A 57,671-nucleotide genomic window follows, 5' to 3' on the forward strand; every position below is an offset into this window, starting at 1 on the left:
GGCGTGGGGGTGGGCGTGGGAGTGGGGGTAGGTGTGGCGGTCGGGGTAGGGGAGGTGCACGCGGCTCCGCCGTTCCAGGTGGCGATGGCCAGGCCCGAGTACGGCTCGCCGGGGTAGCGGGGCAGCGGGTTGTCGCTGTCGCTCCCGTCGTAGCTGCCTTCGCCGTTGTAGAGCGCCAAATCGCCGAAGCAGGGCGGCAGATGGCCGCTGATGTCGAGGGTGTCCCGGGAGTGCGCGCGGTTCAGGGTGGTGGTGGCGCGGCCGAGCTGGGTGTGGAGGCCCGAGGTGGCCCAGGTGGCACCCTGGGTCGCGTAGGAGGCGAGTGAGACGTGGTAGTCGCAGCCGGCGGTGGGTTCGCCGGCCAGTCGGACCTGGACGGTGGCGGCCGGGGCGGGCATGGCGGCGCTGTTCGTCCAGTGGGTGCCCCCGTCGACGGAGTACTGGACCGGGGCGTGCCCGCAGTCGGGCGCGGCCTGTGCGGCGGGCGCGGCGAGGACGGCGGCTCCGGCGGTGAGGCCGAGGGCGGTGAGCGCGGGCACGCTGCGGCGGAGGCGGGGGTGCAAGGTTTCGCTCCTGGTGGAGTGGCTGGCCGAGTGGACGGGCGCGGGGCGGGCGGCACCGCCCCTTCGTGCGTGCCGACGTGGACGGCGAACCGCGCGCCCTTGCCGAACTCATTGCACTCCCCGTGCAACGCGTACACTTGCACTCGTAGTGCAAAGATGTCAAAGAGCGGGCGGAGGGGCCCCACGTGAAGCAGGGCGAAGCCACCGGGTCCGGCCCGGACGGGCGCACCGAACGCGGGCGCCGGACCAGGGAGAAGATCGCCGACGCGATGCTGTCGCTGATCGACGAGAACCAGGCGCACTTCCCCGCCGACAAGGTGGCCGAGCGCGCTGGGGTCTCCCGGCGGCTGGTGTTCCACCACTTCGCGGACATGGCGGAACTCGCCGAAGTGGCCGTCAACCGCCGCCTGGAGCAACTGGCCACCCAGATCCGGCCCCTGCCCACCGAGGGGCCGCGCGATCTGCGGGTGGCGGCCCTCGCCGAGCAGCGCGCCCGGATTCTGGAGAGCGTCACCCCGGCCCGGCTGGCCATCATGCGGCTGGAGAACCCCTCCCCCCGGATCCAGGAGGCCGTCCAGCAGATGCTGGACTTCGCCCGCCTGCGGCTCACTCAGATCTTCGCCACCGAACTCGACCCGCTGCCCGAGCCCGCGCGCACGGACCTGCTCAACGGCCTGGACGCGGTGACGACTTGGAGTGCCTGGTACCACTGGCGCGGCTCCGGCCTGAGCGAGGATCAGGCCCGCCGGGCCATGGCCGCCACGGTGCACACCCTCCTCGCCGGGAGCGCCGGGGGCGCCGGGAGTTCGGAGAGTTCGGAGAGCCCCGACTGATCGGGGCGCGGCCGGAAAGGCGACGGCCCGTGCCGCCCCCGCACTGCGGGGCCGGGCACGGGCCGTGGGGGTGGAGCGTCAGCGGGCCCCGGTGGCGGGAGCCGGGCCGACCAGTTCCTTGAGGACGTCCTCCATGGTGACCAGGCCGAGGGGGGTCCCGTCGGTCGTGATCGCGGCCGCGAGGTGGGTGCCGGAGCGGCGCATCGCGGTCAGGACGTCGTCGAGGGGCATCGCCTCCGGGACGCGGGCGATCGGGCGGAGCGTGCCGGGCGGGAACGGGCGGTCGCGGGTGCTGTCGTGTTCGAGCGCGTCCTTGATGTGCAGATAGCCGTCCACCCGCTCGTCCGGGCCGAGCACGGGGAAGCGCGAGAAGCCGGTGCGGGCGGCGAGCTGCTCCAGCTGTGCCGGGGTGGTGCCGGGGCCGGCGAAGACGATCCGCTCGCGCGGCGTGACGACCTCGGAGACGGGCCGGGAGCCCAGCTCCAGGGCGTCGTGCAGCAGCTCGGTGTCCCGGGCGCTGAGCAGTTCCGCGTCCGAGGAGTCCTTGACCATCCGGGCGAGCTCGTCCTCGGTGAACACCGAGGCCACCTCGTCCTTGGGCTCGACCCTGAGCAGGCGCAGGATCCGGTTGGCGAAGCCGTTGATCGAGAAGACCACCGGCCGCACCGCCCGGCAGGTGGCCACCAGCGGCGGCACCAGCAGCAGGGCGGCCCGCTCGGGCGCGGCGAGCGCGAGGTTCTTCGGGATCATCTCGCCGAGCAGCATGTGCAGATAGGTCGCCGTCCCCAGCGCGATGACGAAGGCGACCGGGTGGATCAGGCCCTCCGGCACGCCCAGGCTGTGGAACGGCGGCTCCAGCAGGTGGGCGATGGCCGGTTCGGCGACCATGCCGAGCACCAGCGAGGAGACGGTGATGCCGAGTTGGGCGGTGGCCAGCATGGCGGAGACGTGCTCCAGGCCCCAGATGACGGTTCGGGCCCGGCGGTCGCCGGCCTCGGCGAGGGGTTCGACCTGGCTGCGCCGCACCGAGATGAGGGCGAACTCGCCGCCGACGAAGAAGGCGTTGGCCACGATGGTGAGCAGGCCGATGATCAGTTGGACGGCGGTCATCGGTTCCCCTCCTGGCGCTCGGGGCGGTCGTCGTCGGGGGAGGCGGCGGGTTCGGGGGCGGTGATCCGCACCCGCTCGGCGACGTGGTGGGCGACGGCGCCGACCTCCAGCGTCCAGCCGTCCACCTCGACGGCGTCGCCGACCCTCGGGATCCGGCCGAGCCGCTCGGCGATCAGGCCGGCCAGCGTCTCGTACGGCCCCTCGGGCACCGGCATGCCGATGGCTTCGAGCTCGTCGGTGCGGGTGATGCCGTCGGAGTCCCACCCGTGCCGGCCGTCGTCGGCGGTGCCGAGGTCGACCAGGTCGGGGGTCCCGGTGGGGTCGTGCTCGTCGCGGACCTCGCCGACGACCTCCTCGACGATGTCCTCCAGGGTGACGATGCCGGCGGTGCCGCCGTACTCGTCGATGACCACGGCGAGGGTCTCCTCGCCGCGCATCCGGTCGAGGAGGCGGTCGACGGTGAGGGTCTCGGGGACCAGCATCGGCTCGGTCATCAGCGCCGACACCCGCCGGCTCGCCCGCCGCTCGACGGGCACGCCGAGGGCGTCCTTGATGTGGACGGTGCCGACGACGTGGTCGAGGCTGTCCCGGTAGACCGGGAAGCGGGAGAGGCCGGTGGCCCGGGTGAGGTCGGCGACGTCGGCCGCGGTGGCGTGCTCCGCCAGGGCCTGGACGTCCACCCGGGGCTTCATGACGTTCTCCGCCGTCAGCTCGCGCAGGTTGAGCGAGCGGATGAACAGCTCGGCGGTGTCCGGCTCCATGACGCCCTCGCGGGCGGAGTGCCGGGCGAGCGCGACCAGTTCCTGCGGGGTGCGGGCGGAGGCGAGGTGCTCGGCCGGCTCCAGGCCGAACCGCCGGACGACGCGGTTGGCGGTGTTGTTCAAGTGGCCGATGAACGGCGCGAACGCGGCCGAGAACCAGTACTGCGGGGCGGCCACCACCTTGGCGACGGCCAGGGGGCGGGAGATCGCCCAGTTCTTGGGCACGAGTTCGCCGGCGACCATCAGCACGACGGTCGACAGCAGCACGCCGAGGACGAGTGAGCCGGTCTCGGCGGCGGCCTCGGGCAGGCCGACGGCCTCCAGTGGTCCGCGGAGCAGCGCGGCCACCGAGGGCTGCGCGATCATGCCGATCACCAGGCTGGTGATGGTGATGCCCAGTTGGGCACCGGAGAGCTGGAAGGTGAGCCGCCGGACGGCCTTGAGTGCGGTCGCGGCGCCCCGCTCACCGGCCTCGGCCGCTCGTTCGACGGCGGCGCGCTCCACGGTGGTGAGGGAGAACTCGGCGGCGACGAACAGGGCGCAGGCCGCGGTCAGGAGCAGGGCCAGGACCAGCAGGAGCACCTCGCTCACCGGGTCACCCCCGCCCCGGTCCGGGCCGCAGGACGGGCAGGGGGCGGGCAGGGAACAGCTGGAGGGTGACTGGGAGGCTCGTCCATCGCGAGGTCCGCGAATCCTTTACGGCAGGGGATGATCGGTTCTACAGAAGTGTAAAGGAATGGCAAATCGGTGCCGCACAAGGGCTCGGCGGCCCCGGCCTGACGGCCCGTGCGGCCACCACCGCATTCTCCGCCGAACCTGCCGTTCACCGTACGTCGACGCACGGTTGGTGATATCGATTGACGGAGGACGGACAAATCAAGTACCGACGATTGACGGACGACGAGAAGGGAGCGACCTCGTGACGATGACTCGCCGCAGCATCCGCCCGCGCGGTGCCCGCCTGCGGATGCTGCCCGCCCTGGTGGTGGCGCTGTGCGGGATCCTCGGGACCACCGCCCTCGCGTCCCCCGCGCAGGCCGCCGGAACCCAGGCCGCCGGAGCCCAGGCCGCCGACGCGCGCCGCCCGGTCTACGCCGTCGCGCACCGGGTGGACACCCTGGACGGGGTGGACGCCGCGATCGGCCACGGCGCCAACGCCATCGAGATCGACGTCTGCGCCTGGTGGAACCCGAACGAGTGGCGCGCCTGGCACGACTGTTCCTCGGCCGGCGAGAACCGCCTCGGGCCCAGCTTCGACAGCATGCTGGACCGCATCCTCTCCCACGCCGACGCGGGCCGCCGGCTGTCACTGGTCTGGCTGGACATCAAGGACCCCAACTACTGCGGCGAGGCGCCCAACCGCACCTGCAGCGTCGCCGGTCTGCGCGACAAGGCCCAGCGGCTGACGGCCGCCGGGATCCAGGTGCTCTACGGCTTCTACGAGTACCACGGCGGCAGCACCCCGGACGTCGGCGGCCGGGGCTGGCAGAGCCTGGCGGGCCGGCTCGGCCCGTTGGAGGGCATCACCACGACCGGCACCCGCGACCAGGTGCTCGGCGCCTTCGACCGCTCCGGCTCCGGCTTCCCGGCCGGTCGCCGGGCGATGGACTACGGGGACAGCGACATCACCAAGGGCTTCGGCAACTGCACCGAGGCCACCTGGAACACCTGCGCCGAACTGAAGAAGGGCGCCGCCGACCGGGCTGCCGGCCGGCTCGCGGCCACCTTCTCCTGGACGACCACCTACAACGACCCGTGGTACGTCGACAAGCTCCTCGGCGACGGCCAGGTGGACGGCATCATCGCCGGCTACGGCGCCTTCACCGGCGTGCGCGAGTACGACAGCGGCTGGCAGTGCGCCAATGCCGTCAACCTCGTCCGTGACTGGGTCAACCGCCACGGCGGCACCCATCGGATGGCGAACAGCGGCGACCGCCTGTTCCGGTAGGGGGTGCCCTCGTCCAGCGCATGGCGCCACTGTGGCACCACTCGGACTGGACATGGCGCCATTGGTTACGCCATGCTGATGCCAAGGGGGAACGCGCGCTCCCGGCCCCGCGGCCGGGAGCGCGCGTTCCGGGGAGCGGGAACCGGAGGGGGCGGATCATGGCGGCAGAGCGGCGCCGGGAGCGGGCGGAGGTCGGGGGCCTCGTCGCCTTCGCCCGCTTCGTGGTCTGTGGCGGCGGTGTGGGAGTGGCCGCGAGCTTCGCCGTGGCGGCCCTGGCTGCGTGGCTCCCGCAGGTCCCCTGGGTCCTGGTCAACGCGCTGGTCACCGTGGTCTCCACGCTGCTCGCGACCGAGCTGCACGCCCGCTTCACCTTCGGCGCGGGCGGCCGTGCGACCTGGCGCCAGCACGTCCAGTCGGCCGGATCGGCGGCGGCCGCGTACGCGGTGACCTGCTCGGCCGTGCTCGTCCTGCACCAGGTGGTGGCACGGCCCGGCGCGGTGGCCGAACAGGCCGTCTACCTCTCGGCCTCCGCGCTGGCGGGCGTCGCCCGGTTCGCGGTGCTGCGCCTGGTCGTCTTCGCGCGCACCCGGTCGGCGGCCGCCACCGCGGCCCGCCCCCTGAACGTGGCCGTCGCCCGCGCCTCGACCGCGGCCGCCGACCCCACGGGACTCTGCCGCGCCGCCTGAGCACCGGTCCGGGCCGGGCGCCACGCGAGCGCCGGCCCGAGCGGTGCCGAACGCACCGGGCGGGCGCTGCGGTCAGCGCAGGGCGACCGCCGCGCCCGAACGCTCGGTGGCGATCCGGACGGCGAAGCCGGCCAGGGCGGTGCCCACCACGTAGCGGTGCACGCGCTGCCAGAGCGGGTGCCGGGAGAAGAACCCGGCGACGGAGCCGGCCGTGACGATGAAGAAGGCGTTGCCCGCGACCCCGACCACGATCAGGGTCAGCCCCAGCACCACGCCCTGCAGGCCGACGTGGCCGCGCGAGGGGTCGACGAACTGCGGCAGCAGCGAGATGTAGAGGATCGCCACCTTGGGGTTGAGCAGGCAGGTGAGCAGGCCCATCAGGAAGAGCTTGCGGGGCCCGTCGTGCGGCAGCTCCTGGGCGGCGAACGCGGAGCGCCCGCCCGGCCGGACGGCCTTCCAGGCGAGCCACAGCAGGTAGCCGGCCCCGGCCAGCTTGACCGCCAGGTAGATCTCCGGCACCAGCGCGAAGACGGTGGCGATCCCGGCGGACACCGCGAACAGGTAGACCAGGAAGCCGAGGGCGACCCCGGCCAGCGAGGTCAGCCCGGCCCGGCGGCCCTGGGCGATCGAGCGGGAGACCAGGTAGATCATGTTCGGCCCCGGTGTCATCACCATGCCGAGTTCCACCAGTGCGATTCCCGCGATTGCTCCCAGTCCGACCACAGTGCTGCCCCCCGTACGTACGTTCGTCGGGAGGGAACCTAGCAGGTCACGGCGGGGCGCGGCACGGCGAGGCGGGCCGGTGTACGACCACCGGCCCGCCGTCGGACCACCACCGGCCCGCCTCGCCGCACCGCCGCCGGGCTCCGTCAGCGGATGCTCGTGCCCATCCAGGCGCGGTTGCCGAGCAGGGTCTTGACGTCGGAGGCGAAGCCGTTGTCCGGGTTCACCTGGAAGCCCAGCTCGTAGAGGGTGTCCTTGTCCCAGCCGGTGGTGAGCAGGCGGACGGGGACGTCGCCGGGGTGGGCCTGGAGGGCGAGCTTGAGCTCGGCGACGACCCCGGGGGTGACCCGGGCGGCCGGGACGGTGATCTGGACCGGGGGCTTGGTGCCGAGTTCGGCGGAGGAGACGTCGAGGGTGGTGAGTTCCTGCCCGAAGATGCTCAGCGAGCCGTCGCGCTCGTTGAGGCGGCCCCGGACCGAGACGACGTTGTCCTCGATCATCTGCTCGGCCATCAGGTTGTAGGTGGCCGGGAAGAAGAGCACCTCGACCGAGCCGTCGCGGTCGGCGACGGTGATGATCGCCCAGGCGTTGCCGGCCTTGTTGATCCGGCGGTCCACCGCGGTGATGAGGCCGGAGAGGCGGACCTCGCCCTCGGTGCGGCCCGAGCCGAGCAGGTCGGCGATCGAGGTGTCACGGTTCTGGGAGAGGATGTGCTCGGCGCCGTCCAGCGGGTGGCTGGAGACGTAGAGACCGAGCATCTCCCGCTCCAGGGAGAGCAGTTGGCGGCGCGGCCATTCGCGGTCGGTGAGCTGGAAGTCCAGCCCGATGCCGCCGCCCTCCTCGGCGTCGAGGGCGCCGAAGAGGTCGTCCTGGCCGATCGCCTGCTGCTTCTTCAGGCCGGTGACGGCGTCGATCGCGGACTCGTGCACGGTGCTCAGCGAGAGCCGGGTGTGCCCGAGTGAGTCGAACGCGCCCGCCTTGACCAGGGAGTCGACGGTGCGCTTGTTGCACACCACCAGCTCGACCTTGTCCAGGAAGTCCGGGAACGAGGTGTACTTGCCCTTCTCCGCCCGGGTGGCCACCAGCGATTCGATGACCGGGACGCCGACGTTGCGCACCGCCTTCAGGCCGAAGCGGACGTCGCTGCCGACGGCGGTGAAGTCGACCACCGACTCGTTGACGTCGGGGGAGAGGATCCGGATGCCCATCTGCCGGCACTCGGCCAGGTAGATCGCCATCTTGTCCTTGTCGTCGGCGACCGAGGTGAGCAGGGCGGCCATGTACTCGGCCGGGTAGTTCGCCTTGAGGTAGGCGGTCTGGTAGGAGACCAGTCCGTACGCGGCGGAGTGCGATTTGTTGAAGGCGTAGCCGGCGAACGGGACCAGGACGTCCCAGACGGCCTGGATGGCCTCGTCGGAGTAGCCGCGCTCCTTGCAGCCGGCGTGGAAGGGGACGAACTCCTTCTCCAGCACCTCCTTCTTCTTCTTGCCCATCGCCCGGCGGAGCAGGTCGGCCTGTCCGAGCGAGTAGCCGGCGAGCACCTGGGCCGCTCGCTGGACCTGCTCCTGGTAGACGATGAGGCCGTAGGTGGGGCCGAGGACGTCGGCGAGCGGCGCCTCCAGCTCCGGGTGGATCGGGATGATCTCCTGCTGGGCGTTCTTGCGCAGCGCGTAGTTGGTGTGCGAGTTCATGCCCATCGGGCCGGGCCGGTAGAGCGCGGAGACGGCGGAGATGTCGGCGAACTCGGTGGGCTTCATCAGCTTGAGCAGGGCGCGCATGGGGCCGCCGTCGAGCTGGAACACGCCGAGGGTGTCGCCGCGGGCCAGCAGCTGGTAGGTGGTGGGGTCGTCGATCGGGATCTTCTCGATGTCGACGTCCACGCCGCGGTTGGCTTTGACGATCTTGATGCAGTGATCGATGATGCCCAGGTTCCGCAGCCCCAGGAAGTCCATCTTGATCAGGCCCATGGCTTCGCACGACGGGTAGTCGAAGCCGGTGATGATCACGCCGTCCTTGTCCCGCATGTGCAGCGGGATGAGATCCAGCAGTGGCGTCGAGGAGAGGATGACGGCCGCGGCGTGCACACCGGTGCCGCGGATCAGGCCCTCGATGCCCAGCCCGGTGTCGATGATCTTCTTGACATCGGGCTCGTTCTCGTACAGCGAGCGGATCTCGGTGCCCTCGTTGTACCGAGGGTGCTTGTCGTTGAAGAGGTCCGCCAGCGGGACGCCCTTGCCCATGACGTCCGGCGGCATCGCCTTGGTGATCCGGTCGCCCATCGCGAACGGGTAGCCGAGGATGCGGTTGGCGTCCTTGACGGCGGCCTTGGCCTTGATCGTGCCGAAGGTGTTGACCTGGGCGGTGTAGGCGGAGCCGTACTTGTCGGTGACGTAGCGCACCATCTGGTCGCGCTGGCGGTCGTCGAAGTCGATGTCGACGTCCGGGGGGTTGATGCGCTCGGGGTTCAGGAACCGCTCGAACAGCAGGTCGTGCTCCAGCGGGTCCAGCTCGGTGATCCGGGTCAGGTAGGAGACCATCGAGCCGGCCGCCGAGCCTCGGCCGGGGCCGACCGGGATGCCGTTGTCCCGGGCGTACTGGCAGATGTCGGCGACCACGAGGAAGTAGGCGTCGAAGCCCATCGGGGAGATGACGCCCATCTCCAGCTCGACCCGGTCCAGCACCTCCTGGCTCGGGTTGTCGCCGTAGCGGTGCTGGAGCCCGGCGGCGATCTTCTGGCGCAGGAACGAGGCCTGGGTCTCGCCCTCGGGCACGTCGAACTGCGGCATCCGGTCGACGTAGGTGAACACCTCGTCGTACGACTCGACCCGCTCCGCGATGGCCAGCGTGTTGTCGCAGGCCTCCGGCAGCTCGCGGAAGAGCTCGCGCATCTCCTCGGCGGTCTTGACGTAGTAGCCGGTGCCCTGGAACTTGAACCGGTTCGGGTCGTCCTTGTTCTTGCCCACGCCGACGCAGAGCAGGCTGTCGTGGGCGTCCGCCTGGTCGGCGGTGACGTAGTGCGAGTCGTTGGTGGCCAGCAGCGGGATGTTCAGCTGCTTGGCGAGGCGCAGCAGGTCCTCGCGCACGTCCTGCTCGATGGACAGGCCGTGGTCCATCAGCTCCAGGAAGTAGTTCTCCTTGCCGAAGATGTCCTGGTAGGCGCCGGCCGCCTTGACGGCCTCCTCGTACTGCCCGAGCCGCAGCCGGGTCTGCACCTCGCCGGAGGGGCAGCCGGTGGTGGCGATGATGCCGGTGGCGTTGGCGGCGATCAGCTCCCGGTCCATCCGGGGCTTCATGTAGTAGCCCTCCATCGACGCGAGCGAGGAGAGCTTGAAGAGGTTCCGCAGGCCGGTGGCGTTCTGTGCCCACATGGTCATGTGGGTGTAGCGGCCGCCGCCGGAGACGTCCTTGCCGCCCTCGCCGTCGGAGCTGGCCGGCCGCTGGCCGCCGGGCGACCAGAACACCTGCTTCTTGTGGAAGCGGGAGGACGGGGCGACGTACGCCTCGATGCCGATGATCGGCTTGACGCCGGTCTTGGCGGCGGCGTGGAAGAACTCGTAGGCGCCGAACATGTTGCCGTGGTCACTCATCGCGATGGCGGGCATGCCCTGTCTCTCCGCCTCGGCGAAGAGCTTGCCGTTCTTCGCGGCCCCGTCCAGCATCGAGTACTCCGTGTGGACGTGCAGGTGCGCGAAGCTGTCGGACACGGCGCTGGGCTCCTCAAGCGGGACGGCGGTACGGGCAAGCGGTCCAGGTTAGTCGGTCGGCGCGCGCGACACGCCAGGGGCGTCGTGCGCGCCGGTCGATCGGGCCGGGGAGCCGGCGAGAGGAGCCGGGTCGAGGAGCAGTGGGGACGGGGTCAGGCCGGGTGGTGGTCGGGCACGGCGTTGAGCTCGATGCCGTGCTCCAGCAGGGCCTTCATCGCGCACAGCGTGGTGGTGAAGCCACCGACGGTGTCGTTCACCCAGCGCAGGGTCTCGTCCCCCGACCCCCGGAAACCGGTCTCGGTGACCTCGACGAAGGCGGCCTCCGCCGAGCGCGGGGTGAACCTCAGCTCGACGGTCGTCGGCCGGTCGTAGTTGCCCCACTCGAACCGGATCAGACGCCCCTCCGCCACCTCCAGGACCTTGACCTCGGCCGAGGCCCCGTACGTCTCCCACTCCCAGCGCAGCGCGGCGCCCGGCACCATCGGCCCACTGCTCCCGCTGTACCAGAACCGGGTCGTGACGGCCGGGTCGGCGAACGCCCGGAACGCCTCGTCGGCGGGCCGGCGGACGAGCATGCAGGCGTACGCCCGCGGGTCCTGGGTGAGCTGAAGTGTCTCCATGCCGAGGATCATCCGCCGCCGCCGGGCCGGGACCAAGCACCCGGCCGGGACCGCCCGCACGTGGTGCCGGGACCGCCCGCACGTGGTGCCGGGGCCGGTGCCGGGGGCTTCCGCCCCGGCACCGGCCCCGGCCGCCGTCCGTCAGCGGAGCTGGAGGGACCACTCCTGCTTCCAGCCGCCCTCGCAGGTCCACACGCCGAGCTGCTTGTGGTCGGAGTCGTGGGTCAGGCAGTCGTCGTCGGAGATCTGGATCCGGTACTTGCCGTTGCCGACGCCGACGAACTTCCACTTCTGGTTGGAGGTGTCGCCCCAGGCCTGCTGCTCGGCCACGTAGGTGTCGGGGTTCTCGGTGAGGTTGTAGCCGAGGTCGTTGACGATCCGGTAGCGGTCACCCCCGAGCGGCTTGATCGTCCAGGTGGACCCCTTGTAGCCCAGGATGCCGCCCAGGACCGGCGCGCCCCAGCTCGCGGTCTCGTTGGGGGCCGTGGCGCCCAGGCCGTTGTCGAGCTTGAGGAACAGCGGCCGCTCGGTCGGGACGCTCGCTCCGCCGCCGCCCGTCGGGGGCTTCGGGTCCTTCGGGTCGGTCGGCGTGCCCCCGCCGCCCGGGGTGATCACGCCGCCGGAGGCCGATTCCAGCACCCACTCCTGCTGCCAGCCGCGCTTGCAGGTCCACACGCCGAGCTGCTTGAAGTCGGAGTCGTGGGCGAGGCAGTCGTCGTCGGAGATCCGGATCTGGTACCTGCCGTTGCCGACGCCGAAGAGCTCCCACTTCTGCTTGGAGGAGTTGCTCCACGGCTGGAGCTCGGCCATGTAGCCGCCGCTCTCGGTGAGGTCGAGGCCGTAGGAGCTGGTGATCCGGTAGCGGCCGCCGCCCACCGGGGTGAGCTTCCACTTGGACTCGTTGCCGCCCCGGATCCCGGGGACCACGGCGGCACCGGCGGAGCCGCTGACGGGGAGGGCGCCCAGGCCGTTGTCGAGCTTCAGGGTCACATCGGCGCCGTTACCCGGCGTGGTGGGGTTGGTCGGGTTGGTGGTCGGCGGGGTGCCGCCCCAGGCCCAGTTCTGGTTGGGCGCGTCGCGGTTGCTCTCGGAACCGCAGGCCCAGGCCACCACGGAGCTGCCGTTGGCGGTGCGGCCGCTGTAGTCGTCGATGCAGACGTCCTTGGACCGGTCGTCCTGGTCCGTCATGTGGCGCAGGCCGCCGCTGGGCGACATGTGCCAGCGCTGGCCGGGGATCTCCAGGCAGTCCCAGACCTGGAGCTTGTTCCCGTTGGCGGCCCTGTTGTCCGCCAGGTCCAGGCACTTGCCGTTGGCCGCCCGGAGCTTGTAGCCGTTGTACGTCCACTTCTGGGCGTCGCCGCCGTTGCACTCCCACATCTGCACGGGGGTGCCGTTCGCGGTGCCGTTGCCGCTGACGTCCAGGCAGGCGTGGTAGCCGGGGGCGCTGACGTCGGGGGTCAGGCTGCCCGTCCTGCTGCCGTAGCCGGAGCGGGCCGGGAAGTGCAGGGTGCGCACGTCGCCGTCGCACTTGTAGGGCCGGGCGGTGCCCGACCGGCAGGTCCACGACTCCTTCTTGACGCTGTCGCCGTCGTTGCCGACGAACGCCCAGTTCATGTAGCCGCCGTCGCCCCGGTTGCGGAAGGTCGACTCGCCCTGGAACACCCAGATCCGGAACTTGTCGTAACCCGAGGGATCCTTCTGCTCCTCCTTGTTCATGAAATGGTTGAGCTTGTAGGTGGTGTCGATCAGCACCCCCTTCATATCGGCCTTGTGCTCGTTCGTGAACCATTCGGTGTCGTACATGTCGGTGCCCACGGTCTTGAACACCAGGACATTGAACCCGGGAAACTTCTGGCTCAGCTGCGCCGCGGTTTTCTGCGTGAACTCCGCGTTGTCCAGCTTGTTGGCGTTGGCGGCGCCGCGCATCGCCCGGATCATGTCGAAGCCGGAGCTGATCAGCGAGGTCATGCAGTTGCCGCCGCCCGGCACGGCCGGGGTCCCGCAGGTCTTGTCCACCGGATAACCGGGCGACGGCGCGGCCTGGGCGGACTGCGCGGTGAGGCCGCCGACCAGGGCGACGGCGGTGACCCCGCAGGCGAAAGCGCGTTTCAGGCGGGACAGGGTTTTCATGGCGGAATCGTCTTTCTGCTCGCATCGGAGACCTTTTTCGTCTCGACCGAGAAGGACGATAGGCGCGGAAATCCGCCGCGCGGCCGGTCCTGACGGCTTCCATATGGCGGGGCCGGGAGCTCTGCCCTTTCGTGCAGGGACAGGCCCTACCCGCCCCCGCCGGCGTCCGCCCGGACGGGGGTGCCGTGCAGCCAGGCGACCCGCTGGTGGAGCGCGTCCTCGTCGAGCGGGCGCAGCAGCGCGTCGCGGGCCCGGGCGTCCGCGCCGGCCGGGTGGTAGAGCCGGGCGCCCATCTCGCGGGAGAGCAGCTGGACCCGGGCGGTGCGCTCGCGGCGGGCGGCGTTGTAGCGCTCCAGCCGCTGGGGGACGTCGGCGGTCGGGGCGTCGGCGAGCAGGTCGCCGAGGACGACGGCGTCCTCCAGGGCCTGGCAGGCGCCCTGGGCGGCGTACTGGAGCATCGGGTGGGCGGCGTCGCCCGTCAGCGTCACGCGGCCGCGGGTCCAGACGTCGACCGGGTCGCGGTCGCACAGCACCCACCGGCGCCAGTCCTCGCCGAGCCGCAGCAGCGCGCCCGGGACGGGGCCGGGGTCGGCGAACCGCCGCAGGACGGCGGCCCGCTCGGCCGGGCGGCCCGAGACGGCCTCGGCGGCGCCGTCGTCGAGCACCGCGGCGAGGTTGAGGCAGGAACCGCCGGCGACGGGGTAGTGGACCACGTGCCAGCCGGGGCCGGCCCACAGCGTCACGGCGTTGCGGCGCAGCCACCGCGGCACCCGCTCCATGGGGACGAGGGTGCGGTAGATGGTGTGCCCGCAGGGGCGGGGCGGGCCGTCGCCCAGCAGCTGGGCCCGGACGGTGGAGCGGATGCCGTCGGCGCCCACCAGGAAGTCGCCGGAGAAGGTCCGGCCGTCCGCGGTGGTGGCGGTCACCCGGTGCGCGTCCTGGTGGTGGCGCCGCACCCCGGCGCCCGCCACCAGGTCGACGGTCCCGACCGCCCGGCATGCCGTGAGCAGTGGGGTGTGCAGGTCCCGCCGGTGGACCACCGCGTACGGGTCGCCGAAGCGCTGCCGGTAGCGTCCGCCGACGGGCAGGGCGACCAGCTCGCGCCCGGTGGTCGCGTCCATGAGGCGCAGTTCGTCGACGAGCACGGCGCGGTCGCGGACGGCCCGGCCCACGCCCAGCCGGTTCAGGGCGTGGAAGCCGTTGGGCGCGATCTGGATGCCGGCGCCGATGTCGGTGAAGGCGTCCTGGCGCTCCAGGACGGTGACGCGGTGGCCGGTGCGGGCCAGCGCCAGGGCCGTGGCCAGGCCGCCGATGCCGCCTCCGGCGACGAGTGCGTGGATCATGTCGTTCCCCCGTGTGTCCGTGCACCACGAGCTGGGTGCACCGCGTGGTCCGTGCTGCCCGTGCTCCGTGTCTGGTGCTCCGTGCGCGTGCCCCGTGGTCCGTGCTTCCCGCGCGGCCGGTTCCCGCCCGGTGGGGTCTCCACCGGACGGGAACCGGCTACCGCCGGACGGACCCGTTCCCGCCGGATCCGTTCCCGCCGGACCGCCTCCGGACGGCGGCGACGGCCGGACCGAGTGCCGCCCGCAGCAGCCGGGCGACCGGCGCCGGGACGTCGCCGATCGTCTCGACGCGCACCGGCGGCAGTTCGGGCCGCAGCCTGCGGCGGACCGACTCGGCCGCCAGCAGGCCCGAGCGGACCGCCGCCTCCATGCCGGCCACACCCGCCGGTGCGGCGCAGAAGTCGCCGGCCAGGTGGAGGTCGGCGAACGCGGTGAAGGCCTGCGGCCGGTGGCGGGCCGAGCCGGGTCCGGGCGCGTGGAAGGGGGACGAGGAGTGCGGCTGGTAGCAGATGTGCTCGATGTCCTCCCAGTCGAGGCCGGGGAGATAGGTCATCAGCTCCTCCACCAGGATCTTGACGGCCTCGTCGTCGGCGAGGTGCCGGAGCGCGGCCACCCGGCCGACGACGCAGTTGAGCAGGCTGTCGCGGTGCCCGGGCCAGGTCTGCCCGACGTCGATCAGCGTGATCGCGTGCGGTGAGCCGACCAGGCGGATGTGCTCGTCGGGCAGTCCCGGCAGACGGCGGCGCAGGTACAGGTGGAGGGCGCCCAGCGGACGGGAGGTCAGTTCCAGGATCCCGTGCGCCGGGCGCAGCGCCCCGGTGATCCCGGGTCCCAGGGCGGCCAGGCGGCCGTGCGGGACCGCGAGGACCAGCTGGCCGGTGACCGCTTCCTCGATGTCGGTGTCGGCGCCGGCCGGGCCGCGCAGGGTGAGGGTGCGCACCCGGTGGTCGTCGGTCGTCACCGCCGTGAGCTCGCGCCCGGTCAGCACCTCGACGCCCGCGGCCTCCAGCCGTTGCCGGAAGGGCCCGATGAACCAGTGCTGGAGGTCGCCGCGCGGCATCCGGACCCGGCCGGGGTGGCGGACGAAGGCGGCGATGCTGCCGCGGAACCCGGCCGCCGAGACCGCGGTGCTCTCGGCGGCGCTGGAGGCGACGAAGAGGTGCTCGATGTCGGCGATCGCGGCGGGGGAGAGGTAGCGGCGTCCGCGCAGGAAGTCGTGCAGGGACTCGTCGCCCGCGCGGTAGTCCTGGGCGAGCAGGTCGAGCACGCCGTAGAGGAACAGCAGCCGGTCGGCGGCCGGGGTGTCGGCGGTGCGGAACTCCGTTCCAGGGAGCAGCTGGTGGAACTTGCGGGCGGTGCGCAGGTTGTCGGCGAGGCCGAGTTCCCCGACCAGGCGCAGCGTGTTGCGGTACCAGGCGGGGAAGATGTGGACGCCGTGGTCCTCGGTCCGGCCGTCGATCACCCGGGAGCCGGCCATGCCGCCGAGTTCGGGCGAGGCTTCGAGCAGCCGGACGGGGAGGCCGAGCCGCCGCAGCGTCCAGGCCGCCGTCATGCCGGCGAGGCCGCCGCCCACGACGGTGACGTCCTCGCGCTCCCGCGTGCCCGGGTCGGTGTCCGCCGTCACGCCGCACCTCCGTCGACGGCGGCCCGGTGCGCCGCCATGGCGAGCACGGGGTAGATCAGCCGCAGCAGGCTGTCGCGCCAGTACAGGCCGTCGTGGTGCACCACCCAGGTGTGCCAGGGCTCGGCCCAGTCGCCGTCGGCCTGCTGGGTGCGGACCAGGAAGTCCAGGCCGGCCCGCACCGGCGCGCTGTCGGCCCGTCCGGCGGCGACGAGCGCCAACAGGGCCCAGGCCGTCTGGGAGGGGGTGCTGTCGCCCCGTCCGATCCACTCGGGGTCGTGCAGCGCGCGGACGGACTCGCCCCAGCCGCCGTCGGGCCGTTGGTGGGCGAGGAGCCACTCGCAGGCCCGTCGCAGCGCCGGGTCGCCGGGCGGCACCCCGCAGGCGGCCATGCCGGTGACGGCGGCGCTGGTGCCGTGCAGGTGGTAGCAGGCCCACCAGCCGGGCCAGGAGCCGTCCGGGCGCTGCTGGCGGCGCAGCCACTCGACGCCGCGGCGGGCCGCGGGGGTCTCCGCGTGGCCGTCGGCGGCGAGCGCTTCCAGGACGTGGCCGGTGACGTCGGCGGACGGTGCCTCCAGGAAGCCGATCTCGGCGAGCCGGGAGCGGCCGGGCAGCCGCCAGCGCAACGGTTCGAAGGCGGCCCAGCCGCCGTCCTCGCACTGCTGGGACAGCAGCCAGCGGTGGGCGCGCCGACAGGCCTCGTCGACGGCCGGGTCGCTGCCGCGCGGCCGGACCCGGCGCAGCGCCACGACGGCGAAGGCGGTGTCGTCGGCGTCGGGATTGGCGTTGTTGGTGAACTCGTAGGGCCAGCCGCCGGGGACGGGGTCCTTCGTCAGCACCGCCCAGTCGCCGAGTTCGGTGACCTGGTTGTCGAGGAGCCAGCGGACGGCCGGTCCGTCGGCCGCCCCGGCCCCGGGGCCGCCGGCCGCGGCACTCGCGGACAGGGCGAGGGCGGTGTCCATGACGACGGAGGTCCACATCTCGATCCGGCGCTGCCCGTCGCGCTCGACCACGTAGCGGTCGAGCGCGGACAGGGCGGCGACGACGCTCGGGTGGTCGCGGCGCACGCCCGCCGCGTCCAGGCCCATCAGGACGTTCGCGGTCTGCGGCCAGTTGCCGCCCCAACTGCCGTCCGTCTCCTGGGTGTCGACGAGCCAGCGGGTGGCCTTGTCGATCGCCCGGCGACGCAGGGCGCGGACCGGGCGGCGGGCGTACCAGTGGCTGAGGGCGGTCGCGCAGCGGACGGGCAGGGACCTCGGCAGCCGCCGGGCGTCGGGCCGGCGGAAGAGTTCGCGGAGGTCGAATCCGGCGGGCACGACGGGGCGGCTCGCCATGAAGAGGCTGTTGGCGACCACGATGCCGCGGGCGGCGGCCCCGAAGTGGTAGATGTTCCCCGGGAACCGGCTGGGCAGCAGCACGATCTCCGGCGGGACGAGCGGGATGTCGCTCCACGGCCAGAGGCCGATGACGGCCAGCCAGGCGAGCATGAGGAGGTTGTCGACGGCCTCGATGCCGCCGCCGGCCCGGATCGAGGCGGCCGCCGCGCGCATCGGCGGCTCGTCGGGGTGGTGGCCGGCCAGGCGCAGGGCGACGTAGCAGAAGACCGAGAGCAGGAGTTCGTCAGGGCCCTGGTGGTAGGCGGCCCAGCCGCCGGTGGGGCTCTGCTCGGCGAGGATGGTCCGGGCGTCGGCGGCCGTCGTGCCGTCGTCGGACAGGCGCAGGTAGTGGCGCAGGACGACCTCGCCCGCCTCGCCGATGAGGCTGGTCTCGAAGTCGCCCTTCCAGAAGCCGTCGGCGTCCTGGCGTCGGCGGAGCGCGTCGGCGGCCAGGGCCAGGGCGTGTTCGACGGTGCCGGGGATGCCCGGGGCGTCGGTGGTGGTCATCGCTGCGGCCCTTTCGAGGCGGGGACGGTGGCGGGGACGGTGGCGGTGGGGAAGCCGGTGGCGGCGGGGGAGTCGGGGACGGGGACGGCGCCGCGTGCGGCGGCGATCCGGGACTGGCGGACGTACATGAAGACGGAGAAGCTCACGACCAGCGCGAGCGCGGGCGCGCCCACGATGTAGGCCCAGACGTGGCGGATCCGCCACCGCCGTGCCTCGACCACCATGAAGGCCCCGAGCGCTGCCCAGGTCAGTGCCAGGTCCGCGTAGACGAAGTCGGACGCGAGGTTCCCGGTGGCGTCGCGCAGGAAGTTCCGCATCACGCCCCACGGGCCCGCGTCGGCGTTGCGCACGACGAACGTGACGGCCATCGTCGCCATGACCAGGAAGCCGGCGCCGCCGCACAGCGCGTACATCAGGCGCAGCCGGCGGTCCCGCTGGTGGGGCTCAGGCGGTCGCACGCGGTGCCCCTTCCGGGTGCACGGCGGCGGGCACGGTCGTGTCCCGTGCTGCCGTGGCCGGTGCGGCCGTGCCACCGCTGCGGACCCGCTCGTACCGGTAGTCGTCGAGGTCGAAACTGCGGGCCCGCCACGCCGCCTCGTAGGTGGAGGCGGGCCGCACGGCCGGCGCGTCGCCGTGGCGGTCGAAGTAGTAGCTGTTCGTCCCGCGGCAGCCGGCGTCCGCGAAGACGGTGTCGCGCTGCCGGCGCAGCACCTTCGCGAACGAGGCGTCGTGCCGCTCGGGCCGCACCACCGCCTGGGTCGCGCCCCGGCGGCGGGCCTCGCCGATCACCCGCAGCAGATGGGTGACCTGGTAGTCGATCATGCCGAACCAGGAGCCGCCGGTGAACGAGTACGGGCCCACGATGAACCAGAGGTTGGGGAAGCCTTTCACCGAGCTGCCCTCGTAGGTCTGGAACCGGTCGCTCGCCCAGAACTCCCCGAGTTCCCGACCCCCTTGGCCGAACAGCGGGAACGGCGGCAGGTTGTCCAGGACGTGGAAGCCGGTCGCGAGGACCAGGACGTCGGCCGCCCGCTCGGTGCCGTCCGCCGTCAGCACGCCGCCCTCGGTGATCCGCGCGATCGGGTCGGTGACCAGCCGGACGTTGTCCCGGGTGAACGCCCGCCAGTAGCCCTTGCCGAAGGAGGGCCGCTTGCAGCCGAGCCGGTACGACGGCGCCAGTGCCTCCATCAACTCCCGGTCACCGCGCACCTGTTGGCGCAGATAGAGCCGGGAGAACGCCTCTCCGCCGCGGACCAGGAAGGGGAACCGCCGGTAGTGGATCATGGCGATGACGAAGGAGAGCTCGGTGGCGGTGTCGGTGGCGAGCCGGACCGCCCGCTGGGTCCACGGCGCCCGGGCGAACACGCCGCGCACGGCCGCGGGGACGGGCAGGTCGGGTTTGGGGAAGACCCAGGTGGGCGTGCGCTGGTAGACGTCGAGCTGCTCCACCAACGGGGCGATCTCGGGGACGAGTTGGACGGACGAGGCGCCGGTGCCGACCACCGCCACGCGGCGGCCGCGCAGGTCCAGCGAGGAGTCCCAGCGCGCGGTGTGCACCACCGGGCCGGCGAAGCGGTCGAGACCCGCCAGCTCCGGGGTCTTCGGCCGGGTCAGCCACCCGGTGGCGCAGACCACGAACCGCGCCGTCAGCGCCGTGCCGTCGGCCAGCAGCACCTCCCACAGGTGCCCGGAGTCGCGGTAATCGGCCCGTACCACACGGGAGTTCAGGCGAAGCCGGGAGCGCAGGCGGTACTTGTCCACGCAGTGGTCGGCGTAGGCCTTGAGCTCCGCGCCCGGCGGGAAGGCCCGCGACCAGGCCGGGTGCGGCTCGAAGGCGAAGGAGTAGGAGAAGGCACTGATGTCGACGGCGACCCCGGGATAGCGGTTGGCGTGCCACGAGCCCCCGATGTCGTCCTGTTCGTCGAGCAGCAGGAAGTCGTCGATGCCGGCGCGCAGCAGCCCGACGGCGGTGCCGATGCCGGAGAAGCCGGCCCCGATCACCAGCACCTCGTGGTCTGGCACCTCGTGGTCTGGCACCTCGTGGTCGGGCGCCCCGGGGTGCTGCTGCCCCGCCTCGGCGGCGCTCACAGGGCCAGACCCGTCGTCAGCAGCGTCCCGAAGGCCAGCAGCAGCCAGCAGGTGTGCTCCAGCGCGGGGATCAGGTCGCGGCCCCGGGCCCCGCCCAGCACCCGGCGCAGCGGTCGGACCGCGACCGGGGCCGCGCCGAGCACCAGCAACGCCCAGGGGCGGGCGGCCGCCAGCGCCGCCGCCGAGGCGAAGGCCGAGGCGACCAGCAGCGCGTAGTAGATCCGGGTGCGCCCCTCGCCGAGGCGGACGGCGACGGTGACCTTGCCGGCCTCGGTGTCGGTCGGGATGTCGCGCAGGTTGTTGGTCGTCAGCAGCGCGCAGGCCAGCAGGCCCATCGGCACGCCCGCCGGGAGCGCCAGCAGCGGGAGCCGGCCGAGCTGGATGAAGGCGGTGGCGCAGACCGCGATGACGCCGTGGTAGACGAAGATGCTCACGTCACCCAGGGAGCGGTAGCCGTACGGCCGGGAGCCGCCGGTGTAGAACCAGCCGCCGAGCGCGCACACGGCGGCGAGGCCGAGCAGCCACCAGCTGACCGTCACCGCCATGACGACCGCGGCTGCGACGGCGACGCCGTACAGGGCCAGTCCGTGCCGCAGGACCTGCCGGGGGGAGGCCCGGCCGGAGCCGACCAGCCGGGCGGGGCCGAGCCGGTGGTCGTCGGTGCCCCGGATGCCGTCGCTGTAGTCGTTCAGGAAGTTGGTGCCGAGCACGAAGCCCAGGGCGAACACCAGGGTCAGCGCGGTGCGCCGGCCGTCGGGGAGGCCGTCCGGGACGGCGACGGCGGTGCCGACCGCGATCGGCGCCAGGGTGACCGGGAGGGTCTTCAGCCGGGCGCCGACCAGCCAGGCGCGCACGGCGCCGCCGGGGGGCCGCGCGTGGCGCCCCGGCGCGGGCGCGGGCGAGGGGACGGCGGGGGAGGAGGGGGCGGGCGAGGAGGGGGCGGTCACCGCTTCCTCCCCACCGCGAGGAAGAGCACACCGGTGGACCTGGTGGGCACCATCCGGACGTCCTCGCGGCGTCCGGCCAGGAAGCGCAGGCCGTCCCGCAGGTGCGGCCGCAGACCGAGCAGCCGCAGCTCCACGCCGTGGGCCCGCGCGGTGGCGAGCAGCCGCTCGCGGTTGACGAAGAGCCGGTGGTCGTGGGTGCCGCGGGGCGGCCGGCCCGGCAGCGGCAGGTTCTCGGCGAGGGTGACGGCCGCCAGTCGGGCCACCCTGGTGTCGGCGATGGTGTCGGCGATCAGGGTGCCCCCGGGCCGCAGCACCCGGCACGCCTCCGCGAGCACGGCGTACGGGTCGGGCACGTGTTCCAGACACTGCCCGGCCGTGACCACGTCGAAGGACTCCGCCGCGAACGGGAGCCGGGCGATGTCGGCCCGGACCGTGACGTCGTAGCCGTGGGCGCGGGCCTGCCGGAGGGACTGGAACGACAGGTCGACGCCGAACACCCGGTATCCCTTGTCGGCCAGGTGCGGGGCGAACAGTCCGCCCCCGCAGGCGATGTCCAGCAGCCGGCCCCGACCGTGCCGGGCGGCGGGAGCGGCCGGGACGAAGTCGGCCCGGGCGCGGGCGATCCAGCCGAGCGGCGCGAGCGGGCCCCTGGGGTCCCACCATGCGTCGGCGAGCGGGTCGTAGTCGGTGATGAAGTCGCTGCGTACTGCTGGCACGACGCTCCTTCTGAACGGGCAGCGGTCCGGGCCGGGGCCGCGCGCACGGCGTGGCGCGGCCCCGGCCCCGGCTCCGCTGGGCGGGTCGGTCGGGTGGTGGGCGGACGCCCCAGGGCGGCTTCGGCTCGCGGGTCGGTCACGTGGGTCGGTGACGCACGTCGGTGGCGCGGGCCGGTGGCGCGGGCCGGTGACGCGGGTCGGTCACGTGGGTCGGTGACGCACGTCGGTGACGCGCGCCGGTCGCGCCGAGGGTGGGCCGGTCAGGCGGCCGGCGAACGGTCCTCGGCCTCGGGGCCGGTGGCGTCGCGCAGCGCCCCGAGGGCGGGATGGCGGGACGCGAAGGTGGCGACGAGATCCCGCAGACACCGCCGGACGAGCGGGGCGTGCGCGGCCGTGGCCGGGTGGGACTCGACGGCGAGGAGGGCGTTCGCCGTGTAACGCTGCGCCACCTTCGCGGCCCGGGTGATCGCCCCCGACTCCTGGACGGCCTCGACCACGGCCCGGCACCGGTCGGCGGACAGCGGCTGCGCGCTCAGTAGCGGCAGGACCACGTCCGGGGAGTCCTGGACGGCATAGATCACCGGCAGGGTGTAGACGCCGTTGAGTATGTCCTTGGCCGGTTCCTTGCCGGTTTCCGTGCTGCAGATGTCGAGAATGTCGTCCCAGATCTGGAATGCCATTCCCAGATCGTTCCCGAAGCTTTCCAGGGCCGCCTGTGCGCTTTTTTCGGTCTTCCCGCCCAGGACCCCCATGGAGGCGGCCGTCCGCAACAGGCGGGCGGTTTTCCCGGAAACGGCGGCGTAGTACTCGGGCTCGGTCCGGAAGGGGTCGTGGAGCCGGCTGGACTCCAGCATCTGGCCGACGCACATGTCGGCCAGGGTCTGGGCCATTGCCAGCAGGTGGGAGCGCCCCAGTGCCGCGGCGCCCTGCATGCAGCGGGCAAGCAGATAGTCCCCGGTCAGCAGGGCGGTCGGGGTGCCGTACTTGGCGTTGACGCTCGGCCTTCCTCGCCTGACCTGCGCATTGTCTATCACGTCGTCGTGATGGAGGGTTGCGATGTGCAGGGTCTCGACGACCGCGGCGCCTTCGATGACCCGCCGGTGCGTGCGCCGGCCGGGTTCTTCGGCGAGCAGGTACGAGGACAGCAGGACGAGCGTGGGCCGCAGCAGACGCCCGGAGTGCTCCACCGCGTAGGCGATGGGCTCCTCGATCCGGGAATGCGGCTGGGCCACCAAGGACTGGAGTGCCTCCCTGACCCGCACGAGGTCCTTCCGGAGCCATTCCTGAACGAGTGCGGATTCTTCGCCGTGCGCGGAGGCGCGCTCAGCAGGAATCGATGTCGTCATCATGAATTCCTTCCCCCGTGACCTCGCTCCGGAGGTCACGAACAGGCTAAGCAGCCTTTCGCCGGTCGCACCAGGGGGCGTGGATTAATCTGTGCCGGAGGGGGGACGGGACGAGGAAATTCCGGCTCCGCTTTCACGCAGCGCGTTCCGAGGGCGGGGCGTCCGGGCAGGTAGCGCCCGTCGGACCGTCACGCTGCGTGCTGGTTCCACCTTTCGTGGGGTGACGCAGGTCACATTGACAGCCTGCGGAGCCTGTACCGTCGGCGCCAAGGATCTTCGACCTGGGCATGGACGTTCCGGAACTCGTTGCCTAGAGTGAGGGCCGTCGGCTCCGGCGGCCGCCCCGGCGTGCCGCCCTCCCGGAGCCCGCGTCGGCCTCCGCCCGTCGGCGCGACCGTTCTCCCGGCACTCCGAGCGGCGTCCCGCCGCTCGCGCGAACGCCGCTTCCGCACCGCGTTCCTCGCACTGCATTCCTCGCACTGCGTTCTCCGCACCGCCGTATCCACCCGGCGACCTTCGTGACGCGTCCGCCGCGACGTCCGCCGCTACGTCCGTGGCGCCGTCCGCCACGCCGTCCGTGGTGGCGATCCGCCGGCAGTGTCCTCCAACAGTCCTGCCCAGCAAGGGAGTCCGTCCCATGACCAGCACCGCTGTCGTCCCGTCGGCCCCCGGCGCCAGGCCCGTCGTCGGCCACCTGGCGGCCTTCCTGCGCGAGCCGCTGGCGTTCCTGCGCGGGCTGCCCCCGCACGGCCCGCTGGTGGAGATCCGCTTCTTCGGCAAGCCCCTGGTGGTCGTGTGCGACCCCGAACTGACCCGCGCGATGCTGGTGCGCGACCGGGTCTTCGACAAGGGCGGCCCCCTCTTCGAGCGGCTGCGCGAGGCGGGCGGCCAGGGGCTCGCCTCGTGCCCGGCCGCCGAGCACCGACGGCAGCGCCGCCTGATGCAGCCGGCCTTCCACCACTCCCGGTTCCCCGGCTACGCCCGCATCATGACGGAGCGTCTGGACCTCGCGCTCCGCCGGTGGCGCCACGGCCAGACCGTCGACCTGGCCGTCGAGTCCCGCACCATCACCGCCGACCTCGTGCTCTCCGCGGTGTTCGGGACCAGTCTGGACCCGGGTCTGCACGGCCGCCTGGCCGCCGACTTCGACACCCTGCTGGCCGGCTTCACCCGGCACACCCTCCTGCCCAAGCGGCTGCGGAAGGTCCCCACGCCGGGCAACGTCCGCTACGACCGGGCCACCCGCCGGGTGCGCCGGTCCATGGCCGACCTCACCGCCGCCCACCGCCGGCGGGTCGACGCCGGCGGGCCGGGCGCGGCCACCGGGGATGCCGGGGATGCGGGGGAGACCAACCTCCTGTCGATGCTCATCGCCTCGCGCGACCCCGGGAGCGACCTGCCCGCGCTGAGCGACGAGGAACTGGTCGACCAGGCCGTGACCATGTACTCCGCCGGCACCGAGACCACCGCCGGCGCCGTGAACTGGGCGCTGTTCCTGGCCACCACCCACCCCGCCGTCCTCGCCAGGCTCACCGCGGAGGTCGACTCGGTGCTGGGCGGCCGGACCGCCGGCTGGGACGACCTGCCGCAGCTCACCTACACCCGGCAGGTGCTCGCCGAGGCGCTGCGGATGTATCCGCCCGGGTGGTTCCTCACCCGGCAGACCGAGCAGGACGCCGAACTCGGCCCGTACGCGATCGCGCGCGGCACCGTGATCGCCTACAGCCCCTACCTGATCAGCCACCTGCCCGACCTCTACCCCGACCCGGAGCGCTTCGACCCCGACCGCTGGGACGCGCACGGAGGTCAGCCGCAGGTGCCCGTCACCGTCTTCGGCGGCGGCGCCCGCAAGTGCATCGGCGACGAGTTCTCCCTGATCGAGGGCGTCCTGATGCTGTCCTCGCTGCTCAGCCACTGGCACGTCGACCTGCACCGCCGCACCCTCAGCACGCCGCGGCTGCCCCAACTCACCCTCAACCCGGGCCCCATGCCCGCCACCCTCACGGCGCGGCGGCACGCCCGCGTCGTGGTCCGATGACGCGGGCGCGGGCGGGGACACCCGCGCGAACGGCGACCGCCGGGGCCGCGTCCGGTGGGAGCGGCCCCGGCGGTCGCCGGTGACAGGGGATCCGTTACGGGCAGAGCTGGTGCGTGGTGGGGGTGCACTCGGGGTCGGGGTCGATCGGGCCGGGGCCGCCGCCGGGCCGGTAGTTGGACCACCAGATCGGCGTACCGCCGTAGTAGACGGCCAGGTTGCCGCCGTTCTGGATCGCGAGGTAGGCGCCGGGGTGGTACGGGGTACGGCTGTTCCAGACCGCGCGCATGGCGGCGTCGTAGGCGACGAGGTTGCCGTCGGCCTGCATGTAGAGGTAGCTCCCGACGCCGTAGGTGCCGGTGGCCGTCCAGATGGCGACGTTGTTCTTGTAGAGCACCACGTGGCCGTCGTACTGCTGGTAGAGCACGGTGCTGCCGTCCGGCGAGGACCAGCTCTGGCCCCGGCTCAGGCCGGTGGTGCCCTGGATGACGGTCTGGTCGGCGTCCGAGGCGGGCGCGGCGGCGACGGCCGGTGCCGCCGCGGCGGGTGCGCCGGCCGCCGGGGCGCCGTCGGCGGCCTGGGCGGCGGTACCGCCCAGCAGCCCGGCCGCCATCAGGACGGCCCCCAGCGCGACACCGGCGCGGGGAACGAGGGAAGGCGCGATCCTCATAGCGGTCACTCTCCTCAAGTCACTTCTCCAGGTGGCTTGTTGCCTCGACGAGTCTCACCGTGCCCGCACCACCCGGGCAAAGCCCTTCGACCGAGGTCGAAACCGGGCGCGCCCCCGCCGGGTGCGACCCTGTCGGCCGCGACCCCGTCGGCCGCGCCCCCGGAGCCGTCACCCAGGAGAGCGGTCGCCCCGGCGTGCGCGGAGCTGCTTCCGGAACAGCAGGGCGCCCAGGGCGAGCCAGGCGGCGGCCAGCAGCCAGCCCGCCAGGACGTCCAGGGGCCAGTGCACACCGAGGTAGACCCGGGTGCAGCCGATCAGCACGGCGAAGACGGCGGCGGCCGTCGCGGCGGTCCGGGCCGCGCCCGGGCGGGCCCGGGTGACGGCGAGGGCGAGCAGGCCCGCCGAGAGGGCGGCGGTGAAGGCGTGTCCGGAGGGGAAGGCGAAGTCGTGCGCCGTGAAGGCCCAGTCGGCGGCCGGCGGGCGGGGTCGGCCGAAGCCGTGCATCAGGCCCTGGCGCAGCAGCTGCCCCGCCGCCAGCCATGCCACCGGGGCGAGCAGCACGGCGACGGCGGCCGGCCGGGACCGGTGCGGGCCGGTCGCCCGCGCGAGGAGGATCCCGGCGGCGAGGGCGAACAGATAGGAGAAGACCCCGGTGCCCAGGGCGGTGAGGAGCTCGGCGGTGCGCTCGGCCGGGCGCGGCCGGTGCGCCACCACCCAGTCGAGCGCGCCGCGCTCGAATCCGTACGGCGCCCAGCCGTGGGCGGCGACCAGGGCGGCGACGGCGGCGAACACCGCGACACAGACGGCGAGGACGGCGGCGACCGCCGTCGAGGGGCGGACGGTCATGCGGTCAGCCACCTCCGCAGTCCGCCCGCGCGGGCCCGGTCGACCAGGGGCGCGGCCCGGCCGGACAGCAGCCCGAGCACATGGCCGAGGGCAGCGCCCACCGCGGCTCCGAGGAGCACGTCGTGCGGGTAGTGGACGCCGACCAGCACCCGGGACAGGCCCATCACGACGGCCAGGAGCAGTCCCAGCGCGCCGAGGCGGCGGTCGACGTGCCACAGCGCGGCGGCTCCGGCGAAGACGATCACGGTGTGGTTGCTGGGCAGCGACCAGTCGCCGGCGCCGGGGCAGGCCTCCAGGGTCCGGCCGGCGTCGAGCACCTGGCAGGGCCGGGGTTCGCGCAGCCCCGACTTGAGCAGGGTGTCCGCGGCGAACGCGAGCGTGACCACCAGGGGCACGGCCAGCGCGCGGGCCATCAGGACGTCGTCGGTGCGGCGCGCACGCCACCAGCCGAGCAGTATCAGGACGGCGAGCAGCAGCAGCCCGGCGACGGACCAGGCGGCGACGAGGTGCTGGAGCGGCGCCGGGAGGTGCTCGGCCCAGCGGTCCATCCGCAGGTAAAGACCGCCGTCGACCGGTCGGCCGTCGACAGCGAGCCCACCCACGGGCCCACCTGCGAGCCCACCCGCGGGTCCACCCGCGAGCCCACGCACCGGTCCACCCGCGAGCCCGCTCATCGGGTCCGGCCCCGGCGGCGGGCACGCAGCACTTCCAGCACCAGCGGCAGCAGCGAGACCGCCACCACGGCGGCGACGATCGGCAGCAGATAGCGGTCGACGTCCGGGACCGAGGAGCCCAGCGCGTAGCCCGCCATGACCAGGCCGACCGTCCACACCAGGCCGCCCACGACCTGCCACACGGTGAAGGTGCGGACGTTCACGCCGAGCGCGCCGGCCAGCGGGTTGAGGACGGTGCGCACCACGGGCACGAAGCGGGCGAGCACGACGGCCTTGCGATGGCCGTAGCGGGTGAGGAGCTCCTCGGCCCGCACCGCGCCCTCGTGCAGGTGCTTGTTGCGGGAGCGCGTCAGCAGGGCGCGTCCGCCGCGGCGGCCCAACAGATAGCCGACCTGGGCACCGGTGAGGGCGCCGACCACCGCGGCCGCCAGCACCTGGCCGAGGTCGAGGTGCGGGCCGCTGCGCTCGCCGGTGGTGCACAGCAGGCCGGCGGTGAACAGCAGCGAGTCGCCGGGCAGGAAGAAGCCGACCAGCAGGCCGGTCTCCGCGAACATGACCACGGCGATGCCCAGCGCGCCGAACGCGGCCAGCAGCGAGCCCGCGTCCAGCGGATTGACGGCCAGCACGGCCGTCGGGGGTAGCACCATGGAAGCGCCTTTCCGAGAAAGGGGACCCGGCCGCGCCCGGAGGCGGGCCTCGTGCCCACTGACACCGTCAGCATGACCGAACGGCGCTGAAGGTCCGCTGAAGACCTGAAGACGTCTTCAGCTCCCCGTCGCGGCGACCTGCGACCCTGGGGGCATGCGCGTACTGGTGGTGGAGGACGAACAGCGGCTCGCCCTGGCGATCAAGCACGGCCTGGAGGCCGAGGGGTTCGCCGTCGAGATCGTCCACGACGGCCTGTCCGGTCTGGCCCGCGCCACCGACCACCCCTACGACGTGATCGTCCTCGACATCATGCTGCCCGGCCTCAACGGCTACCGGGTCTGCTCCCGGCTGCGGGCCGCCGGCAGTGACGTGGGAATCCTGATGCTCACCGCCAAGGACGGCGAATGGGACGAGGCCGAGGCCCTGGACACCGGGGCCGACGACTACCTCTCCAAGCCGTTCTCCTTCGTCGTACTGGTCGCCCGCCTCAAGGCCCTGGCCCGTCGCATCGGCTCCCGCGCCCCGCAGCGCACCGTGCTCGGCGACCTGGTGGTGGACTCCGCGGCCCGCACCTGCGCCCGGGCCGGGACGCCGGTCGCGCTGACCCCGCGCGAGTTCGCCGTCCTGGACCACCTCGCACGCCGGGCGGGCGAGGTGGTCTCCAAGCGGGAGATCCTCGACGAGGTCTGGGACGGCGGCCCCGACAGCGGGGCCAACACCGTCGAGGTCCACATCAGCGCCCTCCGGCGCAAGATCGACGCGCCGTTCGGCCGGACCGCGGTGCAGACCGTGCGCGGCGTCGGCTACCGGCTGGCGGCCGACGGTGGCTGACCCCGGGGAGTCCGGCCCCGCCCGCCCCGGGGTGCTCGCGGCCCTCCGCCGACGGGCCGGCCGGCTGCTGCGCTCGCCGAGGGTCACCGCCGCGACCGAACGGCTGGCACCCCGGTCGGTCCGCACCCGCACCACGATCGCCGCCTGCGCGGCCGTCGCCGTCGTCCTGCTGGCCGCCTCCGCCGCCGTGGTGCTCCTGATGCGGGTCAACCTGCACCGCACCGTCGAGACCGCCGCCCGCGAGCAGGCCCGGACGGTGGCCTCGACCGCCGCCCAGGGCCCCCTGCCGCACGTGCTCCCGCTCGGCCCCGGCACCGACTTCGTCCAGGTCACCGACGCGTCCGGGGCCGTGGTCGCCGCCAGCCAGAACCTCACCGGGCACCCCGCCCTCACCGGCACCGACGACGGCCACGACAGCTTCGACCTCGGCATGCTCGGCGACGAGCACCACCAGCGGGTCACCACCCTCACCGCCGACACCCCGAACGGCCCGGTCACCATCCGGGTCGGCGCCTCCCTGCACACCGCCGACACCGCCGAGGACCTCACCACCGCCGCACTCGGCGGACTCAGCGCCGTCCTGGTGGCCACCGTCGGCGTGGTGACCTGGCGGGCGACCGGCCGCGCGCTGCGCCCCGTCGAGGCGATCCGCGCCGAGGTCGCCGCGATCGGCGACCGCGACCTCGCCCGACGGGTGCCCGAACCCGGCAGCGAGGACGAGATCGCCCGTCTCGCCCGCACCATGAACGCCATGCTCGACCGGCTGGAGGCCGCCGGGGTGCGCCAGCGGCGCTTCATCGCCGACGCCTCCCACGAACTGCGCAGCCCGCTCGCCGTGCTGCGCACCCAGCTGGAGGTCGCGCACACCCACCCCGACCCCGCCGTCCGCGCGGACCTGGTGGCCGGCGCCCTCCAGGACACCGACCGGCTCCAGTCGCTCGCCGCCGACCTGCTGCTGCTCGCCCGCCTCGACTCCACCGGACACAACGGCCCGGCCGAGGAACTCGACCTGGCCGAGCTGGTGCGCACCTGCCTGGACGGCCGGGGACCCGGGCGGACGGAGGTCGTGACGGAGCTGGCCGACGGGATCGCGGTGACCGGGAACCCGATGTGGCTCGGGCGGCTGCTGACCAACCTCCTCGACAACGCCGAGCGCCACGCCCGCCACCGGGTGACGGTGCGCCTCGTCCTCGACCCGGCGACCGGCCGGGCGGTCCTCGACGTCGCCGACGACGGCCCCGGCGTCCCGCCCGCCGAGCGGGAGAAGGTGTTCGAACGCTTCACCCGGCTCGACGACGCCCGCAGCCGCGACGACGGCGGCACCGGCCTCGGCCTGTCGATCGCCCGCGACATCGCCGCCCTCCACGGCGGCACCCTCGCCATCGAGGACACCCCGGCCGGGTGCACCTTCCGAACCCGCCTCCCGGCCCGCCCCCACCCCGAGGCGCTGGGGCACTGAGGCGCTGGGACGTTGAGGCGCTGGGACGTTGAGACGTTGAGGCACGGGGACGTTGAGGCGCTGAGGCGCTGACGAACGGCGGTACCCGGCGCGCGGGGAGCGCCCCGGGCGCGCCCTCCGCGCCACCCGACGCCACCGGCACGCCGCTCGGCGGAGCGGAATTATCACAGGGAGGGACACGATCGGCTGCGGCCGGGTTACAGTGAAAAGGTCGCCCCGGCGTGTGCAAGGCAGTCCGTCAGGAACAGTTCTCTTCACGGGGTTGAGCCACTGCCGCCGGATCGAGCCGGCGCTTTTCGGTCAGTCCAGCACTCCCCGCCACCCCGTTCCGCCGCATTGTCGGCCAGTTGTCGGCCGCCTTTCGGCAGGCGCGGAGGACGCGTGCGCGGGGCAGAGGATCCGAGCGGATCGGCGTCGGAATACCAGGGGAGGGTGGCGCATGCCTTCGGTGTCCTCGTTCTTCACGCAGGCGACCAATTTCGGGAGTTCGGTGTCGGGAGGCGTGGATCCCCGCACCGGCCTGTACAACGTCCGGATCGTGCTGGGCCTGCTGGTCGGGAACCGTAACCTCGGGCCGTCCCTGCCGCTGGCGCTGGGCTATTCGCCGCTCGACGGCACCGACCTCGGGTTCGGGCGGGGCTTCTCGCCGGGGCTCACCACCTACGACACCGACAACGCCCTGCTGGCGCTGTCCACGGGGGAGCGGTACAAGGTCGTCGAGACCGACACCGCGGTGCTGCCGCAGCAGAAGAAGCTCGACACGGTCCGCATCGGCAGGGACGAGGACGGCGACTTCTACCGGATCGTGCACAAGTCCGGCGAGGTGGAGATCCTGACCGGACCGCAGAACGCCTTCGGCCTCAAAGTGCCCACCGTACTGCTCACGCCCGCCGGCCACCGCCTCTCCCTGAGCTGGGACTTCGGCGAGGCACAGCCCCGGCTGCGATCGGTCGCGGACGAGAGCGACACCCTGCTGACCGTGGACCTGGACGACGGGGCCCGGCACGTACTGCATGTGCTGCCCGGTCGCTCCGAGGGCTACGACGTGGAATTCCTGTTCCGCAACGGGCAGTTGTCGACCGTGCGGCACCTCGGGCTCGGCCCGGGCGAGCCGTTGGAGTGGAGCCTCTCCTACGAGCCGATGGGCGAGCAGGGGGAGTGGGGCTCCTGGCTGACCGGGCTGGACCTGCCGGGCGGGATGTCCGAGACGGCCTCCTACACCGCGAACGGCCACCGCTTCCCGGACAGTTGCGACCTGCCGCCGCTGCCCCGGGTCGTCCGGTTCGCGCAGGAGCCGGGCGGCGGGCAGCCGACGGTCGCGGCGGACTACGACTACACCGCCACCAATTTCGTCGGCGGATTCTCCGGCGCGGGCTACGACGCCGGATCCGACACCCTGTACGGGGTGCTGACCGGTTACACCTACGGGTCGACGGAGTCCCGGACCTGCGGAGGGGACACCAGGACGGTCACCCGGACCTACAATTCGTACCACCTCCTGACCGAGGAGACGACGGCGCAGAACGGCTGTTCCCAGCAGGTCGGCACCGATTACTATGCGCGGATCGGCGAGGAATTCGACCAGCAGCCGGCCCAGTTCCAGCTTCCGACGCAGCGCACGGTCACCTGGACCGATCCGGCGCGGAACACCCGCAGCGACATCACGACCACGGATTTCGACGAGCAGGGAAATCCGCGCAGCCGGACCGGTCCGGACGGCAGCCGGACGGACTGGACGTTCTACCCGGCGGACGGCAGCGGCTCGGACTGCCCGCCCGATCCGCACGGCTTCACCCGCTGGCTGAAGGAGGTCGTCCGGACGCCGCCGGCCACCGAGTTCGACGCGCCCGTCCTCACCACCGCCTACCGGTACGCCCCGTACGCCACCGGGGAGCCGCGACTGGACACCGCGGTACTGAAGTCCCGGGAGCAACGACTCGCCGACGGCCGGGAGTTGTCCGCGGTGGACTTCCACTACCGCACCTCGGGCGAGGAGTTCGGCCGCCTCCTCGGCCTGGACGAGACGGAGACGCTCGGCGGGGACGCGGGTCACGGCTTCGTCACCACCGCCTCGACCCACACCTTCGGCTTCGCGGCGGACGGGGAGGCCCTCGCCCAGACCCACACCCTGACCACCGACGACGGGCTCGCGCTGACCCGCGCGGAGCGGCGCTCGCGCTTCACCGGGCGGCTCTGGTCGGCCACCGACACCCAGGGCAACGGGGTGGCGTTGACGTACGACGGGCTGGGCCGGATGCTGAGCCGCACCGTCAATCCGGGTACCGCCCACCAGGCGGTGCAGACCCGCGCCTACGAGACGGGCGGCGACGCGCCGTTCCTGGTGACCGCCACCTCCCCGATGATGTCCGCGGACCCGGGCGAGCCGGGCGAGCAGGTCCGGGTGGCCCTCGACGGCGCAGGCCGGCCGGTCCGGCGGGAACGCCGGGCCGTCGACGGCGACGGCGGCTGGTACGTCGTCCAGCGGGTCGGCTACGACGAGCAGGGCCGCACGGCCTCCGTCACGGACCTGGACCACCTGCCCGACGGCAGCGCGGGCGGCGAGCTGACCGAGACCTTCCGTTACGACGACTGGGGCCGGGTTTCGGCCACGGACTCCACCGACGGCTCCACCCGGGCCGGCCGGACCGACCCGGTCGCGCTGACCACCACCACCCAGCTGAAGGGCGGCGGCAGCCCGGTCACCGGCACGGTGGTGACCACCCACAACCTGCGCGGCGAGCCGGTGCGGGTGGAGCGGTTCGACCTGCGCGGGGTCTCGCAGGGCGTGCGGACGCTGGACCGCGACGGCTGGGGCCGGGTGCGCCGGGTGACCGACGAACTCGGCAACAGCACACGCCACGACTACAACCCGCGCGGCCTGCCCACCCTGACCGAACTGCCGGACGGCACCCAGGTCTCGCGCGCCCACGACGTCCGGCAGGACGGCGGCGGCCTCGCCACCGAACTCACCGTCGGCAAGGCCCGCTACGGCACGCAGACCTTCGACCGGCTGGGCCGGCTGACCGGCACCGCCTCCGGCGGCCGGGAGTGGCACTACGACTACGACCGGGACAGCGACCTCGTCCCGGCCGGGGCCACCATGCCCGACGGGCAGCGGCGCCGCTACACGGCCGTCCCCGAGCTGGACAACGTGCTGACCCTGGTCCGGGCGGACCAGGTCACCCAGGAGCTCACCCCGCACCCCGTCACCGGCTTCCCGACCGAGGCGCGGGAGGGCGAGGTCACCGTCACGCGCGACTACTACCCCTCGGGGCTGCCCCGCGCCGAGACCGTCTCCCGCGCCGGTGCGCCCGACACCACCGTGAGCTGGCAGTTCACCCTCGGCGGCGAGGAGGTCGCCTGCACGGGGGTGGACGGCGCCGTCCGGCGGACCTCCCGGGACCGGCTCGGCCGGCTCCAGGAGATCGCCGACCCGGACCTGCGGGTGCTGGAGCCGACCTACGACCCGGCGAGCCGGCTGACCGGCTGGACCGTCGAGGACCTCGGCTCGGGCGCCACCCTGGCCACCGCCCTGACCCTGGACGACCTCGGCCGGGAGGTGGCACGCGAGTTCACCTGGGCCCCGGGGGCGACCGGCGCCAGCGAGGTCTGGAAGCAGACCCAGGAGTGGCAGGACAACGACCTCCTCAGCGCCAGGACGCTCCACCGGGGCTCCGCGCTCGTCCGCCGGGAGACGTTCGGCTACGACAGCCGCAACCGGCTCACCGACTACACCTGCCAGGGGCCCGTCCCGCCGCAGGACGAACTCGGCCGCGGGATCGCCGCGCAGAGCTTCCGCCACGACGGCTGGAGCAACCTCACCGACAGCCGGACCGACTTCGCCGACGGCGGCTCCGAGACGGCCACGTACCACTACGACAACCCCCAGGACCCCTGCCAGTTGACCGGGATCAGCCGCACCGGCCCCGCCGGCGACCTCCAACTGGCCTACGACGCGGCCGGCCGGCTGACCACCGACGGGGCCGGGCGCGCGCTCCGCTACGACCCGCTCGGCCGCCTGGCCGCCACCGAGGGCGCGGGCAGCTACGGGTACGACCCGTTCGACCGGCTGCTGACCCGCACCGCGCCGGACGGCGGCACCGGCGTGCTGTCCTACCGCGGCGAGACCCTCGCCACCGTCACCGAGGACGACCGCGCCGCCCGCCTGCTGCACCTCGGCGACCACCCCGTGGCCCAGCACGGCCCGGGCGGACAGCCGGCGACCCGCCTGCTGGGGGCGGACGGCACCGGGACTGTGCGGGTGTCGGCGTCCACGGACGAGCCGGACCAGTACGCCTACACCCCCTACGGGCTGCGCCCGGCGCAGGCCGGCGCCGGCATCCTCGGCTTCACCGGCCGGCCCGTCGACCCGGTGACCGGCTGCTACCACCTCGGCAACGGCGCCCGCGACTACCACCCGGAGCTCCGGCGCTTCGCCACCCCCGACCCGCTCAGCCCCTTCGGCGCCGGCGGCGTCAACCCCTACGCGTACTGCGCCGGAGACCCCGTCAACCGGGTCGACCCCTCCGGCCACCTCAGCTGGGCGGCCTGGCTCGGCATCGGCCTCGGGGTCGCGGGCCTCGCCCTCACCGTCGTCACCGGCGGGCTGGCCGTCGTGGCGGCGGGCGGTGTCCTCGCCGCCCTCGGCGCCGCCTCCACCACCACCCTGGTCGTCGGCGCCCTGGGCGTCGCCTCCGACGTCACCGCCATCGTCGGCGGCGCCCTGGAGAAGGCCGCGCCCAGGGCCTCCTCGGTCCTGGGCTGGGTCTCGCTGGGCACCGGCCTGGCCGGCCTGGCCGAGGGCGGCGCCACCCTCGCCCGCACCGCCTCCGGGATCGGCGCCCGCGCCCCGGAGGCCGCCGGGGACGCCGCCCACGGGCTCGGCGGCGGCAACTTCCGCGGCCTGGAGGACTGTCCGACGCTGGTGGACGCCCCGGACGGCGGGCCGATGGTCGTCCGGGTGCCCGAGGTCATGCACGGCCGGTACGACCGGGAGCGGTACTTCACCCGCACCCCCAACCCGAGCCACCGGAACGCGGTCTGGACGAGTGTCTACCGGGCCACCCCGGACATGGTCGAGGCCACCGCCAGGGAGGCCCGGGGGCTGCCCGACGTACGGGAGATCCACATCCTGTCGGGGACGCACGGCACCCGGACCGGCGAGCGCGGCCCCGGTGAGATCGACCGGCGGATCCTTCGGGAGGACCGGGACCTTGCGGACACCATGAACGCGGAGGACCCGCAGGTCCTGGTGACGGCCCACAACCTGCCCCGGATGCGGCGCGGCGCGCTGCGGGCGGTCCTGGAGCGGCCGAACGCCGAGATCATCGCCGCCTTCTGCTACAGCCGCAACGACCGGGCCCTGCGGGAGATCCTGGGGCTGCACCCCACCGTCTCGTTCACCAAGCGATAGGGCGCGACCCGAAAGGCCGCGCCCCGGGCGAACCCCTCGCGGCGCACCGTCGTACCGAGAAGCGGAGGAGACCGCAGATGACCCAATGGGCAGGAGTGTCCAAGCTCTCGCTGATGCTGGAGACCGGAGGTCCGGGCGCCGAGATCTACGCGAACGGCCGGAACCAGGTCGCGGTGACCATCAGCGTCAAACCCACCGACGAGAACGGCGGCACCTACTACGGGGACATCTCCTGGCCGAACCGGGTGAACCTCGTCGACTACGTCAGCGGTGAGAAGCTCGACTGGCAGGGCCGCGAAGGCTGGTGCTTCACCGACCGGGAGGACCGCTACTTCCACCACGTCCCCGGCGGGGGCAGCCGGGCCGCCGCCGAGCCCGAACTCGCGGCCGACGGAACGCAGAAGTTCACCTTCTACGTCACCTGCTGGCCGGGCGCGGACCGGAAGTCGGTCTCGGCCTGGGTCGAGACGGACACCGGGAAGGTGTACACGACCACGGCCGGATCGGGCTCCTTCGAGGGCAAGGTCACGCTCGACCCGCTGGTGGCCCTGACCCACCGGCGCTCGGGTGTCAACTGGGAGTACTCCAGGACGGCCACCAGGTACGAGAACGACACCAAGTACGTGACCACCGAAGCCTGGAACTACTACCTGTCGCTGGACTCCACGGACAACTACTTCGTCACCTTCTCGGTCTCGGGCTACTGGAGCGACCCCGGCTACGAGGGCTTCTTCGCCTGCGACATCAAGCCCGACAGCCGCCACAAGAACCTCTACGGCTCCTACGTCTGGTACCAGGAGCCGCACGGCAGTTCGTACGACGGGGACGGCGGCTACGGCGGGCTGGTCGTCAACTTCCCCGACGGCAACAAGTGGTGGGACTACGCGCGGATCTACGACCGGCCGTACCCCGAGCAGTACCTGTGCTTCACCTGGGTGCACGCCACCACGGGAGGGGACGGCTGGCACATCCCCAACGGGCCGATCAACACCTGGCGGGTGTACTTCAGCCCGGTGATCACCGCGTGGGACCGGTACGGCAACACCGGCAAATTCAGTATCGACGGATCGGGCGTGGACAGCGGGATCGAGCTCGCCGACTACTCGTAGCACCCGGCGGCATGTGCGGGGGTGGCCGGGTGGTGGCCGGCCTGCCGGACGTCCGGCAGGCCGGCCACCGGGTCAGACGGGGTCCACCCGCGCCGGGGTACGGGTGGCGAGGCCGAACGGGCGCAGCAGCTCCCAGCCCCGCGACTCGTACCAGGACCGGTCGAAGCCGGTGACCGGGGGGACGTGCAGGGTGCCGCTCTGGAGGCCCTGCGCGAGGGTGCGCCACAGCTCGTCGACCAGGGAGCAGTGCCGCACCGCCTCGGCCAGCTCGGTGGTGGTGAACGGCGGGCCCTCCATCCGGACCAGCCGGATGTCGTAGCAGCCGCGGTAGCCGTGGCCGAAGACGGTGAACGGTGGGTGCCAGACCTGGGCGCCGGGCGCGCGGATCGTGTACCGCACCCGGGAGGCGACGTGGCCGCCGTGGTGGTGCTCGGCGTGCTCCGCGATGTCGGGCACCTGCGGCGGGAAGAAGTAGTGCCGCTTCTCCGGGATCTCCGCCCGGTCGTACTCGCCGGGGGCGAAGTGCCAGCGGTTGTACATCATCCGCTGGGCGGACCGCCACAGGATCGGCGCGGTCTCGTCGCCGACCTCGGCCATCCGGGTCGGGTGCGGCAGGCAGCAGCAGAAGAAGTCGCCCTTCTTCAGCGCCAGGACGCCGTCGGGGCTGCCGGGCCGGACACCGCGCAGCCCGGACAGGTCGCGCACCGAACTGCTCATGCCGTAGTCGGCGTCGGTGGCCACGATCGACGACAGCACGACGGCCGCCAGCAGTTCGCCGACCGCGCCCTGTGCGGGGGGAGCCGGGCCGGGGTCGGCCTCGGCGATCGCGTCCAGGGCGACGGCCGCCAGGGTCATCGCCCGCAGGTCCGCCCTGACGTCGCCGCTGGGGTCCACCCCGAGGTTCAGCCGGCCGTGCCGGGCGACCAGCTCCGGCATCGTCTCCGGGTCGCGGGGCAGCGGGAAGTCGAGCAGCCGCTCGTTCTTCACGAAGGTCAGCCCGTTGATCCGGCGGTAGCGCATCAGCTCCGAACGGTCGACGTCGTGCATCAACTCCCTTACGGTCTGTGCCAGTTCGAGAAGCGGGAGGCCGGCCGCGCCGCCCGGTCCGCGGTCCAGCGCGGCGCAGTACTGGGCGTGCCGGTCGAGCAGGAACCCGCGCAGGCCGGTGGCGGAGAGCTGCAGGCCGTTGAACTCCTCGAAGCGCACCGAACGGCCGCTGACGAACAGGCAGTAGGCGAGGACCACGAACAGCCGGTCGGCCGGCCGCCAGTCGTCGACCGGGGAGGTCCGGAGACCGGTCAGCAGGCCCTGCCGGGTGAGGGTGTTGGTGCCCGCGTCGGACTTCGAGAAGACGTCCCGGCCGATCAGGATGTAGACGCTCTCGACCCGTTCGACCCAGTCGGCGAGCCGGGCGAGCCGGTCGTCCAGCTCGCCGTTCTTCTCCCAGGTGCGCAGGATGGTGTCGGCCTCGTGCCGGTCGGCCGCCTCCCGGGCCTCGATCACCCGGGTCTCCTCGGCCACCGCGTCGAGCACCTCGGCCGGGACCCGCAGGCCGCCGACGGGCTCGGCCTCGGGGCCGGGCGGTTCGCCGGGCGCCCAGAGCGACAGGCCGGCCAGCGGCGAGCGGGTGAGCGTGACCGTGGCCGGATCCCGTTCCGGGGCCGCGTTCGGGTCCGCGTCCGGGCACGCCGAGAGGAACTCCACGTCGCCCCGGCCGAGGACGTGCTGCACCAGCAGCGATTCCCAGGTGGTCAGCCGGGAGCAGGCGAGGCGCAGGGATATCCGCCCGTTCCTGGTGAGTTCCGCGAGCAGCAGCGCGGTGGCACCGGCGCCGGCAGCGGAGCCGGCGGCGGTCGCGCCGTCGGCGGCCCGGGGGATCATGACCGCGCTCCCGGTCCGCACGGCACGGCCGGGGCGTCGGTGGATGGGCTGGTCCCGCCGGCCTCGGCAGGGGCGCCGAGGCCGCGCGGGCACACGAGGATCGTGCAGATGACTCCAATTGTCGCCATGGTCCTGACTTTCCATCGGAAGTGACAGGTCGAAAGGTGCGAAAAGGTGCGAGAGGGAACGAGAGCGAATGAGAGGTGCGCCGCGCGCCGGCCGGCCTCATCGGCCGGCCGGCGGGGGTGGTGCGGACCGCTACTGGGCGGCCGAGGACTCGGCGGCCCGAGCAGACGCCCCGGGCGCCGTCCCGCCGACCGGCCCGGGCCCGGCCGAGACCATCGGCAGCCGGGCGCAGAGGGCCAGCGAGAGCAGGGCGCACCCGAGGGCGACCCCGGTCTGCGCGCCCAGGCCGAGACCGGCCGCCAGACCGCCGACCATGGCCCCGGCCGGATAGCCGGCCATGTTGAGACTGGCGGAGACGGCGAGGGTCGCGGTCGCCCCGGTGTCGGGCAGCAGCCGCTGCCGGAGACTGAGCAGCCCGACGTCCATGGGCCCCACCGCCACCCCGAGCAGCACGAACATCGCAGCCAGCCAGAACACGGCGGAGTGCAGGAACAGTCCCGCCAGGCCGAGCGCCGTCAGGGCGGCGCCGATGATCAGGAACCTGCGCTCCGCGCCGTCGGCGATCCGGTGCCCGGCGGCCAGCGAGGACGCGATCCCCAGCGCCCCCGCGATCGACCAGCTGGTGCCGGTCCAGGAGGGGGCGGCCCCGAACCCGGCCGAGACCAGCTGGGGCAACGCGACCACGAGGACGCCGACCGCGACCTGGTACAGGAAGTACACCCCGGTCAGCCCGCGCAGCACGGGGTGGACCAGGATCCCGCGCACGGCCTCGACGGCACTGCGCAGACCGACCTCGCCCCCGGCCTCCGGCGTGGTGCGCCCCGAGGCGGCCGCGACCAGCGCCGCGGCCAGATAGGCCGCGCCGACCACCGCCACGCTGTGCCGCCCGCCGAACACCGTGACCGCGATCCCGGCCAGGGCCGGTCCGGCCATCGCGGCCAGACCCGAGATCATCGAATCGAGGCCGTTGGCTGCCCCGCGCAGCTGCGCGGGCAGCGAGAGCGCGACGTAGCTGCGGAAGGCGACATTGCCGAAGGCGCTGGTCAGCGAGGACAGCAGGGCCAGCCCCCACAGGGTCCAGATGCCGCCGCCGCCGGCCGATGCGCCGAAGGCGATGCCGAGCGTGGCGGCCGCCTTGATCAGATAGTCGGCCGCCATCCACGCGGTGACATTGCGGCCCTGGAGGAAGCCGCCGCTCAGCGGGCTGAGCAGCAGACCCGGCAGGGTCGCCAGCAGGACGGCCAGGCCGGCCGCCGCGGGGCGGTGCAGGTCCTGCACCACGAAGATCACCACGGTGACGTCGAACATCACCTGGGCGAACCGGCCGACCGCCGTCGACAGGGCGAGCTGGGCACAGATCCGGTCCGCCAGGACCTTGCGGTAGCTCACGCCGGCGCCGCCTCCTCCACCGTCCGGGCCAGCAGCCGGCCCACCGCCTCCGGGTCGTCCAGCCACGGCACGTGCCCGGCGCCGGGCACCGTCCGGGCCGTGCCGTCCGGCAGCGCCGCGGCCAGCTCGTGCGCCGACGGGGCGCCGGCCCACGGGTCCCGCTCGCCGTTGACGACCAGGACCGGTGCGCCGACCCGCGCGGCCGTCGCCGCGAGGTCCTCCTCGGGCACCCGCCCGGAGAGCACGGCGCGCACGGCGTGGAGGTCCCAACTGCGGGCGCAGGCGGCCAGGAAGCCGCGCTGGGGCGGTCCGAGGGCGGGGAAGGTGAGGGCCAGGTCGGCGAGCAGGAGTTCGCGCAGCTCGTCGTCCTCGGCCGGTGCCCGGTCGGGCGCGGTCGCCCGGGCCCGGCGCGCGGTCTCCCGCAGCGGGCCGTCGAGCGCGTCGAGGCGCTCCCGCAGCAGCTCGGGATGGTCGGTGCGGTCCCGCAGTTGGGCGGCGAGCAGCACGACCGCGCGGACCCGACCGGGGCTCCGGGCCGCGGCGCGCAGGGCCGGACGGGCACCGGCCGAGTGGGCGAGCAGGACGACCGGCCCCTCGGCGGCGGCCGTGTCGAGCAGCCGGAGCAGCCGGTCGGTCTGGACGGCGAACGGGTCGCCGCCCGGCCCGCAGCCGCCCGCCCCGACCAGGCGCCGGCAGCCGGGCGGCAGCGGGAGCCCGGCGAGGGTCTCGCCGCCGAGGCCGGGCCCGCCGGGCGCGAGCACGACGGTCGGCGGGCTCATGTGCTCCTCCCGGCCGGGTCGTTGTCCGCGGTGGTGCCGTCATCGATGCTGCCGCCACCGGTGGCCTCGTCGGCGAGTTCGGCGACCAGCCGCTCCGCCGCCGGCTCCAGGCCCCGGATCCACAGGGCCTGCCGGTGGGCGACGCAGCCGCGCAGGTTCTTCGCCTCGTCCGCCGCCGGACCGTACTCCACCGCGTGGTAGCCGTGGGCGGCGGCGTGCTCGACCAGGTGGTAGTAGGCGAGTTCGAAGTAGACGGGCAGCCCGGAGATCTGCTCGTAGTCGAAGCCGGGGAACAGCGCGTACACCCGCCCGGCGTAGGTGCTGGACACCACGCAGCCGAGGATCCGCCCGTCCCGCTCGGCCAGGTGGGCCTCGGCCCGGCCGTCCTCGATCCCGGTCAGCGCCGCGACCCAGTCGGCGTAGCGGTCGAGGTCGACCCGGCCGCCGTGCCGGGTCACGTTCTCCTCCGCCAGCTCCACCAGCGGCCGGGCCAGCTCCCGGGTGAGCGGCACCGTCCGGCAGGTGATGCCCGCCTCCCGGACCCGGCGCCGCTCGCTGCGCACCGAGACCCGGCGCTTGCTGGTCATCCGGTCCAGGTAGTCGTCGAAGCCGGTCCACGGCCCCTCCAGCGCCCACCGGGGCGTCAGCGGGAAGCGCCGGTAGCCGCGCTCGGCGAGGAGGGCGACCAGGTCCCGCTCCCGCTCGTCCACGCTGGGCCAGCAGACCGAGGCGGCGCCCTCCGAGCGCCCCCACTCCGCCAAGGAGTCGACCACGGCCGCGAGTTCGGCCGGTGCGGCGCCGCCGGGACGGTGCGCGACCCGGCTGTCGTACCAGCCGCCGGCCAGCAGGGTCGGGAACAGCGTCGCCCCGCGCGGCTCGGGGATCTCCAGCAGGACGTCCGGGCGGCACAGGTCCTCGGTGCACTCGCGCCCGAAGAGCCAGCCGGCCGTGCCCGCGACCGCCGTGCCGTCGCGGTCGACCAGGGCGGCCCGGGCGTCGCGCAGGCCGCCGCCGTAGGTGCCGGGCCCGACCTCCATCCAGCCGGGCAGCAGGAAGAGGTCCCGCTCGCCCAGCAGTGGCAGCCAGGACCGGGCGGGGACGTCCTCGATCCTCAACAGCCTGGCCCGGACGGTGCTTTCGGATCGCAGGGCGGTCACGGCGCCTCCTCCGGGTCGCGACGGCCCGCCGGGGCGCCGTCCACCTGGCCGGCCCGCAGCGGGAGTTCCTGCGGCACGCCGGCGGCGGCGGCCAGGGCCGGCGCCATCCGCCGGTTCCACTCCCCGGCCAGCTCCGCCGCCGGTGCGCCGACGGAGGACCGCACCGACCCCGGGCAACTCCCGGCGCCGCAGCGGCAGTCGAACTCCCACGGCTCGTCGTAGCGGAAGGTGCGGTAGTCGCCGGTCACCTCCTCGCCGGCCCGGATGTCGCGGACGGCGAGGCCCCCGGCGAGGCCGTGGTCCAGGACGGTGGCCTCGCAGGAGTGGTTGAGCAGGTGGGCGCCCCGGCAGGGGAGCAGCAGGCTCCGGTCGGCCAGCCGGTAGCCGAACTCGTCCAGCCAGTCGACGACCCGGGGCGAGAGGGTGAGCTGTTCGGCGGCGTCCCAGGTCCGGCACTGCGGGCACGGCCCCCACAGCACCGTGCCCATCGGGATGTCGCGCAGCGCGACGAGGCCGGTCCCCGCGACCGCGCTGAAGCCGGGATGGAGGGCGGAGTGCAGCATCAGCCGATCCCCAGGATCTGCTCCAGCTGCCGCTCGACCTCGGCGACGGCCCCGTCGTCCCGGCCCACCACCAGGTAGCGCCACTTGCCGTCCACGGAGCGGGTGTCCGCCGTCAGCACCGCCCGGGCGTCGGCCGCGGGGTCGGCGAGTCCGGCCGAGGCCAGCTTCGCTGCTGCGCCCGCGAAGTCCAGTCCGTCCGGGCCGATCCTGACGTCCGCCCGCCAGTGCACCGGGGAGTCCCCCGGCCGGAGCCGGCGCGCCAGCTCCTCAAGGTAAGTGCCGCCGGTGCGGCGGACGTTGGCCTCGGTGACGACGTAACCGCCGTCGTACACACCGCAGTCGACGTCGTAGATGCCCCGGTAGCCCTGCCCGTGCAGCCAGCCGCCGATGGCCTCGGCCGCGCCGCGCAACTGCTCGTGGTGGGGGCCCTCGGCGGCCGGGGTCACCATGCCGGTCCAGGCGTTGTTCACGGTGCGCTGGTCGCAGCTGTAGAAGTGGGTGGCGCCCCGGTCGTCGATCTCCAGTTCCATGCTCGGCGTCGCCGTGAACGGCAGGAACTCCTCGTACACCCAGCCGCAGTCGCGCGTGGGCTGCCCGGCCACGGCGTCCAGGACCTGCTGTTCGACCGACTCCGGCCCGTTCGCCCGGATCACGGTGTTGCCGAAGCCGTTGGAGCCCCGGTTGGTCTTGATGATCGCGCCCGGCCGCTCGGCCAGGAACTCCACCAGGGCGGCGGCCAGTTCGGCGGCGGTCTCGGCGAAGCCGCCGTCCGCGACCGGCAGCCCCAGACCGACGGCGGTCCGGCGGAAGCCGTCCTTGGTGTTGATCAGGCGCAGCGCGTCGAGGGTGCCGTCCTCCGGCAGCCGGGTGTACGGCAGCACCCGCACCCCGGTGCGGCGGCCGAACTCCAGCACCGGCCCGTCCAGTACGAAGGGCTTCAACTCGGGGCGTTCGGCGATCCGTTCGGTCGCGCCGAGGTCGGCGGCGACCTCCAGCGCGTGCACCCCGCGGACCTCCGGCGGGGCGACGATCTCGACCCGGTCCACGTCCAGGCCGACCACCTCGGCCACGTAGTCGCGGAAGGCCGGGGTGCACGGCGCCAGCATCACCACGCAGTCGCCCGGCCGCGCCTGCCAGAGCTTGCGCGGGGTCGCGGCGGCCATCGCCCGACGGTAGGCGTCCGTCGGCTGCTCGGCCATGATCTCGCTGACGATGTTGGCCAGAATCGTGCGGCTCGGTTGCTCGTTCACTCAGTTCGCCTTCCGCTTCGCTGTGAACAGGGCGTGCCCCGCGTACATCCAGACCACGTCGACCTCGACGAATCCCGCCTCGCGCAGCCAGTCCAGGTGCTCGGCCACCGAGGACGGCTTGTCGACCGGGTCCGGGCCGGGCAGCCGGTAGTGGTTCCACTCGGTCCGCTCGAACGCGACGGCCGCCTCGTCGCCGCCGAACTGCTCCTCGGAGGCGCGCCGCACCGCCTCCTCCCAGTGGTCGCCCGCCAGCGTGCGGGCGGTGGCACCGGCGGGCTCCACCAGGTCGGCCATGACGAAGACGCCGCCCGGCGCGAGCATCGCGTGGATGTCCCGGTACAGCACCCGCTTGCCCTCGCCGTCGAGGTGGTGGACCGCCAGCGAGGTCATCACGCCGCCGTAGACGCCGGTGCGCCACAGCCGGTCCTCGATGTCCGCCTCGATGCTGTCGTGCCGGTCGGCGAACGGCTCCAGCCGCTTCGCGGTCAGGGCCAGCATCTCGGGGGAGCGGTCCAGCACGGTGACCCTGGCCTGCGGGTCCCGGCGCAGGTACTCCTCGGACAGGCGCCCCTCGCCGCAGCACAGGTCGAGGACGTGGGGGACGGGGATGCCGGCCAGCAGGTCGCAGACCGCGGCGGTCTGCTCGGCCCGGCGCGGGACGAAGGCGTCCCCGTACTTGCTGAACACCTCGGTGTCCGAGAGCTGCCAGGTGTCCGCGGGGGACGTGTCGGTCATGATGCCTCCATCGGTTCGAGCATCGGTTCGAGAATCCGCTGTGCGCACAGCCATTGGGCGAGCCGCCCGCACTCCCGCGGCACCCCGTGCGCCGCGGGACGGTTCGTGAGTACCGCGTCCAGCCAGCCGCGCGGGACCGGGCCGTCGGCGAACTCCGCGGCCCGGCCCAGTGCCGCCACGGTCAGCCGCCCCGGCCCGGCGGGCGCCCACAGCACCGGCGCGGTCGACTCGCGGCGGACGGAGCGGGGCGCGGTGCCGGGCCCGTCGGGCGGGGCCGGCCGCATGCCGAGCGCGGTCAGCCGCGCGAGCAGGGCGGCGTCGTCCGCGGTGGACCGGACGTGCTCCCGGTAGTCGGCCAGCCAGTCGGCCGGGACCTCGCCGTGCAGCCGGTCGCCCCACAGCGGCAGGAGCTTGGCCTCGACGTCCAGGGTCCGGGTGTACGAGGCGATGTTCAGCGCGACGGACGGCTCGTGGGTCTCGCCCACGTGCCAGATGCCGCTGCGCCAGAAGAAGCCGCCGCCGGTGGTGGCGGTGAGGGCGTGGCCGTGTTCCACCACCGAGCGGCGGTCGAGGTCCGGCAGGTACTCCTCCGGGAGTTCGGACTCGGGCTCGACGTCCTCGCGGAGCGCCGTCCCGGCCGGCACCCAGTCCGTGCCCCGCCAGAAGTGCATGCTCTTGCGGCCCGCCAGGACGAGGTGGAGGTTGGTGCAGCCCTCCCGGTGGATGCCGCCCGGGGTGTTCCGGTAGGCGCCGTGGAACACCTCGACCTCGACATGGCCGGGCGGCAGCCCGAGGCGCCAGAGGTGGGGCGCCAGCAGCTCGACGACGGTGCGGAACAGCGTCCGGTCGTGCTCCTGCACGGCGCGGGCGTAGACGAAGCGGTCGTCGTCCGGACCGAAGGTGTGCTGGCGGTCCAGCCAGGCGGCCGGTCCGGCGGCGTCCGCGTCGGTGGTCGGCCAGAGGTCCCGGTCCACCACCGGCTCCCCGTTGACGTGCAGCTTCACCTGGTCGCCGAGCAGGCCGGCCGCCTCGGCGGCGAAGGTGCGGGTCAGCGCCGACCAGGCCAGGCCGGCGGTCAGCTCGGGGGCGGACCAGGTGAGCGCGGAGGTGACGCCCCCGGGGTCGGCGAAGGCGACGGCGCCGGGGCTGCGGGCGGGCGCGGACCGGGACGCGAGGTCCTCAGTCATGGGTCGGGTCCTCCTCCGTGGCGGTGGCGGTGGCCGTGGGCGTGGCGTTGGCCGTGGTCGGTGCTGTCGGCGCCGCGACGCGCGGCGGGTAGTGGTGGCGCTCGCCCCACGGGTCGGTGACGACATGGGTTTCGCTCCCACCGCTTCCGGTCTCCTCGCCGGGCTCCAGGTACGAGGGGCCGATCGGCACCTTCCCGTGGCCGCCGGGGATGTCGAGCACATAGGTGGGCTGGCAGGTGCCGGAGACCCTCCCGCGCAGCCGCCGGACCAGCTCCTGGCCCTCGGCGACGGTGGTGCGGAAGTGCCCGGTGCCCTGGGCGAGGTCGCCGTGGTGCAGGTAGTAGGGCTTCACCCGGTTGGCCACCAGGGTCCGGAACAGCCCCTCCAGCGCCTCCGGGGTGTCGTTCACCCCGCGCAGCAGCACGGTCTGGCTGAGCAGCGGGACGCCGCCCCGGTTCAGCCGCCGCAGCGCGCCGCGCGCCGCCTCGCCGATCTCCTGGCTGTGATTGGTGTGGACCACCACCCAGACGGGGGTCTCGGTGGCGAGCGCGTCCACCAGCTCGTCGGTGACGCGCTCGGGGTCGACCACCGGTACCCGGGTGTGGAAGCGGATCACCTTCACATGCTCGATCGCGTCCAGCGCCGCCATGATCGGGCGGAGCTTGGTGGGTGCGATGATCAGCGGATCGCCGCCGGTGAAGATGACCTCCCACACCTCCTCGTGGGCCCGGATGTAGTCGAGGGCCGCCTCCAGCTCCGCCTGGCCGAGCATCCCCTCGCCCGGGCCGACCACCTCGCGGCGGAAGCAGAAGCGGCAGTACACCGGGCACAGGTGCATCGGCTTGAGCAGCAGCCGGTCCGGGTAGCGGTGGGTGATCCCCTTGACCGGGGTGAAGGGGTCGTCGCCGATCGGGTCGGCGCGCTCCTCCGCGGTGATGAGGAGCTCGGCCCCGGTGGGGACGAACTGTCTGGCGACCGGATCGTCGACGTGCGCGATCTGCTCCTGCATCACCCCGGTGATGCTCACGGCGTACCGCTTCGCGACATCGCGAATCTCCGGCAGGCTCTCCTCGTCGATGAGGCCGTTCTCCAACAAGGACTCGGTGGTCCTGATTGTGCGGGGACGATTACGCATGGCTCCGCCTGTCCTGTGCGGTTTCATGGATTCAATGCCAGCGCCCGTATCAATGACCGGCTGTTATCAATGACATGTTCTTCTCGATGCACATTTCGGTGCGCTTTTACTGTCCGGTATTTCAGCGTGCCGTCCGGACGAGTGCCCGCCCGGGGCGGAGTCGTTCGTCCGGGTCCTCGGGCTGTCTCGTCACCGTGGTGGCGAGCGCGAGATCGCGGTCGGGCTCGTACGCCATGACCACGCCCCAGCTGCCGCAGTGGCCCCACCACCGCCCGGACCCCAGCGGGATCCGGTAGATCCCCATGCCGCGCCCCTCCGCGCCACGCGCCGCGACGGGCGCCAGCATGGTCGCGAGCGTGGTGGGCCGCTCGAAGACCCCGCCCCGGAACAACGCCCGGATGAACGCGGTCAGATCGGACATGGTGGAGACCAGTCCGCCGCCGCCCCAGAGGTCGCAGGACGGATCGACGGTCAGCAGGTCGGTGCCGGACACGTACTGGTGGGCGCGGTCCGTGCCGGCCTCGGGGGTGGGCTCCAGCGACTCCAGGTGGACGGAGTCGAGACCCAGCTCCCGGAGCGGCAGCAGCTCGCGGTAGGCGGCGGCCAGTGGCCGCCCGGTGACACGTTCGAGCACCTCGCCGAGGATCACGTAGCCGGTGTCGGAGTAGTGGAACTCCGCACCGGGGGAGGCGAGTCGGCGCCCGTGCTCGACCGCCCAGCGCACCTGCTCCAGACGGCTCCACCGGTGGCTGGGATCGGCGAACGCCTCCGCGTCGTAGGCGGGATCGCCTCCCCAGTCGTACAGGCCGGCCGTGTGCTGGAGCAGCTGGCGCACGGTCATCCGCGCCGGTTCGTAGCCGCCCTCGGCGAGGGCCCCGAGGACTGCCTCGGACGCCAGCGCCGAGACCGGTTCCTCCAGTCGCAGGTCACCGCGCTCCACCAGCCGCAGCACCGCGGCCGCGGTGAAGGTCTTGGTGACCGAGGCCACCCGTACCACCGCCGTCGGACGCAGTTCGCGCCCGGTGGCGGCATCCGCGACGCCGCTCGCCCCGGCCCAGTGCCAGTCCTCGCCGCGCAGGGCGGCCAGGACGCCGGGCTGGCGGGGGGTCGCGGCGTGGCCGGCGCGGAGCGCCTCCGCGAGGCCGCGGGGCACCGCCGGCCGGGTCGGCCCGCGGGCCGCACGGTCGGAACGATTACTTCCGTTTGATCGCACACTCCTCACCCCCATGCCCGGTGTGAAAGTCCCACCCCCGTGGACGTGCTCGCCGATGCGGCAACAACGATCAAGGGCATCCGGAGTTCGACGCTCTGTGCCCGGATCACCCAGCCGCAATACTCGCATCCCGACTCTGCCATGACAACAGTGCGTAGGGGCCCCTTTTCATGACCGATCCCGAGCTGTGCATTTTGCCGATGAATGCCGGATGAAGGGGGATTCCTTTACCGTCACCGGCCGGGCGGCGGGGCCCTCCGGACGGACCGCGCCGCCCGTGCGACCGGAGGAGGGCCGTGGGGGCGGCTGCCGCCGCCGGCGCTCGCGAGGTCGCCCGGGTTCACTCCTTCGGGTGGAGCTGACCGGTCGTCAGTTTGCGCTCGCCGTCCCGGAACATGATTCGCCCGAACGGTGCCCGCCACGGGCACCCTGCCGATCAGAGAAGGGCGCTTCGTATGACTACCGCTGGTGGAGAGCCGACCCCGTCGGTCACCGACGCGACACTCACCGACATCGCCACCCAGGGCATCTGGCGCGGTGCGAGCCTCGACATCAACCCGTCCGTGCTCGCCGTCGCCAGGGCGCTCCTCGCGGCCGTCCAGGGAGCCGGGGCGGACGCCGCGCTCCCCGAGGAACTGCGGGAGCTGGCCGCGGGCGTACGGCAGCGTGCCGAGGTCACTCTCCCCCGTATCACCACGCCGGACGGCGTCAGCCTCTCGGCGTTCTCGATCAAGCAGGGCGGTTCCGAGTCGCGGCCGGTGGTGATCGTGCCCGCCGGCTGGAATCCCTACGGCTGGCTGCCCTTCGTCTTCGGGTACCTCTCGCTGGCGGCGCGCGGCTACCACGTGCTGGCCTACACCCCGCGGGGCATCGGCACGCCGGGCCTGGTGTCCACCTCCGAGGGGTTCATCGACGTCGCCGGTCCGGTCGACCGGGCGGACGGATCGCTCGTGATCGACTACGCGGAGGAGCACCTCGCCCCGGGCAAGGTCGGCTTCCTGGGCCTGTCCTACGGCTCGGGGATCAGCCAGCTGGTCGCCGCGCACGACCCGCGCAAGCGGGTCGCCGCCGTGGCCGCGCTGAGCACCTGGGGGAACCTCGCCACCAGCCTCTACGACCACGGCACCCGGCACCTGGAGGCCGTGCGCCTGCTGATCGGGTTCACCGGGGGCGAGGAGCACGAGAAGTTCGACGAGCCGACGCGGCAGATCCTCCAGGACTTCCGGGACGGGCAGAACCTCGACCGCGTGGTGGAGTGGGGCACCAAGCGCTCCCCGGAGACCTACGTCGGCCTCACCAACGAGCGCGGGATCCCGACCTACTACTCGAACACCTGGCACGAGGGCCTGTTCCCGGTCGGCGAGGCGATCGACACCTTCGAGAAGCTCACCGTCCCGAAGCACCTCAACCTGTGGATCGGCGACCACGGGGCCCCGGAGGGCACCGGCATCAGCGGCGTGCCGACCGGACTGCCCTTCCCCGGCCTGCTGACGCCGATCCGGGAGGCGTACGCCTGGCTGGACCACCACCTGCTCGGCGCGGCCAACGAGGTGCCGGACTGGCCCGTGGTCAACAGCCAGGTCATGTTCACCTACAAGACCGCGCCGGTCATCGGCGGCGGCCGGCTGATCACCACCCCGGCGCGGCGCGAACCGCTCGATTCCTGGGCCGATGCCACGGTCAGCAGCGAGGCCTGGTACCTGGGCGGCAACGGCGGCAGCAGCGACGGCACCCTGTCCGACAAGCCCTCGACGGGCTGGAGCCGGGCCTTCACCGCGGGCCACGAGACCGCCGCCACGGCGATGGACGAGATCATGGCCACCGGCCAGAAGGAGTGGTTCGGCACCCCGAAGGAGTACCGGCCGGCGGCCTTCGAGCGGGACCGGCTGCTGCTGTGGTCGACCGAGGCGCTGGCGGGCGGCCGCCGGATCCGCGGCTCCGCCGGGATCAGGCTCGCCGTCCGCGTGGAGGCGGGCGACGCCGCGACCCTGGTCGCCTACCTCTTCGACGTGGCCCCGGACGGCAGCGCCCGGATCATCACCCACGAGCCCTTCACCGCCACGGGTCTGACCGCCGGCACCGAGCGGACCCTCGACTGGAAGCTCCAGCCGGCCGCCTACGACCTGCCCGACGGCCACCGTCTCGCCCTGGTCGTCAACAGCCGCGACCAGCTCTACGCCTTCACGGGCGTGCCGGACAGCACCACCACGATCACCTCCCCGGCCCAGGGGGAGGCCGTCCTGGAGCTGCCGCTCGGCTGAGCCCCCGCCGCCCGCCGGACAGGGGTGTCGCGGCCGGATCCCGTCGGCCGCGACACCCTCCTGGTCTCAGCAGGTCGCGCCGGACCGCACCGGCGTCAGGGCCGTGAGGTCGCCGTCCAACTCGTAGCGGGGCAGGTCCAGCAGTACGGCCAGCCGGGCCGCCATCGTCGTCTTCCCCGCCCCCGAGATCCCGGTGATGAGCACGCGTTCCACGCGCACCAGCCTAAGGGCTGCCCCGGCAGCGCGTCGAAGGCCCGATCGAACCGGGCGTGCGGCTGTGCCCGTTCGGTCGGGACGGCGGCGGCCAGGACCTCGGCGCCGTTCGCCCGTCCGATGGCCTGTCGATGAACAACTCCCGTCCCTACACTGCGAGTCCGACCGATCCGCCGGCCATGACGGCGGATCGGTGAAGACGATCGAGGGGTGGCCGGATGAGCGGCGATCGACTGAGAGTTCCGCACGAGTACCGGGTGGCGTCGACACGGATCGGGGGGCTCGCGTTCACCATCCTGCTGCTGTCCTTCGGGGCGATGCTGCCGATCTGGAAGGACAAGGAGTTCGCGCCGTCCACCAAGGCGATCGGCTCGCTGCTGGTGATCGGCTTCTGCCTGCTGGTGATCGTCGGCGCCGCCCGGGCCGGCACGCTGGTCACCGCCGAGGGGATCACCGTCCGCGGGATCGTGCGCCGCCGCCGGTTGCCCTGGGCCGAGATCACGCAGTTCGGCAAGGCCCCCAACCCGAACGCGCACGCCAAGGGCGCACCGGCGTTCCTCACCTACGCGTTCCGTGCCGACGGCCGCAAGGTCCACCTTCCCTACATCGACGACAAGCACGTCCTGGTGGACCGTGAGGTGGAACGGTTGAACGCGCTGCTGGCCGAGCGCCGCGGCAACGCGGACTGAGCACGGAGCGGACCCGGGTGCAAGCGGTGCTCCGGTTCATCCCCGGCTCACGCGCCGCCACGGTCACGCCGCCTACGACACCCAGCCGTTCAAGGAAACGCTCCCGCAACCCAGCAGGATCATCACGTCCAACGCCCACGGTCCTCGCAACACCCGCAGATCGCGGGTGTTGCGAGGACCGTGAGAACCCGAGCGCAGCACGAGGCCCGGGCCTTCGTCGTTCGCTCAGCGGGCTGCCGCGGCCTGTTCCGGGGCGGACGGCAGGGTCTTGAGGCGGCCGACCGGTGAGAGCACCAGGCCGACGACGACGACGGCAGAGCCGGCGGCGGCGACGGTCAGGGCGCCTCGGGCGCCGAGTTGGCCGGTGAGCAGGCCGGCGGAGAGGCCGCCCAGGGAGCCGCCGCCGAACAGCAGGGTCCGGAACGCGGCGGTCATCCTGCCCATCATCGATTGCGGCGTCATGGCCTGGCGCAGGCCGACGATGACGACACCGGCCACGCCGAGGCCCAGGTAGGTGGCGAAGAAGGACAGGACGAACATCCCGATCATCACCGGTCGCGGCCCGGCGGCGGCGGGGATGAGCGAGGGCCCGAGCAGCAGGGCGGTCTGGGCGACCAGGTAGACCCTGCCGAGCGGGTACCGGTCGATGACCTTCCGTGAGATCAGCGCGCCGATCAGGCCGCCGACCGAGGCGGTCGCGAAGACCGCGCCGATCGTCTCCGAACCGAGGTGGAGGTCGTGGTTGCCGTAGAGCAGGAACATCGTCCACACCGTGACCATCGAGAAGTTGCAGCAGAATCCGATCAGCGCGAGGGACCGCAGCACGCCGTCGCGCAGCACCCAGCCCATGCCGTCCTTCAGTTCGCGCCACAGGTGCCGCTCGACGACCGGTTCCGGGCGCGGCTCGGTGGTACGGATCAGGAGCAGCGAGACGACGGACACCGCGTAGGAGCAGGCGTTGGCAAGCAGGGCCACCGGCGCGCCGACCGCCGACACCAGGACACCCCCCAGCCCGGGACCGGCGATGTCGGCGGCGGAGGAACTGGTGCTCAGCCGGGCGCTGGCCTCGACGTAGTACTCGGGACTCTTCACCAGTACCGGCACGTACGACATCCAGCTGACGTCGAACGCCACCGATGCGATGCCGACCGTGCAGGCGATCGCCATCAGCACGGGCAGGTTGAGCGTGTGGCACCAGTACAGCACCGGTATCAGGCCGAGCAGGACCAGCCTGACCAGGTTGGCGCCGAGCATGACCGGCCGTCGCCGGTGCCGGTCCGCCCAGACGCCGATCACCAGGGCGAGCCCGAGGTAGGGGGCCAGTTGCAGGAAGCGCAGCAGCCCGACCTGTTCGTCGGTCGCGCCGAACGCGCCGATGGCGGTCAGGGGGAGCGCGAGGTTGGTCACCTGGGTGCCGAGCAGGGAGAGCGTCTCCCCAGCCCAGAACCGCGAGAAATCACGGTTGTGCCAGAGGCTTTGGCGCGGTGCGTCCGTGGTGTCCGGCACGGTCGAGGTCCGGGTCATCGGGCACTCCTCGCGAGTTCGGCGACCGCGCCGGCCACCGCGTCGACCTCGTCCTCGGTGTTGTAGTAGTGCGGCGACAGTCGCAGGCACCACCGCACGTCCTTGTCGGCGAAGTCGAACTGTGCGAACTCCCGGTAGCTGAGTGCGGAGTTGATGCCGCGGGCGTCCAGTGCCGCCTTGAAGGGCTCGGCCTCCCACCCCTCGATCGCGAACGTGACCAGCGCGGCGGGGGCCGGCCCGCGGTCCAGCGTCCGGACGCCGGGCACCGCGGCGAGCTGCTCGCGCAGGCGTCCGGCCAGGGCCGGGGTGCGCCGGGCGATCGGTTCGAGGCCGACCCGCAGCGCGTAGCGGACGGCGGCGGCGCAGCCGAGCACGGTGGCGTACGGGAACTCCCACTCCTCGAACCGGGCTGCGGTGGCGACCGGACGGTAGTGGCCGGGGGCGACCCAGCGCGCGCCGTGCATGTCGATGTGCAGCGGCTCGTACCCGGCGGCGAGGACCCGGTCGGAGACGTAGAGGAAGCCCGAACCGCGGGGCCCGCGCAGGAACTTGCGGCAGGTGGCGGTGAGCAGGTCGCAGCCGATCTCCTCGACGTCGACGGGGTACTGGCCGACCGACTGGCAGGCGTCGACCAGGTACAGCAGGTCGAGTTCGCGGCAGTGCCGGCCGACCTCGGCGACCGGTTGCACCAGGCCGGAGTTGGTGGGCACGTGCGTGACGGCGACCAGGCGCGGGTGGTGGGCGCGCATCAGCGCGGCCATGGCGTCGACGTCGACTCCGCTGCCGTCCGGACGGTCGGGGGCGTGCACGATGCGGACACCGTGGCGCTTGCGCAGGGAGAGGAAGGCGATCTGGTTGGAGACGAAGTCGTTGCGGGTGGTGAGGATGACGTCCCCGGGGCGGAAGTCGATCGCGGAGAGGGCCTTGGTGTAGGCGTGGGTCGCGCTCGCGGCGAACGCGATGTTGCCCGGGCGGGTGCCCAGGAGTTCGGCGAGCGAGGTGTGGAAGTCGTCGACCTCGGCGGCCCGGGCGGCGGATGCCTCGTACCCGCCGATGACGGCTTCCAGTTGGAGGTGGTCGAGCATCGCCCCGAGTACCGGACGCGGCATCAGCCCGGCGCCGGCGTTGTTGAAGTGGATCACGGCCTCGCAGCCAGGGGTGTCGGCCCGGAGGGCGGCGAGGTCCAGGAGCGGTTCCGCACCGCAGGTGAAAGCGCTATTCTCATTCCTCATGTACGACGGTAGCAGTACCGAAGCCCTGGTGGCGATCCTCCGGAGCGAGATCACCCGGCTCGCCCCGGGCGACCGCCTGCCCAGCAGCCGCGATCTGATCGCACGTCACGGAGTCGGGCCGGTCACCGTCTCCCGAGCCATCGCGCTCCTCGCCGCCGAGGGGGCGGTCGTCACCCGACCGGGCAGTGGGACCTACGTCGCCGCCCGCCGCCCGCAGAGCGCGGGCGGCGAGCCGGACACCTCCTGGCAGGCGGTCGCCCTGGCCGGCCGACAGCCCCTCCCGGAACCCTCCGACGAGCGGTCCGGCCCGCCGGCGGTCGGCACCATCGCGCTGTCCGGCGGCTACCTGCACGAGGGCCTCCAGCCCACCCGGCTGCTCGGCGGCGCCCTCGCCCGGGCCGCCCGCCGCCCCGACGCCTGGCACCGCGCCCCGGCGGCCGGTCTGTCGACACTGCGCACGGTCTTCGCCCGTCAGGCGGGCGGCGACGTCGGCCCCGAGGACGTTCTGGTGACCGGGGGCGGGCAGGGGGCGCTGTCCATGCTGTTCCGCGCCGTCGCGACCCCCGGGGCCCCGGTCCTGGTCGAGTCACCGACGTACCCCGGTGCGCTCGCCGCCGCCCGCGCCGCCGGACTGCGGCCGGTGCCCGTGCCGATGGACGACCAGGGACTGCGCCCCGACCTGCTCGCCGACGCCTTCGCCATGACCGGCGCCCGCCTGCTCTACTGCCAGCCCACCTTCCACAACCCCACCGGCACCGTCCTCTCCCCCGAGCGACGCCGCCAGATCGTCGACGTGGCACGCGCCGCCGGAGCCTTCCTGATCGAGGACGACTTCGCCCGCCAGCTGGGCCACGGCCGTCCGGTACCGCGCCCGCTGGTCGCCGACGACCGCGACGGCACCGTCATCCACCTGACCTCGCTGACCAAACCGGCCTCGCCCAGCCTGCGGATCGGCGCCGTGGTCGCGCGGGGCCCGGTCATGCGACGCCTGCTCGGCATGCGACGGGTCGACGACTTCTTCATCGCCCGCCCCCTCCAGGAGGCCGCGGTCGAACTGCTCAGCACCCCCGCCTGGGACCGCCACCTGCGCAGCCTGGCCACAGCACTGCACCACCGCTGCGCCGTCCTCGCCGATGCCCTCGCCCGCGAGGTACCCGACTGGACCCTTCCGCGTGTGCCGGAAGGCGGCCTGCACCTGTGGCTCCGGCTTCCCCCCGGCCTCACGGAGGCGGCCGTCGCGGACACGGCCCCGGCACACCGGGTGACCGTCGACCCGGGCCACCGCCACTTCCCGGCCGAGCCGCCCGCCGCCCACCTGCGTCTCGGCTTCGCCGCCGCGGCCGAACCCGCCGACCTCGCCGAAGCCGCCGCCCGCCTGGCCACCGCGGCCCGACACTCCGCGCCGACACCCGGCTGACTCCACGACCGCCCGGCGGTCCTCGTGCGTGGTCGAGTACCCGGGCCGGCCGGTTCCGAGCGCGGAACCGGCCGGACTGCCCCTCGTCGAGCTCCTGGTCGGCGGCTTCGTCGGCGCGGTCGGTCTCGGCCAGGTGCTCCTCGGCCCAGCTCCGCAGCCCCGCACCCGCGTTCCGTGTCACCGGTGGTACGTGGTTGATACACGATCGCGTGCTTGCGGAAGTCGGGTGACGACCGGCTCGAAGCAGCCGTCCCGGAGTCTGTGGACACACCCCGAACGGCCGTTCGCGCCACCGGGGCTCCGTGTTCCTCTGCTTCGGGAGGCAGTTGCCGTGTCCGCCGTGACGAAAGACGAAGACCACGACCCCCGCGCCGTGCCGGGCCGACGCCCGGCCCCCCGCCGCAGGGTGTTGTGGCTGCTGGCCGCGGTGCTGGTCGCCGGCGCCGGCGGTGGCGTGGCGGCGAACCTGCCCGAGGGGCCCGCGGTCGGCGGCGCCGGGAAAGGAGGTGTCCGGGTCGAGGGGCCGCCGACGTTGCCGGCTCCCGCGCCCGTCGTCGATCTCGGTCTGCCGTGGCCGGAGGAGGGACAGTCGGCTGTCGCCGTGACGAAGGTCGGCGTCCTGGGGGTGAACGGGCCGCAGCTGCCGGTGCCGATCGCGAGTGTCACCAAGGTGATGACGGCGTACGTCCTTCTGCGGGACCACCCGCTCCGGGACGGCGAGGACGGCCCGACGATCACGGTGGACGCGCAGGCGGCGGCCGAGTCGGCGTCGACGAGCGAGTCGACGGCTCCCGTGGTCGCGGGCCAGCGGCTCACCCAGCGCAAGCTGCTGGAGGTGATGCTGCTCCCGTCCGCGAACAACGTGGCACGGCTGCTGGCCCGTTGGGACGCGGGCAGCGAGGAGGCGTTCGTGAAGCGGATGAACGCGGAGGCGGCCCGGCTGAGGATGCTCGCGACGACCTACACCGGGGCCAGCGGGATCGAACCCACGACCGTGTCCACGGCCGCCGACCAGCTGGTGCTGGCCCGCGAGGCGATGAAGGACCCGGCGCTGCGTGCCACCGTGGCCCTGCGCAGCACCACGCTGCCGGGCCGCGCGGCGCCGTTGCGCAATACCAACGCGCTGCTCGACCACCCCGGGGTGGTGGGGCTGAAGACCGGTTCGAGTACGCCGGCGGGTGGCAACCTGATGTGGGCCCTGGAGGTGCCGGAGGGCGGGGCCGGGGAGGGACAGCGGCTCGTCCTCGGCGTAGTACTGGGCCAGCGCGCCGGCACGACGCCCACCGAGGGCATGCGGGCGGCGTTGGACAACAGCGGGCGGCTCGTCGACGCGTTGCGGGACAGGTTGCCGCAGGTCCTTCCTACCCTCGACGTCGGTCGCCGGGAGTGGGCGTGAACGCGGACCCGGGCACGGCCCCGCCGCCGCCGGTCCCTGTCCCGCACCGACCTTCCCCGGCCCCTTCCCCGGGCCCTTCCCCGGCCCCTGCCTCGCGCCGTCCGGCCCGCCGCGGCACGGGGCGGCGAGGGCGGTACGGGCCGCGTGGGTGGCTGGTCGCCGTGGCCGCAGTGCTCTGTGCCGCTCCCATGGCCCTGAGCTCCCGCCTGCCGAACGTCGTCGGCAACCTCGGCAGCCTCTGCCAGACGGTACTGCCGTGGTCGGGGCTGGGCGTCGTCCTGCTGCTGCTCTGCGCCGCAGTGCGCCGATCGGTCCTGGCGGCGGTCGCCGTGCTGCTCCCCGCCCTGGTGTGGACCGTCCTGTTCGGGCCCGCCCTCGTCGACAAGCGGTCCGGCGGCGGGGACTTCACGGTGGTGAGCCACAACGTGAACGAGCAGAACACCGATCCGGGCCGCACGGCCCGCGCGCTGGCGGCCTCGGGAGCCGACGTCCTGGCGGTGGAGGAGCTGGCGAGCCGGGCGCAGGAGGCCTTCCGCCACGAACTGGCGGCCGCCTACCCCTACTCCCGGGTGCTGGGAGGTGTCGGGGTGTGGAGCAAATACCCTCTGGAGGAGGTGGAGCCGGTGGAGATCATGCCCTGGACCAGGGCGTTGCGCGCCACTGTCCGGACGCCGAAGGGGCCGGTGGCGCTTTACGCGGCGCACCTCGCCTCCGTCCGGGTGCAACCGGCCACCGGCTTCGCCACGGACCGCCGCAACGAGGCGGCGGCCAGGCTGGCCGAGGCCGTCCGGGCGGAGCGGCTGGCAAGGATCGTGGT

Annotated in this window: 44 protein-coding genes and 1 pseudogene (1 of these 45 running past the window's edge); 13 read left to right on the top strand and 32 right to left on the bottom strand. The window is 73.4% G+C overall.

The window, feature by feature from the left end; all coding sequences use genetic code 11:
- Positions 1 to 563: pseudogene (locus ADK60_RS44480) on the bottom strand (hypothetical protein); the annotation flags it as partial.
- Between the two features lie 185 nt (positions 564 to 748).
- Here ADK60_RS44480 and ADK60_RS04340 point away from each other — a divergent pair.
- Positions 749 to 1,396, top strand: coding sequence for a TetR/AcrR family transcriptional regulator (locus tag ADK60_RS04340; RefSeq protein ID WP_053643344.1), 648 nt, complete (start codon positions 749 to 751; stop codon positions 1,394 to 1,396).
- 78 nt (positions 1,397 to 1,474) lie between these two features.
- Here the strand turns inward: ADK60_RS04340 and ADK60_RS04345 are convergent, their stop codons facing one another.
- Positions 1,475 to 2,506 carry a hemolysin family protein gene (locus ADK60_RS04345; RefSeq protein WP_053643346.1) on the bottom strand — a complete coding sequence of 344 codons (1,032 nt, stop codon included), beginning with the start codon at positions 2,504 to 2,506 and terminating at the stop codon, positions 1,475 to 1,477.
- Positions 2,503 to 3,858, bottom strand: a complete 1,356-nt coding sequence (locus ADK60_RS04350; RefSeq protein ID WP_053643348.1) for a hemolysin family protein — start codon at positions 3,856 to 3,858, stop codon at positions 2,503 to 2,505. The genes ADK60_RS04345 and ADK60_RS04350 overlap by 4 nt, the downstream gene beginning before the upstream one ends.
- Before the next feature lie 334 nt (positions 3,859 to 4,192).
- Between ADK60_RS04350 and ADK60_RS04355 the strand changes: the two genes are divergently transcribed.
- Both ADK60_RS04355 and ADK60_RS04360 read left to right on the top strand, forming a co-directional pair.
- Positions 4,193 to 5,215, top strand: coding sequence for a PI-PLC domain-containing protein (locus ADK60_RS04355; protein WP_234370943.1), 1,023 nt, complete (start codon positions 4,193 to 4,195; stop codon positions 5,213 to 5,215).
- A gap of 158 nt (positions 5,216 to 5,373) precedes the next feature.
- Positions 5,374 to 5,901 carry a GtrA family protein gene (locus ADK60_RS04360; protein ID WP_053643350.1) on the top strand — a complete coding sequence of 176 codons (528 nt, stop codon included), beginning with the start codon at positions 5,374 to 5,376 and terminating at the stop codon, positions 5,899 to 5,901.
- A gap of 72 nt (positions 5,902 to 5,973) precedes the next feature.
- Here ADK60_RS04360 and ADK60_RS04365 read toward each other — a convergent pair whose 3' ends face one another.
- From ADK60_RS04365 to ADK60_RS04420, 12 genes are all read right to left on the bottom strand, one after another.
- Complete coding sequence (locus ADK60_RS04365; RefSeq protein WP_053643352.1) at positions 5,974 to 6,624, bottom strand: LysE family translocator; 651 nt, start codon at positions 6,622 to 6,624, stop codon at positions 5,974 to 5,976.
- 146 nt (positions 6,625 to 6,770) lie between these two features.
- Positions 6,771 to 10,328 (bottom strand): DNA polymerase III subunit alpha, encoded by a 3,558-nt coding sequence (dnaE, locus tag ADK60_RS04370; RefSeq protein WP_053643354.1) that lies wholly within the window; start codon positions 10,326 to 10,328, stop codon positions 6,771 to 6,773.
- A 152-nt stretch (positions 10,329 to 10,480) separates the two neighbouring features.
- On the bottom strand, positions 10,481 to 10,948 hold the full coding sequence (locus ADK60_RS04375) for an SRPBCC family protein (RefSeq protein ID WP_045943444.1): 468 nt from the start codon (positions 10,946 to 10,948) through the stop codon (positions 10,481 to 10,483).
- A 141-nt stretch (positions 10,949 to 11,089) separates the two neighbouring features.
- Entirely contained in the window at positions 11,090 to 13,078 is a 1,989-nt protein-coding gene (locus tag ADK60_RS04380) for a ricin-type beta-trefoil lectin domain protein (protein ID WP_053643356.1), read from the bottom strand.
- Between the two features lie 146 nt (positions 13,079 to 13,224).
- Positions 13,225 to 14,421: an FAD-dependent oxidoreductase gene (locus ADK60_RS04385; protein WP_053643358.1), complete on the bottom strand. Its 1,197-nt coding sequence runs from the start codon at positions 14,419 to 14,421 to the stop codon at positions 13,225 to 13,227.
- A 157-nt stretch (positions 14,422 to 14,578) separates the two neighbouring features.
- Positions 14,579 to 16,045, bottom strand: coding sequence for an FAD-dependent oxidoreductase (locus ADK60_RS04390; RefSeq protein WP_234370937.1), 1,467 nt, complete (start codon positions 16,043 to 16,045; stop codon positions 14,579 to 14,581).
- Positions 16,042 to 17,925, bottom strand: coding sequence for a squalene--hopene cyclase (shc, locus tag ADK60_RS04395; RefSeq protein WP_053643360.1), 1,884 nt, complete (start codon positions 17,923 to 17,925; stop codon positions 16,042 to 16,044). Before shc ends, ADK60_RS04390 begins: the two co-directional genes overlap by 4 nt.
- On the bottom strand, positions 17,922 to 18,383 hold the full coding sequence (locus ADK60_RS04400; protein WP_234370938.1) for a DUF2834 domain-containing protein: 462 nt from the start codon (positions 18,381 to 18,383) through the stop codon (positions 17,922 to 17,924). Before ADK60_RS04400 ends, shc begins: the two co-directional genes overlap by 4 nt.
- Positions 18,370 to 20,013 (bottom strand): flavin-containing monooxygenase, encoded by a 1,644-nt coding sequence (locus ADK60_RS04405; RefSeq protein ID WP_234370939.1) that lies wholly within the window; start codon positions 20,011 to 20,013, stop codon positions 18,370 to 18,372. Before ADK60_RS04405 ends, ADK60_RS04400 begins: the two co-directional genes overlap by 14 nt.
- Positions 20,010 to 20,960, bottom strand: coding sequence for a 1,4-dihydroxy-2-naphthoate polyprenyltransferase (locus ADK60_RS04410; protein WP_199839594.1), 951 nt, complete (start codon positions 20,958 to 20,960; stop codon positions 20,010 to 20,012). Before ADK60_RS04410 ends, ADK60_RS04405 begins: the two co-directional genes overlap by 4 nt.
- The gene (ubiG, locus tag ADK60_RS04415; protein WP_053643362.1) at positions 20,957 to 21,676 is read right to left on the bottom strand and encodes a bifunctional 2-polyprenyl-6-hydroxyphenol methylase/3-demethylubiquinol 3-O-methyltransferase UbiG; all 720 of its coding nucleotides are present in this window, start codon (positions 21,674 to 21,676) and stop codon (positions 20,957 to 20,959) included. Before ubiG ends, ADK60_RS04410 begins: the two co-directional genes overlap by 4 nt.
- Before the next feature lie 260 nt (positions 21,677 to 21,936).
- Positions 21,937 to 23,022: a polyprenyl synthetase family protein gene (locus tag ADK60_RS04420; protein WP_159400291.1), complete on the bottom strand. Its 1,086-nt coding sequence runs from the start codon at positions 23,020 to 23,022 to the stop codon at positions 21,937 to 21,939.
- A 637-nt stretch (positions 23,023 to 23,659) separates the two neighbouring features.
- Between ADK60_RS04420 and ADK60_RS04425 the strand changes: the two genes are divergently transcribed.
- A complete protein-coding gene (locus ADK60_RS04425) occupies positions 23,660 to 25,060 on the top strand; it encodes a cytochrome P450 (RefSeq protein ID WP_053643366.1) in 1,401 nt (466 codons plus the stop codon).
- Positions 25,061 to 25,154: 94 nt separating this feature from the next.
- Here ADK60_RS04425 and ADK60_RS04430 read toward each other — a convergent pair whose 3' ends face one another.
- From ADK60_RS04430 to ADK60_RS04445, 4 genes are all read right to left on the bottom strand, one after another.
- On the bottom strand, positions 25,155 to 25,727 hold the full coding sequence (locus tag ADK60_RS04430; RefSeq protein WP_053643368.1) for a hypothetical protein: 573 nt from the start codon (positions 25,725 to 25,727) through the stop codon (positions 25,155 to 25,157).
- Positions 25,728 to 25,895: 168 nt separating this feature from the next.
- Entirely contained in the window at positions 25,896 to 26,573 is a 678-nt protein-coding gene (locus ADK60_RS04435; RefSeq protein ID WP_053643370.1) for a phosphatase PAP2 family protein, read from the bottom strand.
- The gene (locus ADK60_RS04440; RefSeq protein WP_053643372.1) at positions 26,570 to 27,175 is read right to left on the bottom strand and encodes a phosphatase PAP2 family protein; all 606 of its coding nucleotides are present in this window, start codon (positions 27,173 to 27,175) and stop codon (positions 26,570 to 26,572) included. Before ADK60_RS04440 ends, ADK60_RS04435 begins: the two co-directional genes overlap by 4 nt.
- Positions 27,176 to 27,243: 68 nt before the next feature.
- Positions 27,244 to 27,894: a DedA family protein gene (locus ADK60_RS04445; protein WP_053643374.1), complete on the bottom strand. Its 651-nt coding sequence runs from the start codon at positions 27,892 to 27,894 to the stop codon at positions 27,244 to 27,246.
- A gap of 154 nt (positions 27,895 to 28,048) precedes the next feature.
- Between ADK60_RS04445 and ADK60_RS04450 the strand changes: the two genes are divergently transcribed.
- From ADK60_RS04450 to ADK60_RS04465, 4 genes are all read left to right on the top strand, one after another.
- Positions 28,049 to 28,726: a response regulator transcription factor gene (locus ADK60_RS04450; protein WP_053643375.1), complete on the top strand. Its 678-nt coding sequence runs from the start codon at positions 28,049 to 28,051 to the stop codon at positions 28,724 to 28,726.
- Positions 28,719 to 30,185 (top strand): sensor histidine kinase, encoded by a 1,467-nt coding sequence (locus ADK60_RS04455; RefSeq protein WP_234370940.1) that lies wholly within the window; start codon positions 28,719 to 28,721, stop codon positions 30,183 to 30,185. Before ADK60_RS04450 ends, ADK60_RS04455 begins: the two co-directional genes overlap by 8 nt.
- 502 nt (positions 30,186 to 30,687) lie before the next feature.
- Positions 30,688 to 35,598: an RHS repeat-associated core domain-containing protein gene (locus ADK60_RS04460; RefSeq protein ID WP_053643378.1), complete on the top strand. Its 4,911-nt coding sequence runs from the start codon at positions 30,688 to 30,690 to the stop codon at positions 35,596 to 35,598.
- Positions 35,599 to 35,675: 77 nt separating this feature from the next.
- Positions 35,676 to 36,707, top strand: coding sequence for a hypothetical protein (locus tag ADK60_RS04465; protein WP_159400292.1), 1,032 nt, complete (start codon positions 35,676 to 35,678; stop codon positions 36,705 to 36,707).
- Positions 36,708 to 36,779: 72 nt separating this feature from the next.
- On the opposite strand, the gene ADK60_RS04470 is transcribed toward ADK60_RS04465, so the two are convergent.
- From ADK60_RS04470 to ADK60_RS04515, 10 genes are all read right to left on the bottom strand, one after another.
- Positions 36,780 to 38,588: a hypothetical protein gene (locus tag ADK60_RS04470; protein ID WP_053643381.1), complete on the bottom strand. Its 1,809-nt coding sequence runs from the start codon at positions 38,586 to 38,588 to the stop codon at positions 36,780 to 36,782.
- Between the two features lie 258 nt (positions 38,589 to 38,846).
- A complete protein-coding gene (locus tag ADK60_RS04475; RefSeq protein WP_045940095.1) occupies positions 38,847 to 40,103 on the bottom strand; it encodes an MFS transporter in 1,257 nt (418 codons plus the stop codon).
- Positions 40,100 to 40,882 (bottom strand): alpha/beta hydrolase, encoded by a 783-nt coding sequence (locus tag ADK60_RS04480; RefSeq protein WP_053643383.1) that lies wholly within the window; start codon positions 40,880 to 40,882, stop codon positions 40,100 to 40,102. The genes ADK60_RS04475 and ADK60_RS04480 overlap by 4 nt, the downstream gene beginning before the upstream one ends.
- Positions 40,879 to 42,039: a GNAT family N-acetyltransferase gene (locus ADK60_RS04485; RefSeq protein ID WP_053643385.1), complete on the bottom strand. Its 1,161-nt coding sequence runs from the start codon at positions 42,037 to 42,039 to the stop codon at positions 40,879 to 40,881. Before ADK60_RS04485 ends, ADK60_RS04480 begins: the two co-directional genes overlap by 4 nt.
- Entirely contained in the window at positions 42,036 to 42,602 is a 567-nt protein-coding gene (locus tag ADK60_RS43010) for an SET domain-containing protein-lysine N-methyltransferase (RefSeq protein ID WP_053643386.1), read from the bottom strand. Before ADK60_RS43010 ends, ADK60_RS04485 begins: the two co-directional genes overlap by 4 nt.
- Positions 42,602 to 43,852 (bottom strand): preATP grasp domain-containing protein, encoded by a 1,251-nt coding sequence (locus ADK60_RS04495; RefSeq protein ID WP_053643388.1) that lies wholly within the window; start codon positions 43,850 to 43,852, stop codon positions 42,602 to 42,604. Before ADK60_RS04495 ends, ADK60_RS43010 begins: the two co-directional genes overlap by 1 nt.
- A complete protein-coding gene (locus tag ADK60_RS04500) occupies positions 43,853 to 44,587 on the bottom strand; it encodes a class I SAM-dependent methyltransferase (RefSeq protein WP_053643390.1) in 735 nt (244 codons plus the stop codon).
- Positions 44,584 to 45,774, bottom strand: coding sequence for a hypothetical protein (locus ADK60_RS04505; RefSeq protein ID WP_053643392.1), 1,191 nt, complete (start codon positions 45,772 to 45,774; stop codon positions 44,584 to 44,586). The genes ADK60_RS04500 and ADK60_RS04505 overlap by 4 nt, the downstream gene beginning before the upstream one ends.
- The gene (locus ADK60_RS04510; protein ID WP_079008041.1) at positions 45,767 to 46,909 is read right to left on the bottom strand and encodes a lysine-2,3-aminomutase-like protein; all 1,143 of its coding nucleotides are present in this window, start codon (positions 46,907 to 46,909) and stop codon (positions 45,767 to 45,769) included. Before ADK60_RS04510 ends, ADK60_RS04505 begins: the two co-directional genes overlap by 8 nt.
- A gap of 121 nt (positions 46,910 to 47,030) precedes the next feature.
- Entirely contained in the window at positions 47,031 to 48,062 is a 1,032-nt protein-coding gene (locus tag ADK60_RS04515; RefSeq protein WP_053643394.1) for a serine hydrolase domain-containing protein, read from the bottom strand.
- A 515-nt stretch (positions 48,063 to 48,577) separates the two neighbouring features.
- On the opposite strand from ADK60_RS04515, the gene ADK60_RS04520 reads away from it, so the two are divergent.
- Positions 48,578 to 50,383 (top strand): CocE/NonD family hydrolase C-terminal non-catalytic domain-containing protein, encoded by a 1,806-nt coding sequence (locus ADK60_RS04520; protein WP_053643396.1) that lies wholly within the window; start codon positions 48,578 to 48,580, stop codon positions 50,381 to 50,383.
- A 66-nt stretch (positions 50,384 to 50,449) separates the two neighbouring features.
- Here ADK60_RS04520 and ADK60_RS44485 read toward each other — a convergent pair whose 3' ends face one another.
- Entirely contained in the window at positions 50,450 to 50,596 is a 147-nt protein-coding gene (locus tag ADK60_RS44485) for a hypothetical protein (RefSeq protein WP_159400293.1), read from the bottom strand.
- A 218-nt stretch (positions 50,597 to 50,814) separates the two neighbouring features.
- On the opposite strand from ADK60_RS44485, the gene ADK60_RS04525 reads away from it, so the two are divergent.
- Positions 50,815 to 51,285, top strand: a complete 471-nt coding sequence (locus tag ADK60_RS04525) for a PH domain-containing protein (RefSeq protein WP_079008043.1) — start codon at positions 50,815 to 50,817, stop codon at positions 51,283 to 51,285.
- Positions 51,286 to 51,510: 225 nt separating this feature from the next.
- On the opposite strand, the gene ADK60_RS04530 is transcribed toward ADK60_RS04525, so the two are convergent.
- Together ADK60_RS04530 and ADK60_RS04535 are read right to left on the bottom strand one after the other, a co-directional pair.
- A complete protein-coding gene (locus tag ADK60_RS04530; protein ID WP_053643400.1) occupies positions 51,511 to 52,809 on the bottom strand; it encodes an MFS transporter in 1,299 nt (432 codons plus the stop codon).
- A complete protein-coding gene (locus tag ADK60_RS04535) occupies positions 52,806 to 54,041 on the bottom strand; it encodes an aminotransferase class V-fold PLP-dependent enzyme (protein WP_053643401.1) in 1,236 nt (411 codons plus the stop codon). Before ADK60_RS04535 ends, ADK60_RS04530 begins: the two co-directional genes overlap by 4 nt.
- Between ADK60_RS04535 and ADK60_RS04540 the strand changes: the two genes are divergently transcribed.
- From ADK60_RS04540 to ADK60_RS04550, 3 genes are all read left to right on the top strand, one after another.
- Positions 54,040 to 55,458: an aminotransferase-like domain-containing protein gene (locus tag ADK60_RS04540; RefSeq protein ID WP_053643403.1), complete on the top strand. Its 1,419-nt coding sequence runs from the start codon at positions 54,040 to 54,042 to the stop codon at positions 55,456 to 55,458. The genes ADK60_RS04535 and ADK60_RS04540 overlap by 2 nt on opposite strands.
- Positions 55,459 to 55,798: 340 nt before the next feature.
- On the top strand, positions 55,799 to 56,854 hold the full coding sequence (locus tag ADK60_RS04545; protein WP_079008052.1) for a D-alanyl-D-alanine carboxypeptidase family protein: 1,056 nt from the start codon (positions 55,799 to 55,801) through the stop codon (positions 56,852 to 56,854).
- Between the two features lie 188 nt (positions 56,855 to 57,042).
- Positions 57,043 to 57,671, top strand: the 5' portion of a protein-coding gene (locus ADK60_RS04550) for an endonuclease/exonuclease/phosphatase family protein (protein ID WP_053643405.1). The gene runs 232 nt beyond the window's last position; the window shows 629 of its 861 coding nt (coding positions 1-629); its start codon is at positions 57,043 to 57,045; the stop codon falls past the right edge of the window.

The sequence above is a fragment of the Streptomyces sp. XY431 genome (assembly GCF_001279805.1).
In the GTDB taxonomy this organism is placed as follows: domain Bacteria; phylum Actinomycetota; class Actinomycetes; order Streptomycetales; family Streptomycetaceae; genus Kitasatospora; species Kitasatospora purpeofusca.

Coding starts and splice junctions, on each gene's coding strand:
- ADK60_RS04345 (WP_053643346.1), bottom strand. CDS start 2,506: ATGACCGCCGTCCAACTGATCATCGGCCTGCTCACCATCGTGGCCAAC.
- ADK60_RS04355 (WP_234370943.1), top strand. CDS start 4,193: ATGACTCGCCGCAGCATCCGCCCGCGCGGTGCCCGCCTGCGGATGCTG.
- ADK60_RS04360 (WP_053643350.1), top strand. CDS start 5,374: ATGGCGGCAGAGCGGCGCCGGGAGCGGGCGGAGGTCGGGGGCCTCGTC.
- ADK60_RS04375 (WP_045943444.1), bottom strand. CDS start 10,948: ATGGAGACACTTCAGCTCACCCAGGACCCGCGGGCGTACGCCTGCATG.
- ADK60_RS04380 (WP_053643356.1), bottom strand. CDS start 13,078: ATGAAAACCCTGTCCCGCCTGAAACGCGCTTTCGCCTGCGGGGTCACC.
- ADK60_RS04385 (WP_053643358.1), bottom strand. CDS start 14,421: ATGATCCACGCACTCGTCGCCGGAGGCGGCATCGGCGGCCTGGCCACG.
- shc (WP_053643360.1), bottom strand. CDS start 17,925: ATGACCACCACCGACGCCCCGGGCATCCCCGGCACCGTCGAACACGCC.
- ADK60_RS04420 (WP_159400291.1), bottom strand. CDS start 23,022: ATGACGACATCGATTCCTGCTGAGCGCGCCTCCGCGCACGGCGAAGAA.
- ADK60_RS04425 (WP_053643366.1), top strand. CDS start 23,660: ATGACCAGCACCGCTGTCGTCCCGTCGGCCCCCGGCGCCAGGCCCGTC.
- ADK60_RS04430 (WP_053643368.1), bottom strand. CDS start 25,727: ATGAGGATCGCGCCTTCCCTCGTTCCCCGCGCCGGTGTCGCGCTGGGG.
- ADK60_RS04435 (WP_053643370.1), bottom strand. CDS start 26,573: ATGACCGTCCGCCCCTCGACGGCGGTCGCCGCCGTCCTCGCCGTCTGT.
- ADK60_RS04445 (WP_053643374.1), bottom strand. CDS start 27,894: ATGGTGCTACCCCCGACGGCCGTGCTGGCCGTCAATCCGCTGGACGCG.
- ADK60_RS04450 (WP_053643375.1), top strand. CDS start 28,049: ATGCGCGTACTGGTGGTGGAGGACGAACAGCGGCTCGCCCTGGCGATC.
- ADK60_RS04465 (WP_159400292.1), top strand. CDS start 35,676: ATGACCCAATGGGCAGGAGTGTCCAAGCTCTCGCTGATGCTGGAGACC.
- ADK60_RS04470 (WP_053643381.1), bottom strand. CDS start 38,588: ATGATCCCCCGGGCCGCCGACGGCGCGACCGCCGCCGGCTCCGCTGCC.
- ADK60_RS04480 (WP_053643383.1), bottom strand. CDS start 40,882: ATGAGCCCGCCGACCGTCGTGCTCGCGCCCGGCGGGCCCGGCCTCGGC.
- ADK60_RS43010 (WP_053643386.1), bottom strand. CDS start 42,602: ATGCTGCACTCCGCCCTCCATCCCGGCTTCAGCGCGGTCGCGGGGACC.
- ADK60_RS04500 (WP_053643390.1), bottom strand. CDS start 44,587: ATGACCGACACGTCCCCCGCGGACACCTGGCAGCTCTCGGACACCGAG.
- ADK60_RS04505 (WP_053643392.1), bottom strand. CDS start 45,774: ATGACTGAGGACCTCGCGTCCCGGTCCGCGCCCGCCCGCAGCCCCGGC.
- ADK60_RS04510 (WP_079008041.1), bottom strand. CDS start 46,909: ATGCGTAATCGTCCCCGCACAATCAGGACCACCGAGTCCTTGTTGGAG.
- ADK60_RS04520 (WP_053643396.1), top strand. CDS start 48,578: ATGACTACCGCTGGTGGAGAGCCGACCCCGTCGGTCACCGACGCGACA.
- ADK60_RS04525 (WP_079008043.1), top strand. CDS start 50,815: ATGAGCGGCGATCGACTGAGAGTTCCGCACGAGTACCGGGTGGCGTCG.
- ADK60_RS04530 (WP_053643400.1), bottom strand. CDS start 52,809: ATGACCCGGACCTCGACCGTGCCGGACACCACGGACGCACCGCGCCAA.
- ADK60_RS04540 (WP_053643403.1), top strand. CDS start 54,040: ATGTACGACGGTAGCAGTACCGAAGCCCTGGTGGCGATCCTCCGGAGC.
- ADK60_RS04535 (WP_053643401.1), bottom strand. CDS start 54,041: ATGAGGAATGAGAATAGCGCTTTCACCTGCGGTGCGGAACCGCTCCTG.